General features: G+C 71.4%; 58 protein-coding genes (2 of these 58 cut by a window edge). 32 read left to right on the top strand and 26 right to left on the bottom strand.

The annotated features are described in order from the left end of the window. Positions 1-1,414, top strand: the 3' portion of a protein-coding gene (locus ACZ7CF_RS13080; RefSeq protein ID WP_360385051.1) for a prolyl oligopeptidase family serine peptidase. 398 nt of this gene lie to the left of the window's left edge; only the last 1,414 of its 1,812 coding nucleotides appear in the window; its start codon lies off the left edge, out of view; the stop codon is at positions 1,412-1,414. 84 nt (positions 1,415-1,498) lie between these two features. Then, complete coding sequence (locus ACZ7CF_RS13075; protein ID WP_470369642.1) at positions 1,499-2,692, top strand: MFS transporter; 1,194 nt, start codon at positions 1,499-1,501, stop codon at positions 2,690-2,692. Here the strand turns inward: ACZ7CF_RS13075 and ACZ7CF_RS13070 are convergent. Continuing rightward, complete coding sequence (locus ACZ7CF_RS13070) at positions 2,668-3,720, bottom strand: alpha/beta hydrolase (RefSeq protein ID WP_470369641.1); 1,053 nt, start codon at positions 3,718-3,720, stop codon at positions 2,668-2,670. The genes ACZ7CF_RS13075 and ACZ7CF_RS13070 overlap by 25 nt on opposite strands. A gap of 65 nt (positions 3,721-3,785) precedes the next feature. Here ACZ7CF_RS13070 and ACZ7CF_RS13065 point away from each other — a divergent pair, with 65 nt between their 5' ends. The 3 genes from ACZ7CF_RS13065 (at position 3,786) to ACZ7CF_RS13055 (ending at position 5,356) form a co-directional block, all read left to right on the top strand. Beyond that, a complete protein-coding gene (locus tag ACZ7CF_RS13065) occupies positions 3,786-4,361 on the top strand; it encodes an NADPH-dependent FMN reductase (RefSeq protein WP_360385058.1) in 576 nt (191 codons plus the stop codon). A 79-nt stretch (positions 4,362-4,440) separates the two neighbouring features. Next, the gene (locus ACZ7CF_RS13060; RefSeq protein WP_325512784.1) at positions 4,441-4,863 is read left to right on the top strand and encodes an organic hydroperoxide resistance protein; all 423 of its coding nucleotides are present in this window, start codon (positions 4,441-4,443) and stop codon (positions 4,861-4,863) included. Positions 4,864-4,879: 16 nt separating this feature from the next. After that, complete coding sequence (locus ACZ7CF_RS13055; protein ID WP_360385060.1) at positions 4,880-5,356, top strand: Dps family protein; 477 nt, start codon at positions 4,880-4,882, stop codon at positions 5,354-5,356. A 61-nt stretch (positions 5,357-5,417) separates the two neighbouring features. Here ACZ7CF_RS13055 and ACZ7CF_RS13050 read toward each other — a convergent pair whose 3' ends face one another. Continuing rightward, complete coding sequence (locus ACZ7CF_RS13050) at positions 5,418-7,859, bottom strand: penicillin-binding protein (RefSeq protein ID WP_458429691.1); 2,442 nt, start codon at positions 7,857-7,859, stop codon at positions 5,418-5,420. A 237-nt stretch (positions 7,860-8,096) separates the two neighbouring features. On the opposite strand from ACZ7CF_RS13050, the gene ACZ7CF_RS13045 reads away from it, so the two are divergent. After that, positions 8,097-8,387 carry a WhiB family transcriptional regulator gene (locus ACZ7CF_RS13045; protein WP_360385064.1) on the top strand — a complete coding sequence of 97 codons (291 nt, stop codon included), beginning with the start codon at positions 8,097-8,099 and terminating at the stop codon, positions 8,385-8,387. A gap of 33 nt (positions 8,388-8,420) precedes the next feature. Here ACZ7CF_RS13045 and bagB read toward each other — a convergent pair whose 3' ends face one another. The 3 genes from bagB to ACZ7CF_RS13030 are packed head-to-tail and all read right to left on the bottom strand — an operon-like array spanning position 8,421 to position 10,830. After that, positions 8,421-9,545 (bottom strand): ATPase BagB, encoded by a 1,125-nt coding sequence (bagB, locus tag ACZ7CF_RS13040; RefSeq protein ID WP_458429690.1) that lies wholly within the window; start codon positions 9,543-9,545, stop codon positions 8,421-8,423. Further along, complete coding sequence (gene bagA / locus ACZ7CF_RS13035; protein ID WP_360385068.1) at positions 9,542-10,534, bottom strand: ATPase BagA; 993 nt, start codon at positions 10,532-10,534, stop codon at positions 9,542-9,544. Before bagA ends, bagB begins: the two co-directional genes overlap by 4 nt. A gap of 44 nt (positions 10,535-10,578) precedes the next feature. Continuing rightward, positions 10,579-10,830, bottom strand: a complete 252-nt coding sequence (locus tag ACZ7CF_RS13030) for a hypothetical protein (protein WP_360385070.1) — start codon at positions 10,828-10,830, stop codon at positions 10,579-10,581. Between the two features lie 69 nt (positions 10,831-10,899). Between ACZ7CF_RS13030 and ACZ7CF_RS13025 the strand changes: the two genes are divergently transcribed. From ACZ7CF_RS13025 to ACZ7CF_RS13010, 4 genes are read left to right on the top strand one after another with little or no spacing between them, the layout of a single operon-like run. Next, on the top strand, positions 10,900-11,055 hold the full coding sequence (locus ACZ7CF_RS13025) for a DUF4177 domain-containing protein (RefSeq protein ID WP_086668176.1): 156 nt from the start codon (positions 10,900-10,902) through the stop codon (positions 11,053-11,055). Further along, complete coding sequence (locus ACZ7CF_RS13020) at positions 11,052-11,504, top strand: RidA family protein (RefSeq protein WP_360385072.1); 453 nt, start codon at positions 11,052-11,054, stop codon at positions 11,502-11,504. Before ACZ7CF_RS13025 ends, ACZ7CF_RS13020 begins: the two co-directional genes overlap by 4 nt. A gap of 42 nt (positions 11,505-11,546) precedes the next feature. Further along, complete coding sequence (locus ACZ7CF_RS13015) at positions 11,547-12,149, top strand: hypothetical protein (RefSeq protein WP_360385074.1); 603 nt, start codon at positions 11,547-11,549, stop codon at positions 12,147-12,149. A gap of 11 nt (positions 12,150-12,160) precedes the next feature. Then, positions 12,161-13,339 carry a hypothetical protein gene (locus tag ACZ7CF_RS13010; RefSeq protein ID WP_470369640.1) on the top strand — a complete coding sequence of 393 codons (1,179 nt, stop codon included), beginning with the start codon at positions 12,161-12,163 and terminating at the stop codon, positions 13,337-13,339. A 27-nt stretch (positions 13,340-13,366) separates the two neighbouring features. Here the strand turns inward: ACZ7CF_RS13010 and ACZ7CF_RS13005 are convergent, their stop codons facing one another. Both ACZ7CF_RS13005 and ACZ7CF_RS13000 read right to left on the bottom strand, forming a co-directional pair. Continuing rightward, positions 13,367-14,257, bottom strand: a complete 891-nt coding sequence (locus ACZ7CF_RS13005) for a Gfo/Idh/MocA family protein (RefSeq protein WP_470369639.1) — start codon at positions 14,255-14,257, stop codon at positions 13,367-13,369. Between the two features lie 14 nt (positions 14,258-14,271). Then, entirely contained in the window at positions 14,272-14,628 is a 357-nt protein-coding gene (locus tag ACZ7CF_RS13000; RefSeq protein ID WP_360385080.1) for a hypothetical protein, read from the bottom strand. A gap of 39 nt (positions 14,629-14,667) precedes the next feature. On the opposite strand from ACZ7CF_RS13000, the gene ACZ7CF_RS12995 reads away from it, so the two are divergent. The 3 genes from ACZ7CF_RS12995 to dnaN all read left to right on the top strand — a co-directional run bounded on the left by ACZ7CF_RS12995 (position 14,668) and on the right by dnaN (position 17,435). Beyond that, positions 14,668-15,462, top strand: a complete 795-nt coding sequence (locus tag ACZ7CF_RS12995) for an NUDIX hydrolase (RefSeq protein ID WP_470369638.1) — start codon at positions 14,668-14,670, stop codon at positions 15,460-15,462. Continuing rightward, positions 15,459-16,265, top strand: coding sequence for an MBL fold metallo-hydrolase (locus tag ACZ7CF_RS12990; protein WP_458429685.1), 807 nt, complete (start codon positions 15,459-15,461; stop codon positions 16,263-16,265). Before ACZ7CF_RS12995 ends, ACZ7CF_RS12990 begins: the two co-directional genes overlap by 4 nt. Positions 16,266-16,340: 75 nt before the next feature. After that, positions 16,341-17,435: a DNA polymerase III subunit beta gene (gene dnaN / locus ACZ7CF_RS12985; RefSeq protein WP_458429684.1), complete on the top strand. Its 1,095-nt coding sequence runs from the start codon at positions 16,341-16,343 to the stop codon at positions 17,433-17,435. Between the two features lie 658 nt (positions 17,436-18,093). On the opposite strand, the gene ACZ7CF_RS12980 is transcribed toward dnaN, so the two are convergent. From ACZ7CF_RS12980 to ACZ7CF_RS12970, 3 genes are all read right to left on the bottom strand, one after another. Continuing rightward, positions 18,094-19,347 (bottom strand): MFS transporter, encoded by a 1,254-nt coding sequence (locus tag ACZ7CF_RS12980; protein WP_360385086.1) that lies wholly within the window; start codon positions 19,345-19,347, stop codon positions 18,094-18,096. A 339-nt stretch (positions 19,348-19,686) separates the two neighbouring features. After that, entirely contained in the window at positions 19,687-20,361 is a 675-nt protein-coding gene (locus ACZ7CF_RS12975) for a Crp/Fnr family transcriptional regulator (RefSeq protein ID WP_030469453.1), read from the bottom strand. A 207-nt stretch (positions 20,362-20,568) separates the two neighbouring features. Further along, positions 20,569-20,808, bottom strand: a complete 240-nt coding sequence (locus ACZ7CF_RS12970; RefSeq protein WP_109630982.1) for a hypothetical protein — start codon at positions 20,806-20,808, stop codon at positions 20,569-20,571. A gap of 136 nt (positions 20,809-20,944) precedes the next feature. Between ACZ7CF_RS12970 and nth the strand changes: the two genes are divergently transcribed. From nth to ACZ7CF_RS12950, 4 genes are read left to right on the top strand one after another with little or no spacing between them, the layout of a single operon-like run. Further along, complete coding sequence (nth, locus tag ACZ7CF_RS12965; RefSeq protein WP_360386595.1) at positions 20,945-21,652, top strand: endonuclease III; 708 nt, start codon at positions 20,945-20,947, stop codon at positions 21,650-21,652. Continuing rightward, entirely contained in the window at positions 21,649-22,212 is a 564-nt protein-coding gene (locus ACZ7CF_RS12960) for a TlpA family protein disulfide reductase (protein ID WP_470369637.1), read from the top strand. The genes nth and ACZ7CF_RS12960 overlap by 4 nt, the downstream gene beginning before the upstream one ends. Beyond that, positions 22,209-22,895, top strand: coding sequence for an NUDIX hydrolase (locus tag ACZ7CF_RS12955; RefSeq protein WP_458429681.1), 687 nt, complete (start codon positions 22,209-22,211; stop codon positions 22,893-22,895). Before ACZ7CF_RS12960 ends, ACZ7CF_RS12955 begins: the two co-directional genes overlap by 4 nt. Before the next feature lie 15 nt (positions 22,896-22,910). Beyond that, on the top strand, positions 22,911-24,098 hold the full coding sequence (locus tag ACZ7CF_RS12950) for a MarP family serine protease (protein ID WP_360385092.1): 1,188 nt from the start codon (positions 22,911-22,913) through the stop codon (positions 24,096-24,098). On the opposite strand, the gene ACZ7CF_RS12945 is transcribed toward ACZ7CF_RS12950, so the two are convergent. After that, positions 24,031-24,774, bottom strand: coding sequence for a TetR/AcrR family transcriptional regulator (locus tag ACZ7CF_RS12945; RefSeq protein ID WP_458429679.1), 744 nt, complete (start codon positions 24,772-24,774; stop codon positions 24,031-24,033). The genes ACZ7CF_RS12950 and ACZ7CF_RS12945 overlap by 68 nt on opposite strands. A gap of 72 nt (positions 24,775-24,846) precedes the next feature. Here ACZ7CF_RS12945 and ACZ7CF_RS12940 point away from each other — a divergent pair, with 72 nt between their 5' ends. Continuing rightward, positions 24,847-26,331 (top strand): FAD-dependent oxidoreductase, encoded by a 1,485-nt coding sequence (locus ACZ7CF_RS12940; protein WP_470369636.1) that lies wholly within the window; start codon positions 24,847-24,849, stop codon positions 26,329-26,331. On the opposite strand, the gene ACZ7CF_RS12935 is transcribed toward ACZ7CF_RS12940, so the two are convergent. The 4 genes from ACZ7CF_RS12935 to acs all read right to left on the bottom strand — a co-directional run bounded on the left by ACZ7CF_RS12935 (position 26,303) and on the right by acs (position 30,950). Then, entirely contained in the window at positions 26,303-27,220 is a 918-nt protein-coding gene (locus ACZ7CF_RS12935) for an alpha/beta fold hydrolase (RefSeq protein ID WP_360386597.1), read from the bottom strand. The two genes, ACZ7CF_RS12940 and ACZ7CF_RS12935, sit on opposite strands and share 29 nt — an antisense overlap. Next, complete coding sequence (locus ACZ7CF_RS12930) at positions 27,217-27,672, bottom strand: phage holin family protein (RefSeq protein WP_360385098.1); 456 nt, start codon at positions 27,670-27,672, stop codon at positions 27,217-27,219. The genes ACZ7CF_RS12935 and ACZ7CF_RS12930 overlap by 4 nt, the downstream gene beginning before the upstream one ends. Beyond that, positions 27,669-28,835: a Na+/H+ antiporter NhaA gene (gene nhaA / locus ACZ7CF_RS12925; RefSeq protein WP_470369635.1), complete on the bottom strand. Its 1,167-nt coding sequence runs from the start codon at positions 28,833-28,835 to the stop codon at positions 27,669-27,671. Before nhaA ends, ACZ7CF_RS12930 begins: the two co-directional genes overlap by 4 nt. A gap of 132 nt (positions 28,836-28,967) precedes the next feature. Further along, positions 28,968-30,950: an acetate--CoA ligase gene (gene acs / locus ACZ7CF_RS12920; RefSeq protein WP_360385102.1), complete on the bottom strand. Its 1,983-nt coding sequence runs from the start codon at positions 30,948-30,950 to the stop codon at positions 28,968-28,970. Between the two features lie 257 nt (positions 30,951-31,207). Between acs and ACZ7CF_RS12915 the strand changes: the two genes are divergently transcribed. Continuing rightward, the gene (locus tag ACZ7CF_RS12915; protein ID WP_470369634.1) at positions 31,208-31,936 is read left to right on the top strand and encodes an oxidoreductase; all 729 of its coding nucleotides are present in this window, start codon (positions 31,208-31,210) and stop codon (positions 31,934-31,936) included. On the opposite strand, the gene kynU is transcribed toward ACZ7CF_RS12915, so the two are convergent. Both kynU and ACZ7CF_RS12905 read right to left on the bottom strand, forming a co-directional pair. Next, positions 31,926-33,026 carry a kynureninase gene (gene kynU / locus ACZ7CF_RS12910; protein ID WP_470369633.1) on the bottom strand — a complete coding sequence of 367 codons (1,101 nt, stop codon included), beginning with the start codon at positions 33,024-33,026 and terminating at the stop codon, positions 31,926-31,928. The two genes, ACZ7CF_RS12915 and kynU, sit on opposite strands and share 11 nt — an antisense overlap. After that, positions 33,023-33,838, bottom strand: coding sequence for a tryptophan 2,3-dioxygenase (locus ACZ7CF_RS12905; RefSeq protein WP_360385110.1), 816 nt, complete (start codon positions 33,836-33,838; stop codon positions 33,023-33,025). Before ACZ7CF_RS12905 ends, kynU begins: the two co-directional genes overlap by 4 nt. A gap of 106 nt (positions 33,839-33,944) precedes the next feature. Between ACZ7CF_RS12905 and ACZ7CF_RS12900 the strand changes: the two genes are divergently transcribed. The 3 genes from ACZ7CF_RS12900 to ACZ7CF_RS12890 are packed head-to-tail and all read left to right on the top strand — an operon-like array spanning position 33,945 to position 35,994. Next, positions 33,945-34,385: an Lrp/AsnC family transcriptional regulator gene (locus ACZ7CF_RS12900; RefSeq protein WP_355559845.1), complete on the top strand. Its 441-nt coding sequence runs from the start codon at positions 33,945-33,947 to the stop codon at positions 34,383-34,385. Between the two features lie 38 nt (positions 34,386-34,423). Beyond that, the gene (locus ACZ7CF_RS12895; RefSeq protein ID WP_360385112.1) at positions 34,424-34,858 is read left to right on the top strand and encodes an RrF2 family transcriptional regulator; all 435 of its coding nucleotides are present in this window, start codon (positions 34,424-34,426) and stop codon (positions 34,856-34,858) included. Positions 34,859-34,869: 11 nt separating this feature from the next. Next, positions 34,870-35,994: a globin domain-containing protein gene (locus ACZ7CF_RS12890; RefSeq protein WP_360385114.1), complete on the top strand. Its 1,125-nt coding sequence runs from the start codon at positions 34,870-34,872 to the stop codon at positions 35,992-35,994. Here ACZ7CF_RS12890 and ACZ7CF_RS12885 read toward each other — a convergent pair. The 3 genes from ACZ7CF_RS12885 to ACZ7CF_RS12875 all read right to left on the bottom strand — a co-directional run bounded on the left by ACZ7CF_RS12885 (position 35,983) and on the right by ACZ7CF_RS12875 (position 38,330). Further along, positions 35,983-36,894 (bottom strand): N-acetylmuramic acid 6-phosphate etherase, encoded by a 912-nt coding sequence (locus ACZ7CF_RS12885; protein ID WP_470369632.1) that lies wholly within the window; start codon positions 36,892-36,894, stop codon positions 35,983-35,985. The two genes, ACZ7CF_RS12890 and ACZ7CF_RS12885, sit on opposite strands and share 12 nt — an antisense overlap. Then, entirely contained in the window at positions 36,891-37,811 is a 921-nt protein-coding gene (locus ACZ7CF_RS12880) for a MurR/RpiR family transcriptional regulator (protein WP_360385118.1), read from the bottom strand. The genes ACZ7CF_RS12885 and ACZ7CF_RS12880 overlap by 4 nt, the downstream gene beginning before the upstream one ends. A gap of 72 nt (positions 37,812-37,883) precedes the next feature. Then, positions 37,884-38,330, bottom strand: a complete 447-nt coding sequence (locus ACZ7CF_RS12875) for a carboxymuconolactone decarboxylase family protein (RefSeq protein ID WP_360385120.1) — start codon at positions 38,328-38,330, stop codon at positions 37,884-37,886. A 50-nt stretch (positions 38,331-38,380) separates the two neighbouring features. Between ACZ7CF_RS12875 and pdxR the strand changes: the two genes are divergently transcribed. Next, entirely contained in the window at positions 38,381-39,718 is a 1,338-nt protein-coding gene (pdxR, locus tag ACZ7CF_RS12870) for a MocR-like pyridoxine biosynthesis transcription factor PdxR (RefSeq protein ID WP_470369631.1), read from the top strand. On the opposite strand, the gene ACZ7CF_RS12865 is transcribed toward pdxR, so the two are convergent. From ACZ7CF_RS12865 to ACZ7CF_RS12850, 4 genes are all read right to left on the bottom strand, one after another. Beyond that, positions 39,701-41,224, bottom strand: coding sequence for a serine hydrolase domain-containing protein (locus tag ACZ7CF_RS12865; protein ID WP_470369630.1), 1,524 nt, complete (start codon positions 41,222-41,224; stop codon positions 39,701-39,703). The genes pdxR and ACZ7CF_RS12865 overlap by 18 nt on opposite strands. Positions 41,225-41,231: 7 nt before the next feature. Next, positions 41,232-42,440: an exo-beta-N-acetylmuramidase NamZ family protein gene (locus ACZ7CF_RS12860; RefSeq protein WP_470369629.1), complete on the bottom strand. Its 1,209-nt coding sequence runs from the start codon at positions 42,438-42,440 to the stop codon at positions 41,232-41,234. Beyond that, on the bottom strand, positions 42,437-44,089 hold the full coding sequence (locus ACZ7CF_RS12855; protein WP_470369683.1) for a glycoside hydrolase family 3 protein: 1,653 nt from the start codon (positions 44,087-44,089) through the stop codon (positions 42,437-42,439). The genes ACZ7CF_RS12860 and ACZ7CF_RS12855 overlap by 4 nt, the downstream gene beginning before the upstream one ends. Positions 44,090-44,740: 651 nt before the next feature. Next, positions 44,741-45,535: an HAD-IB family hydrolase gene (locus ACZ7CF_RS12850; protein WP_360385128.1), complete on the bottom strand. Its 795-nt coding sequence runs from the start codon at positions 45,533-45,535 to the stop codon at positions 44,741-44,743. Between the two features lie 437 nt (positions 45,536-45,972). On the opposite strand from ACZ7CF_RS12850, the gene ssd reads away from it, so the two are divergent. From ssd to ACZ7CF_RS12805, 9 genes are all read left to right on the top strand, one after another. Beyond that, entirely contained in the window at positions 45,973-47,007 is a 1,035-nt protein-coding gene (gene ssd, locus ACZ7CF_RS12845; protein WP_470369628.1) for a septum site-determining protein Ssd, read from the top strand. Between the two features lie 897 nt (positions 47,008-47,904). After that, a complete protein-coding gene (locus tag ACZ7CF_RS12840) occupies positions 47,905-48,027 on the top strand; it encodes a hypothetical protein (RefSeq protein ID WP_470369627.1) in 123 nt (40 codons plus the stop codon). Next, complete coding sequence (locus ACZ7CF_RS12835) at positions 48,024-49,130, top strand: TadA family conjugal transfer-associated ATPase (protein WP_470369626.1); 1,107 nt, start codon at positions 48,024-48,026, stop codon at positions 49,128-49,130. The genes ACZ7CF_RS12840 and ACZ7CF_RS12835 overlap by 4 nt, the downstream gene beginning before the upstream one ends. Beyond that, positions 49,124-49,888: a type II secretion system F family protein gene (locus ACZ7CF_RS12830; RefSeq protein ID WP_470369625.1), complete on the top strand. Its 765-nt coding sequence runs from the start codon at positions 49,124-49,126 to the stop codon at positions 49,886-49,888. Before ACZ7CF_RS12835 ends, ACZ7CF_RS12830 begins: the two co-directional genes overlap by 7 nt. Beyond that, positions 49,885-50,412 (top strand): type II secretion system F family protein, encoded by a 528-nt coding sequence (locus ACZ7CF_RS12825; protein ID WP_470369624.1) that lies wholly within the window; start codon positions 49,885-49,887, stop codon positions 50,410-50,412. Before ACZ7CF_RS12830 ends, ACZ7CF_RS12825 begins: the two co-directional genes overlap by 4 nt. 13 nt (positions 50,413-50,425) lie before the next feature. Beyond that, positions 50,426-50,587, top strand: coding sequence for a DUF4244 domain-containing protein (locus ACZ7CF_RS12820; RefSeq protein ID WP_458429669.1), 162 nt, complete (start codon positions 50,426-50,428; stop codon positions 50,585-50,587). A 10-nt stretch (positions 50,588-50,597) separates the two neighbouring features. Continuing rightward, complete coding sequence (locus tag ACZ7CF_RS12815) at positions 50,598-50,897, top strand: TadE family type IV pilus minor pilin (protein WP_360385140.1); 300 nt, start codon at positions 50,598-50,600, stop codon at positions 50,895-50,897. Then, positions 50,894-51,343: an Rv3654c family TadE-like protein gene (locus ACZ7CF_RS12810; RefSeq protein WP_458429668.1), complete on the top strand. Its 450-nt coding sequence runs from the start codon at positions 50,894-50,896 to the stop codon at positions 51,341-51,343. Before ACZ7CF_RS12815 ends, ACZ7CF_RS12810 begins: the two co-directional genes overlap by 4 nt. Before the next feature lie 194 nt (positions 51,344-51,537). After that, positions 51,538-52,158 carry a bifunctional DNA primase/polymerase gene (locus tag ACZ7CF_RS12805; RefSeq protein ID WP_458429667.1) on the top strand — a complete coding sequence of 207 codons (621 nt, stop codon included), beginning with the start codon at positions 51,538-51,540 and terminating at the stop codon, positions 52,156-52,158. 535 nt (positions 52,159-52,693) lie between these two features. Here the strand turns inward: ACZ7CF_RS12805 and ACZ7CF_RS12800 are convergent. Together ACZ7CF_RS12800 and ACZ7CF_RS12795 are read right to left on the bottom strand one after the other, a co-directional pair. Then, positions 52,694-53,464, bottom strand: coding sequence for an aminoglycoside adenylyltransferase domain-containing protein (locus ACZ7CF_RS12800; RefSeq protein WP_470369623.1), 771 nt, complete (start codon positions 53,462-53,464; stop codon positions 52,694-52,696). Positions 53,465-54,033: 569 nt separating this feature from the next. Beyond that, positions 54,034-54,487, bottom strand: partial view of a DEAD/DEAH box helicase gene (locus ACZ7CF_RS12795; RefSeq protein WP_360385148.1) — the final stretch only. The gene runs 1,844 nt beyond the window's last position; only the last 454 of its 2,298 coding nucleotides appear in the window; its start codon lies beyond the right edge, outside the window; the stop codon is at positions 54,034-54,036.

The raw sequence follows: 54,487 nt of genomic DNA, 5'->3' as shown, positions 1-54,487 counted from the left end.
CCGCGAGCTCACGGCCGTCGCCGCATCGACCGACGACGGCACCACCGTCTGGCTGGCCCGCGGCGACCGCACCGAGGTGGTCTACCGCAACGAGAACGACGCCGGTGTCACCGCGCTCGCCAAGGACGAGTCGCTGGTCGCCATCGCGCACTCCGAGCACGGCGACAACCGGCACATGGCGTTGCGCGTGCTCTCCACCGCGGACGGTTCCACCGCGGCCGAGAAGTGGGACGGCAAGGGCAAGGGCCTCGACGCCGTCTCGTTCAGCCCGGTCCGCGGCGACCAGCGCCTGCTCGTGCTGCACGAGCGCCGCGGTCGCGAGGAGCTGCTCGTGTGGGACGTCGCCGCCGACACCGAGCAGGAGATCGTCCTCGACCTGCCGGGCGAGGTCGCGGCCGACTGGTACCCGGACGCCTCGGCGTTGCTGATCGTCCACACGCACCACGCGCGCAACACCGTGCACCGCTACGACCTCACGACCGGTGAGCTGTCCACCCTGGACACCGCGCCCGGTGTGATCGGCTCGGCCGGCGTGCGCCCCGACGGCACCGTCGAGTACTCCTGGTCGTCCGCGTCGAACTCGACCGTGATCCGCGCGCTGTCGGCCGACGGCACCGAACGCGTCCTCGTCGAACCCGCCGGCTCCCGCCCGGCCACGTCGCAGCCGCTGGAGGACGTGTTCGTCGGCGACGTCCACGCGCTGGTCTCGCGCCCGGCGGGGGAGGGCCCGTTCCCGACCGTCTTCATGGTCCACGGCGGCCCGCACTCCTCCGACGAGGACCGCTTCTCCGCCTACCGGGCCGTGTGGCTCGACGCGGGCTTCGCGATCGTCCACGTGAACTACCGCGGCTCCACCGGGTACGGCTCGAAGTGGCGCGACGCCATCGAGGGCCGCCCCGGTCTCACCGAGCTGGAGGACATCGCCGCCGTCCACGACTGGGCCGTCGAGTCCGGTCTGGCCGACCCGGCGCGGGTCGTGCTGAACGGCGCCTCCTGGGGCGGCTACCTGACGCTGCTCGGCCTCGGCACCCAGCCGGAGCGCTGGGCCGTCGGCATCGCGGGCGTCCCGGTGGCCGACTACCTCGCCGCCTACGAGGACGAGATGGAACCGCTGCGCGCCTTCGACCGCGCGCTCTTCGGCGGCTCCCCGGAGGACCTGCCCGACCTGTACCGCGAGTGCTCGCCGCTCACCTACGTCGACCGGGTCACCGCACCGGTGCTGGTCCTCGCGGGCGAGAACGACCCCCGCTGTCCGATCAGGCAGATCGACAACTACCTCGACGCCCTCGCGGAGCGCGGCCACACCTACGAGATGTACCGCTACGACGCGGGCCACGGCTCGCTGGTGGTCGCCGAGACCATGCGCCAGACGGCCGCTGAGGTGGACTTCGCCCGCCGCCACCTGGCGGGGTAGTCGCGGAACGGGGCCCTCCCGCCACGGTGGGAGGGCCCCGCCCGGGCCGGGAAATCACCTTGCCCGCGGGGTGACGATGTGGGGGTGAACCTCGCCCCCTTCCGGACCGTCCTCGCGCTGCCCGGTGTGCGGTCGCTGATGCTGCTGGTGCTGCTCGCGCGGATCGCCCCGACGGCGGCGGGCGTCACGGTGACGCTGCACGTCGTGACCTCGCTCGACCAGGGGTACGCGGCGGCGGGTGCCGTCGGGTTCGCGACCATGGTCGGCATCGGGCTCGGGTCGCCGCTGATGGGGCGGTTGATCGACCTGAGGGGTCTGCGGACCACCCTGGCCGTCAGCGCGGTCGTCGAGGGCGCGTTCTGGCTGACCGCGCCGATGATGAGCTACTCCCTGCTGCTGCCGCTGGCGTTCGCCAACGGGTTGTTCTCGGTGCCGGTGATGTCGATCGGCCGGCAGGCCCTCACGGCACTGGTGCCGGAACCGCAGCGCAGGCCCGCGTTCTCCCTCGACTCGATCTCCGTCGAGCTGTCGTTCATGGTCGGGCCGGCGGCGGGCGTGCTGCTCGCGACGAAGTTCTCGACCGGCCTGGCGCTCGTCTCCGTCGGCGTGGCGATCGTGCTCGCCTGCGTGCTGCTGTACGTGGTGAACCCGCCGCTGGTGCACGAGGACGAGGTGAGCGCGGAGCCGGCGCCGCGCTGGCAGGAGTGGCTGCGCGGGCCGATGGTCGCGGCGCTGATCATCCCGTTCGGGGCGACGATGGTGCTGTCGGGCATGGAGCTCGCCGCCATCGCCAGCCTGGAGCACGCCGGCCGGCAGAGCTGGCTCGGCGTGCTCTTCGTGGTGATGTGCGCGGCGTCGGCGTTCGGCGGGCTCGTCTACGGCGGTCTGCGGCGCGTGCCGGGAGGCGTGGTCCTGCTCGCGGGCATGGCGGTGCTGGAGCTGCCGGTGGGTCTCGGCGACGGCAACGTGGCGCTGCTGGCCCTCGCGCTGGTCCCGATGAACCTGCTGTGCGCGCCCACGATCGCCGCGTCGAGCGAGCAGATCAGCAAGCTCGCGCCCCCGTCCGCGCGCGGCGTGGCACTCGGCCTGCAGGGCTCGGCGTTCACGTTCGGGGTCGCGGCGGGACAACCGCTCGCGGGCCTCGCCGTGGACCACAGCGGGCCCGCGCTCGGGTTCGTCGTCGCGGGGCTGGCCGGACTGGTGGTCGCCGGTGTCGGCTGGCTGCTGAGCAGGCAGCGGACCGGCGACCGCGGTCAGGCCGTCTCGGCCACGTCCTGAGCGGAGTTCGCGAGGGCCAGGCCGGTCCGCAGCGCTCCGACGGCCTCCGACACGGCCTCGCGGAAGATCCCGCCGACGCCGAGCACGTTCGCGAAGCCGTGGAACAACCCCTCGTGCCGGCGCAGGACCACCGGAACGCCCTCGGCGGCCAGTCGTTCGGCGAACGCCTCGCCCTCGTCGCGCAACGGGTCGTAGCCCGCGGTCGCGACGTAGGTCGGCGGCAGCCCGGACAGGTCGTCGGCCAGCATGATCGACAGGCGCGGGTCGTGCCGGTCGCGGCCGCCGGAGCTGTACTGGTCGAGGAACCAGTCCATCTTCTCGTCGGTCAGGAAGAACCCGTTGCCGAAGACCTCCCGCGACCGGCGCCGCACCGACGCGTCCACGCCGGGGTAGAAGAGCAGCAGGAACGCCACGTCGACCTCGGCGCCGTGCGCGGTCACCGCGGCCAGGTTGCCACCCGCGCTGTCCCCGCCGAGCGCGATCCGGCGCGGGTCGACGCCCAGGTCCTCTGCCTTGGCCACGGCGTAGCGCAGCACCTCGGCCGCGTCGTCGGCCGCCGCGGGGAACGGGTGCTCCGGCGCGAGCCGGTAGTCCGCGGCCAGCACCCGCACGCCCGCCTCCCGCGCGAGGAACCGGCACAGGTTGTCGTGGCTCTCCAGGCTGCCGGTCACCCAGCCGCCACCGTGGTAGAAGATCAACAACGCGGAGCCGGGAGCCAGCCCGTCCGGCGTGTAGAGCCGCCCGGCGAACTCCCCGATCGCGAGGTCGCGTGTACCCACACCGGTGATCTTCTGCCCGGAGACGAGCTTCGAACTCAACTCCAGGTCTAGTCGGCTCTCCGATGCTGTCCTCGTGCGCCACCCGGTGCCGGACAGCTGCTGGAGGCGAAGCAGCAACTGGGCCTCGGGGTGCAGGTCCTGACCGTCCAGCCGGATCGGTCGGCCGGCGATCAGGCGGCGCACGGGAGCGGGCAGACCGAACGCGAAGCGCAGGGCGCCGGCCAGGACGCCGGCCCGGAAGTTCGACATGTGGTGCACGTTACTCGCGAGTAGTGCTGGATCTCCAGGTATCTGGAGGTGGAAGGATCGACGTCATGACGGTGACGGTGGTGGGCATCGGCGGCTCGATCAGGTCCGACTCGCAGTCCGAGCGGGCGCTGAGGGTCGCACTCGAGGGTGCCCGCGAGCTCGGCGCGCGGACCATCCAGTACAGCGGCCCCGAGCTGGTGCTGCCGTTCTACGACCCGTCCGTGCCGGAACGCACGGACATCGCGAGGAAGATGGTCGAGGACCTGCGCAGGGCCGACGGCGTGATCCTCGTGTCGCCCGGCTACCACGGCACGGTCTCCGGCCTGGTCAAGAACGCCCTCGACTACATCGAGGACCTGCGCGACGACGACCGCCCCTACCTCGACGGCCGCGCGGTCGGCACGATCACCGCCGCCTACGGCTGGCAGGCCGCGGTCAACACGCTCGCGGCGGTCCGCTCGATCGTGCACGCGCTGCGCGGGTGGCCCACGCCGCTGGGTGCCGCGATCAACTCCGCGCAGGTCAAGTTCGACGGCGACGGCTCCTGCTCGGACTCCGACGTCGACCGGAACCTGCGGGTCATCGGCCGCCAGGTCGTCGAGTTCGCGCTGCGCCACGCGTCACCCGTTGACGTGAACTGAGTCACCATCGGGCAGATAAGTCGTGCGCGATGCGTTCTCCCCGGTGGAAGCAACGTCCACTGACTCAAGGGAGAGCGGAATGGAAGCGCTGTACACGGCTGAGGCGACTGCTTACGGCGAAGGCCGCAACGGCGAGGTGCGCTCCTCCGACGGTGTGATCGACGAGGTCCTGTCGGTCCCGAAGGAGATGGGCGGCCCCGGCGGGGACGCGACCAACCCGGAGCAGCTGTTCGCGGCCGGGTACTCGGCGTGCTTCAACTCCGCCATCGCAGCCGTCGCGCGCGCCGGGAAGGTTCAAGTTGCGTCCTCCGAGGTAACCGCCAAGGTGGGTATCGGATCCAACGGGGCCGGCGGCTTCCAGCTCGCCGTCGAGCTCGCGGTGAAGATCCCCGGACTCGACCAGGCGGTCGCGGAGAAGCTCGTCGAGCAGGCCCACCAGGTCTGCCCGTACTCGAACGCGACGCGCGGCAACATCGAGGTGGCGCTCACCGTCACCGTCTGAGGAGGCGCGTTCAACAATGGCCAAGAACCCGATCACCAGCCCGCTCCCCGACGCCGACCGTGACGCCGTGGGGGCAGTGCTGCAGGCAACGCTCGTCGACCTCGTCGACCTGTCCCTGATCGGGAAGCAGGCGCACTGGAACGTGATCGGCAAGAACTTCCGCAGCGTCCACCTGCAGCTCGACGAGCTGGTCACCGCGGCGCGCACCGCCGCGGACCAGGTCGCCGAACGCGCGGCCGCTCTCGGCGTCACCCCGAACGGCACGGCGAGGACCATCGCCGAGTCGTCCGGCGTGCCCGAGATCGAGACCGGCTGGCTGAAGGAGGACCAGGTCGTCACGGCGATCACCAACTCCCTGGGCAAGCTCATCGCCCGCATGCGCTCCCGCATCGACGAGACCGACAAGCCGGACCTCGTCACCCAGGACCTGCTGATCGGCATCACGCAGGAGCTGGAGCAGGCGCACTGGATGTGGCAGGCCCAGTCCGCCTAGGACGCAGCCGGACGAAGACGAACAGGGCCCTCCCGCTCGAACGGCGGGAGGGCCCTGTCGGCTACCTGCGGGGTGGTCCACCCGGCTCGGTGGGCAGGGTGATCGGCGGCCCCGGGTTCGGGTCACCGGGACCCGGCGGCTGACCGCTCGTCGGTTCGGTCGGCACCGGCGGCGGCACGTAGCCGGACGAGACCGACAACGTGATCACCGTGCCGCGCAACGCGTTGCCGCGCGGCGACTGGCTGACGACGGTGCCCTTGGACTGCTCGGAGTTGACGGTCTGCTGGCTCGTCTTGTAGCCCGCCTGCTCCAGCACCCGCACCGCGTCGTTGACCTGGCGGCCGACGACGTCCGGGATCTGGATCTCGCGGCCGCCCTTGAGGTAGCGCTGCTCGACCGGCGCGAGCTGCGACACCGGCAGGTCGCCGTGGACCTTCGACATCGTGTCGAACCACGTGCGGGCCGGGACGGTGCCGCCGAAGATGTTGCCGTTGCCGCACAGGCGGGGTGCGCCGCCGACGCAGATCGGGCGCGGCGCGGTGCCGTCGTTGAACGTCTGCACCGCACCGGCGAAGTCCGGGGTCGCGCCGATGAACGCGGCCGACTTGTACTCCTCGGTGGTGCCGGTCTTGCCGATCATCGGGCGGGTCCACTTGAACGCGCGGGCGGCGGCCGCGGCCGTGCCGTTGCCCAGGTCGTCCTTGCTCATGCCCATCGCCAGGCCGTTGGCCAGGCCCTCGTTGACGACCTGCTCGCACGGCGCCTCGTTGACCGGCACGGGCTTGCCGTTGCGGTCGAGCACCTTCGCGAGCGGGGTCGGCGGGCACCACTTGCCGCCGGACACGATGGTCGCGGCGACGTTCGCGAGCTCCAGGGTGGACACCGGGGCGGGCGAGAGGGTGAACGAGGCGTTGCCGCCGTTCTGCTTGTAGAACTCGGTCTGCGAGATGCGGTTCTGCTTGTCCTTGGCCTTCGGGTCCGGCCGCATGCCCTGCAGGTTCGTCGCCATCGTGTCGCGCATGCCCAGCCGCGACGCCATGTCGACCACGGCGTCCATGCCGGTCTGCTCCTCGAGGATCACGAAGCCGGTGTTCGGCGAGGTCTGCAACGCCTGCTGCAACGACATCGACGACGGGTAGCTGGAGTCGAAGTTCGACAGGCAGTACCAGCGGGTGCTGGGCTCGCCGGTGCTCGGGCAGCGCTGGGCACCGCCCTTGAAGACCCGCGAGGTGTAGGACGTCGGCGTCGCGATGGTGTTCTCGATGCCCAGGCCCTTCTCCAGCGCCGCGGCGGCGGTGAAGACCTTGTAGACGGAGCCGGCGCCGAACTTGTTCTCCACGCCGCTGGGCAGGTCGAACGTCGTCTGGTTCAGGTCGGCCTTCAGGCCGTAGTCGCGGTTGGCCACCAGCGCGAGCACGTCGTGGCGTTCCTTGCCGGGCTTCACGACGGCCATGGTGTTCGCGATCCCGGGCGTGCCCTTGGCGACCCCCGCCTCCGCCGCCGCCTTGGCCTGCGCGGTGATCCCTCTGTCCAAAGTGGTCTGGACGGTGTAGCCGCCGGTGCGCAGCTGTTCTTCGCTGAAACCCGCGCGTTGCAGGTAGTTCACGACGTAGGAACAGAAGAAGCCGTTTTCCGGTCCGGCGCCCACACAACCGTTCGGCGGGGTGCGCACCGGGTTCGCCAGGCCGAGGCCTTCCTTCTTCGCCGCCTCACCCGCGTCGCGCGACAGCTTGTCGTTCTCGACCATCCTGTCGATCACTTTGTTGCGCCGCTCCAGCGCTTTGTCCGGATACGCTTCGGGGTCGAGTGCTGACGGGCTGTTGACCATTCCGGCGAGCATCGCGGCCTGGGGAACCGTCAACTTGTCGGGCGTGGTGTTGAAGTAGGCCTGGGCGGCCGCCGCGATCCCGTAAATGGTCGAACCAAATGGGACGACGTTGAGGTAGCGGGCGAGGATCTCCTCCTTGCCCAGCTTCCGCTCCAGCTGCAGGGAGATCCGGGCCTCGCGCATCTTGCGCGCGATGGTCTGCTCCTGCGCCTTGGCCTGCTCCAGCTTGTTGTTCCGCGCCACGACGTGGACCAGGTAGTTCTTGACGTACTGCTGGGTCAGCGTGGACGCGCCCTGCGTCACGGCGCCGCTGACCTGGTTCGTCAGACCGGCGCGGATGGTGCCCTTCCAGTCCACGCCCTGGTGCTCGTAGAACCGGCGGTCCTCGACCGAGATCAGCGCCGCCTTCATGGTCGGCGAGATCTTCTCGGGCGGTGTCAGGACTCTGTACTGGTCGTACAGGTAGGCGATCGGGGCGCCCTCCCTGTCGGTGACCGTCGTGATCAGCGGTGGGTCCGTGGTCACGAGGTCGGCGGAGATGCTGTCCACGGTGTCGCTGGCCCGGTTCGACACCAGACCGGTCGCGCCCACGACTGGGAACAGCATGCCGGCGAGGAGAACCCCAGCCAGCAGGCACAGGCCGAGCATCTTGAGCACGCCATTCCTGACTCGCACGCGCCTCAGCGTACGCCGTACACGAACGGGTGAAGGTGATCAGTAAGGGCCGTTACTCAGCATGAGTAGACATACGCAAGACAGGTAACAGTCGGGTGACCCAGGCTTGGAAGGGGAACCGAACGGCACTACAGTCCGTCAACGTCCAAGGAATGCAGTCGTAGCTCGAACGCTACGGCATCCGTGGCAGGGGTGTGGCGGATTTCCACATTTGGACAGCACTGAGGAGTGGGGGATATGAACCAGGGGGATTGGCGTATCAACGCTTCGTGTCGTGATGAGGAGCCGGATCAGCTCTTCGTGCGCGGTGCGGAGCAGCGCAAGGCGAAGCTCGTGTGCCTCGGTTGTCCGGTGCGCATGGAATGCCTGGCCGAAGCGCTCGACAACAGGATCGAGTTCGGTGTCTGGGGCGGCATGACGGAGCGTGAACGACGCGCTCTCCTGCGTCGCCGTCCCGACGTGACGTCCTGGTACGAATTGCTCGACAATGCGCGCCAGGAACACCACGAGGACACGCGGGTCGGCTAGTTCCGCGGCTCCGCACAAAAGATCAACGAGGCTCTACTCCCCGGCGAGCCGGCGGCCGATCTCGCGCAGGCCGTCGAGGTCGTGCACGTCCGCGGGCAACGCGGGCACGCCGACCAGGGCGACACCGGGGTGGGCACGCGTGAACCGGGCCAGCAGCCGCTTCTCCCGATCGGCGACCGCCACCCGGTCCGCGTGCAGCCGGAGCACCGCCGCCGCGAGCGGCGCCTCACCGGAACGGTCGAGGTCGTCCGCCGCGGCGTGGGCCTTCGCCGCGGGCAGGTCCGCCGCCAGCACGGGGTGGGTCCTGTTCGCGACGAGCCCGCACAACGGCATGTTCTCCGCGCTGAGCCGCTCCACGAAGTAGCTGGCCTCGCGCAGCGCGTCCGGCTCCGCCGCCGCCACCACCACGAAACCGGTGCCCGGCGAGCGGAGCAGCTCGTACGTGCGCTGGGCCCGTTCGCGGAACCCGCCGAACATGCTGTCGAAGGCCTGCACGAACGTCGACGCGTCCTGCAGCAGCTGGCCGCCGACGATCGTCGACACCGCGCGCGTGAACAGGCTGAAACCGGTGCCGACGATCTTCAGCAGGCCCCGGCCGCCGGCGCGCGCCGGTGCCGAGAGCATGCGGATGAACCTGCCGTCGAGCACAGTGGACAGCCGCTGCGGCGCGTCCAGGAAGTCGAGCGCCGACCGGCTCGGCGGGGTGTCGACGACGATCAGGTCCCACTCGTCCGCGGCCACCAGCTGGCCCAGCTTCTCCATCGCCATGTACTCCTGCGTGCCGGAGAACGACGACGAGATGGTCTGGTAGAAGGGGTTCGACAGGATCTGGTCGGCCCGGTCGCGCCCGGCGTGGGTCAGCACCATGTCGTCGAACGTCCGGCGCATGTCCAGCATCATCGCGAACAGCTCGCCCTTGGGCTCGAAGCCGTCGACGACGACCTCGCGCGGGTGGTTGTCGAGCTCCCGCAGCCCGAGCGACTGGGCCAGCCGGCGTGCCGGGTCGATCGTCAGCACCACCACGCGCCGGCCCCGTTCGGCCGCCCGCAGCGCCAGCGCCGCCGCCGTCGTCGTCTTGCCGACACCACCCGACCCGCAGCACACGAGCACGCGCGTGGCCGGGTCGTCGAGCAGCGGGTCGAAGTCGAGCCTGTTCACCGCACACCCGCCGCGACCAGCACCTCGGCCAGCTCGTAGAGCGCGGCCACGTCCACCCCGTCGGTCAGCTCCGGCAGGTCGAGCGTCGGCAGGTCCGACTCGCGCAGCAGCTCCATCGCCTCCTGCTGCGAGCGCACCCGGATGGCGTGCTCGACGGTCTCGTCCACCAGGTCGTCCAGCGTCTCCTCCGCAAGGTCCAGCCCCGCCGCCACGAGCCCGGCGCGCACCCGTGCCGCGTCCACCCTGCCGTCCGCCGCCGCGGGCAGCGACCTGGCCGGCAGCCGCGTCGGCTGCACCCGGTTCACCAGCACCGCGCCGGGCCGCAGGTCCGCGGCGTCCAGCTCGGCGACCGCGTCGAGCGTCTCGCGCACCGGCATCTCCTCCAGCAGCGCGACCAGGTGCACCGCCGTGTCACCGGAGTGCAGCAGCCGCACCACGCCCTCGCTCTGCCCCTTGATCGGCCCGACCTTCGCGAGGTCGGCCATGGCCTTCGTGACGTCCAGGAACTTCACCACCCGGCCGGTCGGCGGCGCGTCCAGCACCACCGCGTCGTAGCAGTGCCTGCCGCCGTCGCCGGTGCGGTTGACCGTCTCCTTCACCTTGCCGGTGAGCAGCACGTCCCGCAGGCCGGGGGCGAGGGTGGTCGCGAACTCGATCGCGCCCATCTTGCGCAGCGTCCGGCCGGCGAAGCCGAGGTTGTAGAACATCGCCAGGTACTCCAGCAGCGCGGCCTCGGCGTCCACGGCGAGCGCGTGCACCTCACCGCCGCCCGGCGCGGACGCGATGCGCTCCTCGGAGTAGGGCAGCGGGGCCCGGTCGAAGAGCTGGGCGATGCCCTGCCTGCCCTCCACCTCCACCAGCAGCACCCGGCGGCCCCCGGTGGCGAGCGCGAGCGCCAGCGCGGCCGCGACCGTGGTCTTCCCGGTGCCGCCCTTGCCGGAGACCACGTGCAGACGGGCTCTGGTCAGCTCCTCGGTCCACGACGTCACCCGTCCAGACTATGTGTGAATCCGGCCGGACGTGGATCGGTCGGTCAATCGACCAGGGTGAGGAAGAGAACGGCCATGGCGGTCGCCGCGACCAACGCCCACGCCACGACCGACGGCAGGAAGAACGCGATGCCCAGCGTGACGAGGGCCACGACCACGAGCCCGATCAGCCCGGCCTGCCGGACCTGCACCCGCTGGCTGTGCTTGCGGTCCCGCACCTGGGCCATGGCGACGAGCACCAGCACCAGCCCGCCCACCGCGAACGCGCCGGTGGCGATGACGCGCCAGGTCTCCATGTGATCAAGGTAGCCCGATCGGCCGGAACCGCGCAGAGGTCGTTCGGGTGGCGGGTTAGGCTTCCGCGCATGACGAAGTGGGAGTACGCGACCGTTCCGCTGTTGATCCACGCCACCAAGCAGATCCTCGACCAGTGGGGCGAGGACGGCTGGGAGCTGGTCACCGTGCTGACCAACCCCACCGGTGAGCAGCACGTCGCGTACCTGAAGCGGGTGAAGGCATGACCTGGTCCGCTCGCCTCGACGAGCTCGGCATCGAGCTCCCCGGCGTCGCCGCCCCGCTCGCCGCCTACGTCCCGGCCGTGCAGAGCGGGTCCTGGGTGTTCACCTCCGGCCAGCTGCCGTTCGTCGACGGCCAGCTCCCGGCCACCGGCAAGGTCGGCGCCGACGTCTCCCCGGAGGAGGCCAAGGCCTACGCCCGGACGTGCGTCCTGAACGCGCTGGCGGCGGTCCACGACCTCGTGGGCGTTGACTCGATCAAGCGGATCGTGAAGGTTGTTGGCTTCGTCGCCTCCGCGGAGGGCTTCACCGGCCAGCCCGGTGTCGTGAACGGGGCGTCCGAGCTGCTGGGGGAGATCTTCGGTGACGCGGGCAAGCACGCCCGTTCCGCCGTGGGCGTCGCCGAGCTGCCGATCGGTGCGCCGGTCGAGGTCGAACTGGTCGTCGAGGTCTGAGTCTCCCGGTCCCCGTCCCGGGTTTCCGCTGAAGGGTGTGACATGTCGGACACGTGCCACGAACTGCTGCTGCGGCTCGCCGGACGCATTCCGGACGACCTGCTCTGGCGGTACCGGGACTGGGCGGCCTCGGACGCGTACGCGGTGCTCGCGCGGTCGTTGCCGCGCACGTTGCTGCACGGGCGCATCCCGCTGACCGACCACGAGATGCGCCTCCTTCAGGACGCGCTCGTGCCCTACGGGGCCGAGCCGGGGGCCGTCAGTTCGGTCAAAGGGCTGGACGAACTGCCCCCCACCGACTACACCTTCTCCCCGGAATCACCCGATCGGGTGCCGATGGGGGATTCCGCGACCGTCGTGCTCGGTGCCACGCTGCGAGGCCGCCACGGGGTCGGTGAGGTCCGTTCCTGCTGGCGCATCGGCCCCGAGGGGGTCAACCGCGTCCTGCTGGTGGCGGCCACCACCGGTCACGCGAGGCTGACCGGCGAGCTGCAGCGCGTGCTGCGGGCGCTGGGCGAGCCCGACCCGTGCGTCGAGGTCGTGCCGTCCGGTCTGGACCTGCCGCCCTACCACCGGGCGGCGCTGGCGGCATCGGAGCTGGTGTGCGCCGGCGCCGAGTCCGAGGAGCACCTGGTGCTCAGCTAAGGAGAGTTGCCGTGACGAACGACGGTGTCGGCCTGCCGGTCCGTCTGCACGATCTCCTGCTGTCGATGGCCGGGCGCGTCGACGACGACGCCCTGTCGAAGGCGCGCGAGTTCCTCGCCGTCGGAGAGCTGGACCGCGCGGTCGAGTTCCTCGTCGGCACGCTCCTGGCAGGCGGCATCCCCGTGCTGCCCGACGAGCGGGCCGCCATCACGTGGGCGCTGCACGAGGTGCGTTCCGACGCGAGCCTGACCGACCGCATGCCGGTCGTCGAGGTGCTGCCGTTCATCCGGCACCGCTTCACCTCCGACTCCGACCCGGCGGCGGACCTCGGCCCGCTGCTGTCGCGCGCGGTGTCGGTGCTGCCGGACGTGCGCGCGGTGCGCTGCGTCTGGCGTTCCTCGCCGGCCGGGGCCACCCCCGGTCCGCTGCCGCAGCGGGTCGTGCTCGTGGACGTGGGTCCGCAGGGCTTCGCGCCCGCGACCGCGTACCGGGTCGACACGGTGCTGCGCAAGGCGGGCATCCGGGCCGCGGTCGAGGTGCTGGCCGTCGGCACGCAGCTGGGCGACTACCACGCCTCCGCCGTGACGTCCTCGCGTCCGGTGCCCATCTCCGGGGCGCAGGTGGCGTCGATGCCACCACCGGCACCCGCGGGCGTGGGGCACGAGCCCACCTGGTTCGACCAGTCGGAAGAACTTCCCGCTCCGGCGCCGGTGGCCGAGCCGACACCGGCGCCGGAGCCAGTGGTGGAGGAGTCCGGCTCACGTTTTGCCCGCACGCCGTCCCTGGAGGGGTCGCAGCCCTTCCCGCCCAAGCCCGTGAAGCGGATCTCCGTGGCCCCGGCCGAGCCGGAGCCCGAACCGGAGCCGGAACCGGTGGTGGAGCTGGAGCCGGTGCCGGAGGCGTTGCCGGAGCCCACCCCGATCAACCGGGCCGAGGTCACCATGGAACTGCGCGGCGACGAGCTGGCGGCCCTGCAGGCCGCGCTGGCCGAACCGCCCGCGGAGTCGTCCGGTGTGGACGCGAACCTCAGCGAACGCGAACGCGCGTTGCTGCAGCAGCTGCACGAGGAGCTGGCGCAGCGCGAGCAGTCCGGCGCGAAGACGTCCGACGCCGGTCGCTGGCAGATCGACCGGTCATCGGCGCGTCAGTCGGCGTTCGGGGCCACGAACAACGGGCACCAGCAGCAGTGAGGGCGACTCGTGCTCCCGGGGCGGACGTCACGCCCCGGCCTTGCGCCGCGCCAGGTCGATGACCTTCTGCAGGTGCAGGCCGCGGCGCACGTCGCACTCGTGGGTGGTGGTGCCGCTGTGCACCATCGCCACGAAGTCGTCGAGCAGGTTCGTGTAGCAGTCGGAAGTGGACGTGTCGCGGCCGTTCAGCGTGCGGTGGCCGTTCGGCCCGAACACGGTGAAGTCCGTGAACGGCGGCTGCAGCGGCAACGACAGGGTGAGCGTCAGCGTGCTCGTCGCACCGCCCGCGTGCTGCAGGATCAGCTGCCACAGCCCGGTCTCCGACACGTTCGCCGCGAGCACGTCGGTGATCTCGCCCAGTGCCGCGTCCAGCAGGTCGAACGCGTGCGGGCCGATGTCGTCGAGCGCGCCCTTCTCGTGCCGCCACGGCGAGTTCGAGAACGGCCCGTCGAGCAGCGCGCCGGTCAGCCAGCGGCCGTCGGCACCGGTCCAGCCGCCGGTGCGGTGCAGCTGCCTGAGCAGCTCCTTGGTCTCCGGGGCGTAGCGGCGGGTCAGCACGACGAGCGACGCCACGTCCGCGTCGCTCACGGCCTGCGCGAGCCGCTCGGCCACGTCCGCGGACTCGGCGATCGGCTTCTCCAGGACGACGTGCTTGCCCGCGTTCGCCGCCGTGATCGCCATCGGCGCCTGCACGCCCGGCGGCACGCAGAACGCGACGGCGTCCACAGTGGACAACATGTCCTCGTAGGACTCGAACGCCTCGGTGCCGTGGGCGTTCGCGAGCCGCTGCGCCGCCTCGGGCCTGCGGGCCCAGACGCCGGCGAGCCGGGTGCCGGGGTGGTTGGCGAGACCGGGGGCGTGGACCATCTCCGCCCACGGTCCGGCACCGACGAGTCCTACGCGCAGCTGTTCGTCCACTCGCCCATCCTGCCTCAGAGGTAGCTGGCCCTGGGGACGAAGATCTCGCCCCCGTTGTCGAACTTGAGCCGCAGGCCGTCGGGCGTGCTCTCGCGGTCGGGGTCGTGTTCCCACCCGGCGGGAACGGTCACCACGTGACCCCTGTCGGGCGTGGGCCCGAGCCAGATCTCGTAGCCGGTGCCGCCGACCACGCGCTCGACCTTCTTCACGTACACGCCGGGGGACTCGGCGGTCGGGTCGACGCTGATCACGGTCGTGCGGTCGGGCAGGAACAGCAGGACGGCCGTCACCGCCGTCAACCCCGTTCCCACCACCACGCCGAACAGGACCAGCAGCATCTTCACCAGGCAGCCGGAGACCTTCGTCGCCATCACACCATCCTCACGTCAGCGCGGTCGTACGCTCGGAGGATGCCCGAGGACATGACCTTGCCGGGAAACCTGGTACCCGCGGCGCCGGTTGCCCAACCCGTCGAACCCCGTGACGCGGTCACCGTGGTGCTGCTGCGCGACGGTGCGGCCGGGGTGGAGGCGTTCCTGCTGCGGCGGGTGAAGGGGATGGCGTTCGCGGGCGGCATGACCGTGTTCCCCGGTGGTGGCGTGGACCCGCGCGACGCGGACACGTCGGTCGCGTGGGCCGGTCCGCCGCCGTCGTGGTGGGGGTCGGTGTTCGGGGTGGACGAGTCGCTCGCCCGCGCGTTCGTGTGCGCGGCGGTGCGGGAGACGTTCGAGGAGTCCGGTGTGCTGCTGGCGGGGCCGTCCCCGTCGACGGTCGTCGCGGACGCCTCGGTGTACGCGCAGGCCCGGCAGGACCTGGTCGACCGGAAGGTGTCGCTGGCGGAGTTCCTGGCGGCCGCCGGGCTGGTGCTGCGGGCGGACCTGCTGCGGCCGTGGGCCAACTGGGTGACTCCGCGCGAGGAGCCGCGCCGCTACGACACGCGGTTCTTCGTCGCGGCCCTGCCGACCGGTCAGCACGCCGACGGCGCCACGACCGAGGCGTCCGACGCGGCCTGGCAGACGCCCGCGGAAGCGGTCCAGGACGCCCAGGAGGGGCGCCGCATGCTCATGCCGCCGACCTGGCGGACGCTGGACGAGATCGGTGCGCTCGGCTCGGTCGCCGCGGTCATGGCCGAGGAGCGCAGCGTCGAGAAGATCATCCCCAAGCTGATCCGCGACGGTGACGTGGTCAGGGTGGTGCTCGGATGAGCGGGTCGCCGTTGATCGGGGCCCGTGCCGAGCACCCGCTGTACGGGCAGCTGCGCCAGGTCACCGCGCACGCGGCCGTGCTGCTGGCGGACAACCCGTCGCCGATGACGCTCGACGGCACCAACACGTGGCTGCTCAAGGCGCCGGACGCCGGGTCGTACGTCGTGGTCGACCCCGGTCCGCTCGACCCCGCGCACCTGGAGCGCATCGCGGCGGTCGGGCCGGTCTCCGAGGTCCTGCTGACCCACGGCCACCCCGACCACTCCGAGGGGGCGCGCTCGTTCGGAGAGCTCGTCGGGGCACCGGTGCGCGCGCTCGACCCGACGTTCGTCTTCGGGTCCGAGGGCCTGGTCGACGGTGACGTCGTCACCAGCTCCGGTCTGGAGCTGCGGGTGCTCGGCACACCGGGGCACACCAGCGACTCGCTGTGCTTCGTGCTCGACGGCGAGGCCGTGCTGACCGGCGACACGGTGCTGGGCCGCGGCACCACGATCGTCGCCCACCCCGACGGGAAGCTCGGCGACTACTTCGAGTCGCTGAAGGTGCTGGCGGACCTGCCGCCGGACACCGCGGTGCTGCCCGGCCACGGCCCCGAGCTCGCCGACGCCGGCGAGGCCGCGCGGGCCTACCTGGCGCACCGGACCCAGCGCCTGGAGCAGGTGCGCCGGGCCGTGGAGTCGCTGGGCGGCTCGCCCACGCCCCGGCAGGTCGTCGAGGTCGTCTACGCCGACGTCGACCGGGTGCTCTGGCCGGCCGCGGAGTGGTCGGTGCGGGCCCAGCTGGAGTACCTGCGCACCGGGTGAGACGCCGGTGCTCATGCGTCCTGGTCGCGCTCGTGCCCGCGAAAATTGTCAGGGGTGCTCGCTAACGTCCCTGCCATGGACCTCACCGCCACCACAGCCGAGCTCGCCGGCGCCGTCGCCGAGGTGGCGCGGCTGCTGCCCACCCGCGTGCTCGACCCCGTCCTCGCCGGCGTCCGGCTGCGGGCCTCCGCGACGGGGGTGGAGGTGGCGGGCAGCGACCACGAACACGCGGTGAGCCTGACGAAGCCCGCGTCCGCGCACACCGAGGGGGAGGTGCTGGTGCCCGCGAAGGCGCTCGCCGCCACCCTCCAGGCCCTCGACGAGCCGCAGGTCCGCCTGCGCGTCGAGGGTTCCCGGCTCGCGGTCCGCACCGGCCAGGCCCGCTTCGCCCTGCCGTTGCTCGACCTGCACGACCACCCCGGCATCCCGGCCCTGCCCCCGTTGCAGGGCACCGCGGCCGCCGAGCACCTGCGCGTCGTCGCCGCCGTGGCCGGTGCCGCCTCGAAGGACGACGCACTGCCGATCTTCACCGGCATCCGCGTCCAGTCCGACGCCGAGCACCTGCACGTCATGGCCACCGACCGCTACCGCATGGCCTACGCCAAGCTCCCGTGGCAGTCCGCCGGCTCCGTCGACGTCCTGGTCCCCGCCAAGGCCCTCGCCGAAGCCACCCGCCAGGCGGAGGGCCCCGTCGCCCTGCACGCCGACGCGGACCGCATCGGCCTCGCCTGGCACCACAACTCCCTCTCCACCGCACTCCTGGCCGCCCCGTTCCCGGACGACCGAGCGCGCCGACTCCTGGAGACCACCATCGACAGCACCGTCCTGGTCGACGCCGACGCCCTGTCCCGCGCCGTGCGCCGCGCCACCCCCTACGGCGGCCCCCACCAGGCCGTCACCATCCAGGTCGAGGACAGCGAGCTGCGCGTCAAGAGCAGCGACCCGACCTCCGGCGAGGCCGAGGAGTTCGTCAAGGCCACCGTCGAGGGCGACCGCCTCACCAAGACCTTCCAGGCCCGCTACCTCGCCGACGCCCTGAAGGCCTTCGCGGGCCGCCGCATCGAACTCCGCATCCAGGACGGCCTCCGCTCCACCGTCCTGACCTCCCCGCCCGGCGAGGACGGCGTGGAGCTCACCTACCTGGTCGTGCCGATGCGCTCGGTGGCCTGACGGCGCCGTCAGGCCACCGAGCGTGGGGTCTGAGCGTGGGGTCTGAGCGCGGGCACGGGGGCGCGAGCGCGGGGGCGTGGAGGCGCGGGCGTAGGGGCAGGGCACGACGAGCCTGGCCCGTTGGCGGTCGTGCGACGCTGCGGGCCTGCAGTCCAGGGTCGGCGCCACTCAGCGCGTCCTGGGACGCGCTCTGCTCGTCCTGGGGTGCGGCGCGCTCGCCCTGGAGTGCGGCCTGCCCACCCTCGGTGGCGGCCCGCCCGCCCCCTTCCCGCCCTGCCCCGCCTCACTCGGCCCGCTCCGCCCGCCCGTCCCCGGCCTGGCCTGCCCGCCCCCTTCTCGCCCCGCCTCGCCCCGCCCCGCCCCGCCCCGCCCCGCCCCGCCTCGCCCCGCCCCGCCTTGCCCCGCCCTGCCCCGCCTCGCTCGGCCCGCTCCGGCCCGCCCGTCCCGGCCTGGCCTGCCCGTCCCGGGCCGTCCCCGTCCTGGGCCGTCCCCGGCCTCGGCCTGGCCCTGCCCCCGGCCCGCCCCCCGCGCGGCAGGCCCGCACCCTCACCCGGCCACCAGCCGCCCCAACAACCCCCGAAACGCCGAGAGGCACGCCGTTCCCGGCGTGCCTCTCAACCACAACCTCCGGCCCCCACTCCGGGGACCCGTCCACCCCTCAGCGGGCCACGAGCTCCATTTCCGACCGCGCCGGCAGCGCATCCCCGGCCGGAACCCCGCGCCGCACGGTCTCGCGCAGCGCCCACACGGCCGCGGCGATCAGCAGACCGGCCACGCCGGAAGCGAGGAACGCGGGCCGCGTGCCGAAGTGCTCGATCAGCTGACCGGACAGGCCCTGTCCGATGGCGAGGCCGACGGTCACCGAGGTGATCACCCAGCCGAACGCCTCCGCAGCCATGCCGCTGGGCGTGACCTGCTCGATCGCGGCGGAGTGCGCGGTCGACTGGGGCGTGATCAGGGTGCCGACCACGAACAGCGCCAGGCCCAGCCCCACCAGCGACGCGGGGATCGCGAGCAGCAGCGACAGCAGGCCGAAGCCGCCGAGCAGCACCGGCAGGCGCAGGTGCATCGGGCGCGGCCACGGGCGCATGCCGTAGAGCACGCCGAAGATCACCGAGCTGATCGACCACAGCGACAGCATCAGGCCGCCCATCGCGGCGTGGCCCGTCGCCTTCGCGAAGGCCGGCACCGCCACCTCGACGAAACCGATGGTCACGCCGAAGCCGAGCGCGGCCAGCGCCACCGTGCGCATGCCGGGGTAGGCGAACGCACCGAGCAGCGGCCGCGGGGCCTGGACGACCGGGCCCCACTCGCGCACGACCGGGTTGGTCGCGAACCACAGGGCGCCGACGACCATCAGCACCGAGCCGACGACCACGCCGGTGCCCGCCCAGGGCGCCGCCAGCAGCAGGCCCGCGAGACCCGGTCCGAGGATGAAGAAGACCTCCATCGAGATGGCCTCGTAGGCGTAGCCCGCCATCCGCGTCGGGCCGGCGGGGACCATCCGCTCCCACAGCGCCCGCGACGCCGAGCCCACCATCGGCTCGGTCGCGCCGACGCCGAGGGCCAGCGGGACCAGCAGGAGCACCGGCAGGCCGGCCTCGACAGCGATCACGGAGGCGGTCACGAAGAGGGTGAAGAGCGCGGTCACGGTCATCAGCGGGCGGGTGGGACCGAAGCGGTCCATCAACCGGCCCTGCACGACCGAGCCCATCGCCACGCCCACCAGCGCCGCCGCCGACACCAGACCGGCGACCGCGAACGAACCCGTGGCGCGCTCCACGTAGAGCAGCAGCGAGAGCCCGACCATCGCGATGGGGAGGCGGGCGAGCAGGGACGCGACCACGGGGCCGCGCATGCCGGGGGTCGTCAGGGCAGCACGGTAGTCGGACAGGCGGGCAGAGTGGGACATGTGTACCAGTATGACAAAGGTGGTACGGAAGTACCAGTTTGGGTGCGCGGTGTCACCACGGTTGCGGTTCGGTCACAGGAATGGGATGACCGGGTGAAAGATGCAGCCAAAACCACCCGAACGAGGTCCCTGAGGGTGAAAAGGCTTGAGTCCCACGGTAGGGGCCGTGCGAAAGTTGACTCGTCGATCGAAAGACCAACCTCCGGCCAGAGGGTCGGGGCCTGCGCGCCGGAGGGTGGGAAGGCACGGTTCGTCGGGGGATGGGCCGTGCAGCACAAAGGACCGGTGCGCCACGTCGGGGGTGGCGCCCGGTCCTTTGTCCGTCGAACTGCTGAAGTCCTAGCGTGCGCGGCGCGCCAGGCGCTCCGGGTCCAGGATCAGCACGCTCTTGCCCTCCAGCCGCAGCCACCCGCGGTGCGCGAAGTCGGCCAGGGCCTTGTTCACGGTCTCGCGGGACGCGCCGACGAACTGGGCGATCTCCTCCTGCGTCAGGTCGTGCGTGACGCGGAGCAGACCGGCCTCCTGCGAGCCGAAGCGCTGCGCGAGCTGCAGCAACGCCTTGGCGACGCGGCCGGGCACGTCCGTGAAGATCAGGTCGGCCAGCATCGAGTTCGTCCTGCGCAACCTGCGGGCCAGTGCCCTCAGCAGCTGCTCGGCGATCTCCGGCCGGTTGGTGATCCACTGACGGAGCGCGGGGCGGTCCATGGACACCGCGCGCACCTCGGTCACCGTCGTCGCGGTCGACGTGCGGGGGCCGGGGTCGAAAATGGACAGTTCACCGAACATGTCGGAGGGCCCGAAGATCCCCAACAGGTTCTCGCGGCCGTCCGGCGACTTGCGGCCGATCTTCACCTTGCCGGACTGGATGATGTACAGGCGGTCGCCCGGCTCACCCTCCGCGAAGATCACATGGCCACGCGGGAACTCCACCGTCTCCAGGGTCTGCGCCAGCGCCTCTGCGGCTGCCGGGTCAACTCCCTGGAAGATGCCCGCTCGCGCCAGGGTCTCGTCCACCTCGTCCCTCCTAATCGACGCGACGGCACGCCTACCACCATCTTTGGTGGAGTCAGCGCCGTGCCGCCGATCACTGCGTTGCAGTCTAAGGGCTGTGTAGTGGATCGCCGTTCGGCTCGCCGTCTCGCTGGGAACAACTCGACTGACTCGATCCAGAGCCCAACGAACCAGTCTACGCCATTCGGGTGCCTGGCCGGCACCCGCCCGCTAGCGGACGCGCTTGCGCACGCTGCCGCGACCGCGGCGGCGCAGGCGGAACAGCTCCAGCGCGCGACCGATGCCGTGTCCGTAGAGCGCCTTGACCTCGTCGGGCCGGGCGGACTCCAGGAACTCCTCGACCTCGTTCTCCTGCACGGCCACGTGCCGGAGCTTCGCTTCCACGCGCTCCATGAAGAGCGCGAAGAACATGATCACGATCGGGACGACGATCACAAACCAGGCAGTCATGATGCTCCGCAGTCTGGCGCATGGGGGATTCGAGCACGGATCTAGGGGGTGGTCGCGGCGTGTTGACTACTCTGGATCAGTGCCCGCAACCAAGAAACCGGAAACCAAACTCGGCCTGACCCGCAGGGCCCGCCGGATGGTGCGCACGCTTGCCGAGGGATATCCCGACGCCCACTGCGAGCTGGACTTCACCACGCCGCTCGAACTGGTCGTGGCAGTCGTGCTGTCCGCGCAGTGCACCGACAAGAAGGTCAACGAGGTCACTCCCGCGCTCTTCGCGAAGTACCCGACGGCCGCCGACTACGCCGGAGCCGACCGGGTGGAACTCGAGGAGATGATCCGCCCCACCGGCTTCTACCGGAACAAGGCGTCATCCCTCCTGGGTCTCGGTGCCGCTCTCGTGGAGCAGCACGACGGTGTGGTTCCCGGCAGCATGGAGGAGCTGGTCAAGCTCCCCGGTGTAGGACGCAAGACGGCCAACGTGGTTCTCGGCAACGCCTTCGATGTGCCGGGGCTCACAGTCGACACCCACTTCGGCCGGCTCGTGCGCCGCTGGGGGTGGACCGAGGAGGAGGACGCGGTCAAGGTCGAGTACGCGATCGGTGAGCTGATCGAGAAGCGCGACTGGACCATGGCCTCGCACTGGATCGTCTTCCACGGCCGCCGCGTGTGCCACGCCAAGACCCCCGCGTGCGGGGCCTGCCTGCTGATGAAGGACTGCCCGTCGTACGGCCTGGGCCCCGAGGACCCGGTGAAGGCCGCGAAGCTCGTGAAGGGCGACGAGAAGCCGCACCTGGTCGAGCTCGCCGAGCGGGTGCGGGCCGGTGAGAAGCTGGTGGGGTGAACAACCGCACCCGCTGGCTGGTCCTCGTGCTCGTCCTCGGCGTCGCCGGGGTCGTCGCGCTGTGGCCGCGCGATGACGCGCGGGAGCAGCCCGTCCGGTCGAACCGCTCGCCGCAGGACGTGGTGGCGTTGCGCGCGCAAGCCCAGCTGCGGCCGTGCGTGCCGGGTGGTGCGGGCGGCGTCGGCGTGACGTGCCTGCGCGACGGCACCCGGACGGACCTCGCGCTCAAGGGCCCGCTCCTGATCAACTTCTGGGCGACCTGGTGCCAGCCGTGCCAGAAGGAGCTTCCGGTGCTGGACGCCTACGCGGAGCAACCGAACGCCGTCCCGGTCGTCCCAGTTCTCGTGGAGAGCACCGAGGCCGACGGCCTGGAGCTGCTCGCCAAGCTGGGCGTGCGGCTGCCGTCGGTCCACGACGGGGCGGACGAGCTGCGCAAGCGGGTGAAGGCGCCGATCACGTTGCCGGCCACGTATTACATATCAGCGGACGGCGCGGTCCGGTTGATCACGGACCCGCCGGTGTTCACGGCGCCGGAACAGGTGGAGAAGGCGGTGCGATGAGCGAGGCGACCGAGCTGGGAGCAACCGGGCTGGGGGCGACCGAGCTGCCGGACTGGATGCAGCGGCTCGTCAAGGCGACCGAGGAGATCGACGCCACGGCGTTCACCCGGATCAAGCCCCCCGCGTCCGGCGGCAGGCCCGCGGCGGTGCTCATGCTCTTCGGCGACAACGCCGACCACGGCCCGGACGTCCTGCTGCTGCGCCGCTCGGACACGCTGGGCTCCCACCCCGGTCAGGTCGCGTTCCCCGGCGGGGCCGCCGACCCGACCGACGACGGACCCGTGGGCACCGCATTACGCGAGGCTTACGAGGAGACAGGTGTACTTGGGACAGGAGTGAGACCACTGGTCGTGATGCCGGAGCTGTACGTGCCGGTGTCCGGTTTCGTGGTCACCCCCGTGCTCGCCTACTGGGAACAGCCGAGCCCCGTCGCCCCCGTCGACCCGGCCGAGACCGCCGCCGTCGCACGGGTGCCGGTCGCACACCTCGCCGACCCTGCCAACAGGTTCCGGGTGCGCCACCCCGCGGGCTACGTCGGAGCGGCCTTCTCCGCACCGGGCATGCTGGTGTGGGGCTTCACCGCGGGACTGCTGAACGGCCTGATCGCACTCGGTGGCTGGGAACAGCCGTGGGATGCGACCGATGTGCGCGACCTTGAACTAGCGTTGCGCGCTACACAGTGAGGCGGAGGTAGTCGGTTGAACTGGGTTGACCTGCTCGTGCTGGGCCTTGCCGCGATCGCCGCGGTGTCGGGGGCCAGGCAGGGCATGGTCGTCGCGCTGCCCGCGTTCGTCGGTGTGCTCGTCGGCCTGATCCTCGGCACCCAGATCGCACCGATGCTCGTGTCCCAGTTCGAGAACGTGGTGACCAAGGTCGTCTTCGCGGTGGGCATCGTCGTCCTGCTGGTGGCGCTCGGCGAGACGATCGGCGTCTACATCGGCCGGACGATCAAGGCGCGGGTCAACGCCTCCCCGTTGCGCGGCGCGGACAACGCGCTGGGCGCCATCGTGCAGGGCATCGTCGTCTTCGTCGTGGCCTGGATGATCGCCCTGCCGCTGACCTCGGTCGCGGGCCTGCCCGACCTGACCGCGTCGCTGCGCAACTCGGTGATCCTCGGCAAGGTCAACGAGACCATGCCGCAGGCCGCTCGCGTGCTGTCCGACGACCTGCAGAAGCTGTTCGACGTCTCCGGCTTCCCGCAGGCGATGGACCCGTTCAACCGCACCCCGCTGAAGGACGTCAGCCCACCCGACCAGGCGCTGGCGAGCTCCCCGGTGGTGAACCGGCTGAAGTCCTCGGTGCTGAAGGTCCGCGGCCGTGCCCCGTCCTGCTCCCGCGCGCTGGAGGGCACCGGTTTCGTGATCGCCCCCGAGCGCGTCATGACCAACGCCCACGTCGTCGCCGGCACCAACGAGGTGACGGTCGAGGTCGGCCGCGGCCAGTTCGACGCCACCGTCGTCCTCTACGACCCCAAGGTCGACGTCGCCATCCTCGCGGTCCCCGACCTGGAGGCCGCGCCGCTGCAGTTCCGCTCCGACGAGGTGCAGGCCGGTGAGGACGGCATCGTGCTGGGCTACCCCCTAGACGGCCCCTACCTCGCCAAGTCCGCCCGCGTCCGCGAACGCATCCCGCTGCTGCGCGGCCCGGACATCTACGACGCGCAGACCGTGACCCGCGACGTCTACACCGTCCGCGCCGAGGTCCGCTCCGGCAACTCCGGCGGCCCCCTGGTCGACCCGAACGGCCGGGTGATGGGCGTGGTGTTCGGCGCGGCGGTCGACGACCCGGAGACCGGGTTCGTGCTCACGGCGCAGCAGGTCAAGGAAATTGTGCAGAAGGCTCCGACGCTGACCCGGCGGGCCTCCACGCAAGGTTGTGCCTCGTAGCGATCCCGTCGAGCACGTAGCCGAGGCCGATCTCGAACCTGTGCGCGGGATCGGTGTCACTCGACTCGTGCATGACCCTGGCGAGCGTCGGGAACCGGCCGGTGGCGAGCATCCGCTGCATGTAGGGGCCGGACGCGCGCTGCCACTGCTCCTCGGTCATGCCGCTGGACCGTTCCGCGCGCAGTTCGGTGATCTCGCCGCGGACGGCCCCGAAGACGTACGCCATCACCGCGCCGACCGCGCCGAGCACCTGGTCGATGTCGTCGAACCGGACCGTGGCGAGCGTGGTCTCCAGGTGCGTGAGCGCGTTCGGGCCCTGGTGCGGGCGGTTGCTGAGCAGGTCGATGAACCACTCGTGCCGCTTCGTCGCGTCCCGGATGCCGTGCGCGACGTGCCGCAGACCCTCGCGCCAGCCGGCCGATGACGGCGGCGGCGTGATCTCGCCGTAGACCTCGTCGACCATGAGGTCGAGCAGTTCGTCCTTGGTCTCCACGTAGCCGTACAGGCGCATCGGGCCGGCATTGAGGGCGGCGGCGACCTTGCGGAACGACACCTCGTCGAGCCCGCCCGCGTCGGCGAGCCTGATCGCGGCGCTCACGATCAGGTCCCTGCTCAACGGGGTCGGCGACGGCTTGCCGGGCGGCTCCGGCCGCTCCCACACGGGTTCGTTCGACATCGGACTGGACAATACAGCGTCTCTTGTCGATACAGTGTATTGACAGATACGGCGTATCGGAGGGTGGGCGTGATGAGGACGCAGGTCGTGGTGGTCGGGGGCGGGCTGGCGGGTACCTCGGCCGCGTTGTTCCTGGCGTGGCGCGGGGTGGACGTGGTGCTCGTCGAGAAGCACCCCGGCAGCTCACCGCACCCGCGGGCGGTCGGTTTCAACGCGCGGGTCGGTGAGCTGCTGCGGGCGGTCGGCATGGCGGACGAGCTGCCGCGCAGCCGGATGACCAGGGGTTTCGGCGTGCGGCGGGTGCGGGCGGAGAGCCTGGTCGGGAAGAAGTACGACGAGACGTTCTGGACGCCACCGGCTCAGCTCACGGACGTCGAGCACTCGCCGGTCAGGGGCGTCGGCGCGGCGCAGGACGTGATGGAGCCGATCCTGCGCGACAAGGCGCGCGCGTTCGGCGCGGACATCCGGATGAGCACCCGGATGCTGGAGTTCTCCCAGGACGACGACGGCGTCACGGCGGTCGTGCAGGGTGACGGGGAGCCGTACGAGATCCGCGCCGACTACCTCGTCGCGGCCGACGGCCACCGCAGCCCGATCCGCGAACAGCTCGGCATCACCCGCACCGGTCGCGGATACATGCACACGTCGCGCAGCGTCTTGTTCCGCGCACCGCTGGACGAGTACCTGAAGGACGGCATCGGCCAGTTCGTGATCGACGACGTCGGCTTCCTCACGACCTACGGCGACGGCCGCTGGGTGCTGATGCTCGACGACCGCGAGTACACCGAGCCGGAGCTGCGGCAGAAGGTCTTCCAGGCCATCGGCCGCGACGACCTCGACGTCGAGGTCATCACCACCGGCCGGTGGACCATCAGCGCGAACGTCGCCGACCGGTTCAGCCGGGGCAGGGTCTTCCTCGCCGGCGACGCCGCGCACACGTTGCCGCCCAGCCGCGGCGGGTTCGGGGCGAACGTCGGCATCGAGGACGCGCACAACCTCGCCTGGAAGCTCGCCGCCGTGCTGGACGGCACGTCACGACCGTCCCTGCTGGACACCTACGACGCGGAACGGCGGCCCGTCGCGACCCTGTGCCACCAGCAGATCTTCGCGCGCAACGACGGCCACAACCGCGGCGGTGAACCGGAGGACGCGCCGCTGTACGACAACGACGCCATGCACTTCGGCGTGCTCTACCGCTCGGCGGCGGTGCTCGGGGCGGGCGAGGAACTGCCGCCGGCCCGGCTCCCCGAGCAGTGGAACGGCCAGCCCGGCACGCGCGCCCCGCACCTGTGGATCGAGCCGGGGAAGTCCACGTTGGACCTGTTCCAACGCGGCTGGGTGCTGGTGGCGAACGACCCGCTGTGGGCGGACGCGGCCGAACCGCTGGGCGTGCGGTACGAACCCGTCGAGGCGCTCGACGCGTTCGGGCTGTCCGGCAAGGGCGCGTCGCTCGTCCGCCCGGACGGCTACATCGCCTGGCGCGCGACCGAGCTGCCGGACGACCCGGCGGCGGAGCTGGCGGCGGCGTTCAGGACGACCTCTGCAGGAACTCGGTGAGCAGGCGGCTCGTGGTGTGCGGCGCCTCCTGGTTCGGGAAGTGCCCCACCTCGGGCAGCGAGCGGAACTCCGAGCCGGGACCGAGCCACGGCAGGGACGCGCGGGCTGTGGACTCCAGCACCACCGCGTCCAGCTCGCCGTGGATCTGGAGCACCGGCACCGGCAACGGCTTGTCGACCGCCTCGGCGAAGCGGCGGCCGTCGCCGCGCAGCTGGGACCGCACGGCCCAGCGGTAGTACTCCATCGCGCTGTGCGCCACGCCCTGCACGAGCATCGCCTGCCGGCAGCGGCGGACGACCTCGTCGAACTCCGGTGCCGACCGGTACTTCGGGCCCGACCACGCCGACAGCAGCTTGGCCACCTGCAGGCCGTTCTCCCTGGTCAGCAGGCGTTCCGGGTAGAGCGGGAGCTGGAACTGCAGCACGTGCCGGTTCAGCCGGCCCGGTCGGCGGAACGTGCGGCGCAACGCCAGCGGGTGCGGGGCCGACAGCGCGGACACCGACGACACCAGCCGCGGGTGCATGGCGCCGGCCGTCCACGCCAGCAGGCCGCCCCACGCGTGGCCCACCAGGTGCGCGCGTGGGGCGCCGAGCGCCTTGACCAGACCCGCGATGTCACCCGCGAGGGTGAACCCGTCGTACCCGCGCGGGGGTTTGTCCGAGTCGCCGTAGCCGCGCAGGTCGACGGCCACGGCGCGGTACCCGGCCTCGGCGAGCGCGGTCAGCTGGTGCCGCCACGACCACCAGAACTCGGGGAACCCGTGCAGCAGCAGCACGAGGGGTCCCTCGCCGAGCTCGGCGACGTGCAGGCGGATGCCGTTGGCCGAGACGTCGCGGTGCGTCCACGGCCCCGCGACCCGCACCACCGACGGGTCGGGTTTGCGGCTCAGTTGTCGTCGCCCCTGCCGTGAGAGTCACGGTTGCGCAGTGCGGCCACGGTGTCCTTGGCCGCCGCGATCGACCGCTCCGGCGCCCTGATCTTGCGGACCTTCCGGTAGCCGAGGAACGCGAACAGCCCCGCGGTGACGAGCATCAGCAGGAAGGTCAGCCCGAAGCCGGCCCAGGCGTACCAGCCGAACCACTCGGTGAACCCGAAGCCGAGCGCCATGAACAAGAAGAACAGGCTGAACAGCAGCACCGTCAGCGCGACGATGAAGAAAACACTGCCCCTGAGCGCCTTCTTGACCTCGGCGGCGAGCTCGCCCTTCGCGAGCTCGACCTCTGCTCTGACCAAAGTCGACACGTGCGCGGTCGCGTCGCGGACCAGGCCGCCGATCGAGGCCTCGGCCGCGGGGTCGTCAGCGGTCAGCGGAATCGACGCGATGTGCTCCCTGGTGGTCACCCGGACATGGTGCCATGCGCCCGGCTCCGGCGAATGAGCAACACCGCCGCGAGCAGCGACGCGATCATCGAGGCGAGCAGGACGGCGGCCTTCGCGGTCTCCGGTTCCGGCAGCGACAGCTCCGCGATCAGCAGGCTGACGGTGAACCCGACCCCGCCCAGCGTCGCCACCGCCACGATGTCGCGCGGCCCCGCCCCGGCCGGCCAGACCGCCGCCTTGAACCACACCGCGAGCGCCGACGCCCCCACTATCCCGATCACCTTGCCGACGACGAGCCCGACCACCACACCGATCGCGATCTTGTCCTCGAAGAGCTTGCCGAACGCCTCCGCGCCGACCGGCACACCCGCCGCGAACAGCGCGAACACCGGTACCGCCACGCCCGCCGACCACGGCTGCAACCGGTGTTCGAGGCGCACGGCCGGTGCGTGCTGCTCGTACGGGTCGCGCTTGACCCGCGTCAGCAGCGCGAGCGCGACACCGGCGATCGTGGCGTGGATGCCCGACTCGTGCATGAACCACCAGGTGGCCAGCGCGATCGGCACGTACAGCAACGGCGTGGTGATCCTCTTGTGCTGGAGGAACCAGTACAGCGCCAGCAACGCCACCACGGCACCCGCCGCCAGCAGGTTGAACTGCGCCGTGAACAGGACAGCGATCACCACGATCGCGCCCAGGTCGTCGACCACCGCGAGCGAGAGCAGGAAGACCCGCAGGCTCGACGGCAGTCCCGACGCCGTCAGCGCGAGCACCCCGAGCGCGAACGCGATGTCCGTCGCCACCGGGATCGCCCACGCCTTCTCGATCCCCGGCTGCCCCCACCCGATCGACAACGCGATCAGCGCCGGCACGACCATGCCGCCGACCGCCGCGATGATCGGCAGGGCCGCGGCCTTGATGTTCGAGAGCTCGCCGACGACGAGCTCGCGCTTGAGCTCAAGGCCGGCCACGAAGAAGAAGACGGCCAGCAGACCGTCCTTGGCCCAGTCGCCGACGGACAACGGCCCGAGGTGCAGGTCGCGCAGCCCGAAGTAGGCGGGTGCCCACAGCGAGTTGGCCCACAGCAGGGCGATCGCGGTGGCGCCGAGCAGAACGGTGCCACCGACGGTCTCGGTGCGGAGGTAACGGGCGAACTCGGCGACGACGGCCTTCTTGCGCGACACGGGGCTCCCAGGGCGGTCTGCGGGCACGACAAATCCTCGTGCCGACCAGACTTCCCGGCTCACCCTGCCGCAACCTTAACGCGAACGGGCGTCCCCCGAAGAGGACGCCCGTCACGTTTGCGCAGATCAGTATCAGTCCTCCGACTTGCCCGACTGCAGGCCCGCCGAGATCAGGTCCATCACCGACGAGTCCGCGAGCGTCGTCACGTCGCCGACCGCGCGGTTCTCCGCCACGTCGCGCAGCAGGCGGCGCATGATCTTGCCCGAGCGCGTCTTCGGCAGCTCCGGCACGACCATGATCTGCCGCGGCTTCGCGATCGGGCCGATCTCCTTGGCCACGTGGTCGCGCAGCGCCTTGATCGCCTCCGCGCCACCGGCGTCGGCACCCGCGCCACCGCGCAGGATCACGAACGCCACGATGCCCTGGCCGGTCGTGTCGTCGGACGCGCCGACGACCGCGGCCTCGGCCACGGTCGGGTGCGACACGAGCGCCGACTCGACCTCGGTGGTCGAGATGCGGTGACCCGACACGTTCATCACGTCGTCGACGCGGCCGAGCAGCCACAGGTCGCCGTCGGCGTCGTACTTGGCGCCGTCACCGGCGAAGTAGTAGCCCTGGTCCTTGAAGCGCGACCAGTACGTGTCGCGGTAGCGCTCGTCGTCGCCCCAGATGCCGCGCAGCATCGACGGCCACGGCTCGTCGAGCACCAGGTAGCCACCGCCGCCGTGCTCGACCTCGACACCCTCGTCGTTGACGACCTTCGCGCCGATGCCGGGCAGCGGGCGCTGCGCGGAACCGGGCTTGGTCGCGACGACACCGGGCAGCGGCGAGATCATGATCGCACCGGTCTCGGTCTGCCACCACGTGTCCACGATCGGCGCCTTGCCGCCACCGACGTTCTCGCGGTACCACATCCACGCCTCGGGGTTGATCGGCTCGCCGACCGAGCCCAGCACCCGCAGCGACGACAGGTCGTACCTGGCCGGGATGTCCGCGCCCCACTTCATGAAGGTGCGGATCAGCGTCGGCGCCGTGTAGTAGATGGAGACGCCGTACTTCTGCACGATGTCCCAGTGCCGGCCCTCGTCCGGGGTGTTCGGCGTGCCCTCGTAGACGACCTGCGTCACGCGGTTCGACAGCGGTCCGTAGACGATGTAGCTGTGGCCGGTGACCCAGCCGATGTCCGCGGTGCACCAGTAGACGTCGGTGTCCGGCTTGAGGTCGAACACGTTGTGGTGCGTGTACGACGCCTGCGTGAGGTAGCCGCCGGACGTGTGCAGGATGCCCTTCGGCTTCCCCGTGGTGCCCGAGGTGTAGAGGATGAAGAGCGGGTGCTCGGAGTCGAACGCCTCCGGGGTGTGCTGGTCGGACTGCGCGTCCACCAGCTCGTGCCACCACACGTCCCTGTCGGTCCACGCGACCTCGGTGTCGGTGCGCTTGACGACGACGACCTTCTCCACCGACGGCGCGCCCGCGACGGCCTCGTCGACGGCCGGCTTGAGCGGGGCCGGGTTGCCGCGGCGGTACTGGCCGTCGGTCGTGATGACGAGCCGGGCCTCGGAGTCCTGGATGCGGGTGCGCAGCGCCTCGGCGGAGAAGCCGCCGAACACGACGTTGTGCAACGCGCCGACGCGGGCGCAGGCGAGCATCGCGAAGATCGCCTCGGGGATCATCGGCATGTAGATCGCGACGCGGTCCTGCGCGCCGATGCCCAGCGAGGTCAACGCGTTCGCGGCCTTGGAGACCTCGCGCTGCAGCTCGTCGTAGGTGATGGTGCGGGAGTCGCCGGGCTCGCCCTCCCAGTGGATCGCGACCTGCTCGCCGTGGCCGGACTCGACGTGGCGGTCGACGCAGTTGTAGGCGACGTTGAGCTTGCCGCCCACGAACCACTTCGCGAACGGCGCGTCCGACCAGTCGAGCACCTGGTCCCACTTCGTGTCCCAGTGCAGCCGTTCCGCCTGCTTCGCCCAGAACGCCTCGCGGTCGGCCTTCGCCTCCTCGTACAGCGCGGGCTGTGCGTTCGCCTGTGCCGCGAACTCGTCGGAAGGCGGGAACGTCCTGCTCTCCGTGAGCAGGTTGTCCAGGGCGTTGCCCTGGCCTGGCGACTGCGTCATGGTGCGAGACCTCCTGGAAAGTCCAGACCTGTTCGGGATGCGGGTACTGACCGTAGTGCGAGCCAGCTCACTCCAACAGGCTCCTCCCCTGAAAGGTTCAGACCAATCTTGGGAGGTTGGTTACACGGCTGTCACTGTGTAACCCGTTTTGTCTGGTCCAGGCACGTGTGGCGCGTTGAACGGGCGAAGTTGCGCGCTCAACGGTCGCCCAGTGAGCTGGGTCACGCGTTTCACCTGGTCAGGTACTCTGCGCGACCGTGACCGATCCCCTCGCCCCGCTGCTTTCCCTGCCCGGTGTCGCAGACGCCGCGAACGCGGCCAAGGACGCCGTTTTCCAGGTGCACCGCCATCGGGTGAACCTGCGCGGCTGGGCCACGACCGCGGCCGAGGCGTCCGTCCGCGCGGCACGGGCGTCGGCGGCGCTGGAGGGCGGCCCGACCGAGATCCCGGAGTCCGGCGAGGTCTCCGACCCGGTGCTCGCGGGCTCGCTGCGGATCGCGGAGGCGCTCGGCGGCCTGGTCGCCGTCTGGCAGCGCGCACCGCTGCAGGCGCTGGCGCGGCTGCACGTCCTCGCCGCGGCGGACCTGACCCCGGAGGTCGGCCGGCCGCGCGTCGCACAGGACGTGTCGCAGCGGCTCGACCTGCTCGGCTCGCTCGTCACCGGCGGCACCTCGGTGCCCGCGCCCGTGCTCGTCGCGGTCGTGCACGGCGAACTGCTCGGCCTGGCCCCGTTCAACGTCGCGAACGGCGTGGTGGCCCGCGCCGCCGCCCGGCTGACGTCGATCTCCACCGGCCTCGACCCCAAGGGCCTCGGCGTGCCGGAGGTGGCGTGCCTGCGCCGGTCGGCGGAGTACGAGGCGGCGTCCGTGGCGTTCGCGTCGGGCGAACTGGAAGGCCTGGCGCAGTGGATCCTGTTCGTGTGCTCGTCGCTGGAGGCGGGCGCCCGCGAGGCCAGGAGCATCGCGGACGCCGCGCTCACCGGATGACGTCGGCCAGGACCTCGGCGGCCCGCACCGCGTCCTCGTCGGTCACGTAGAGCGGCGCGAACCCGAACCGCAGGACGTCCGGCGGCCGGTGGTCGCCGATGACACCTCGCGCGATCAGCTCGTCCATCACGGCCTTGGCGTCCGGGCAGCGCACGGAGATCTGGTTGCCGCGCCGCTCCGGCGTGATCACCTCCAGGTCCGTGAGCTCCTCGACCCGCTCGCGGAACACCGCGGTGAGCCGGAGCCCGCGCTCGCGCAGCTCGGCGAGGTCCACGTCGTCCCACACGTCGAGTGCCGCGTCGAGCGCCAGCATCGACAGGATGTCCGGCGTGCCGACCCGTGCCCGCGCGATGCCCGGATCGGGCTCGTAGGACGACTTCATGCCGAACGGCTCGCGGTGGCCGTTCCACCCCGACAGCGGGTTCTCGAACGTGGCCTGCTTCGCGTGCGGCACGTAGATGAACGCCGGCGAGCCGGGCCCGCCGTTGAGGAACTTGTAGGTGCAGCCGACCGCGAAGTCGACTTGGAGCTCGTCCAAGGCGATCGGCAGCACGCCCGCGCTGTGGCAGAGGTCCCACACCACCTGCGCGCCGGCCGCGTGCACCTGCTCGGTGAGCGCCTTCATGTCGTGCAGCTCGCCGGTGCGGTAGTCGACCTGGTTGAGCAACACCACCGCGGTGTCCCCGGTGAGGTCCAAAGAGGACGGATGTGCGGCCCGGACCTTGAGGCCCGTCAACGAGGCCACGGACTCCGCGATGTAACCGTCGGTCGGGAACGTCGCCTCGTCGACCACGACCTCGCCGCGCTCGGTGCCCTTCACCGCACCCATCAACGCCTTGAACACGTTGACCGACGTGGAGTCGCCGACCACGACCTGCCCCGGTGCGGCCCCGACCAGCCGGCCGATCCGGTCACCGATCCGTTGCGGCGCCTCCCACCAGCCCTCGGACCACGACCGGATCAGCCGCGTTCCCCACTGGTGCGCAACGACCTCCTGCATCCGGGCGGCGACGTGCCTCGGCGGTGCGCCGAGGGAGTTGCCGTCGAGGTAGATGACGCCTTCGGGGAGGTCGAACAGCTCACGCTTCACACGTAGCTCCTGGCGGTCCACAGCTCCGGGAACACCGCTCGTTGGGTGCGCTTCTCCAGCCATGCAACACCGGCGGACCCACCCGTGCCCACCTTCGCGCCCATCGAACGGCGGGTCGCGAGCAGGTGGTCGTAGCGCCAGCGCGCGAACTCCTCCGCGATGTCGGTCAGCGCCTCGCCGAGCTCCAGCAGGTCGCGGTCGTCGCCGCGGTAGATCGCCGCCCACACCTGCTCCACCTCGGCGGACGGCTCGTAGGCCTTGGTGAGGTCGCGGTCGAGCACCTCGGCGGGGATGCCGAAACCGCGGCGCTTCAAGGCCGCGAGCACGTCGTCGTAGAGCGACGGCTTCGACAGCGACTCCTCCAGCTGCGCGTGCATCGCGGGCACGGCGCGGTGCGGCACGAGCATCGACGCCGACTTCTCGCCGAGCAGGAACTCCACCTCGCGGTACATGCCCGACTGGAAGCCGGAGCCCTCGCCCAAGGCGTCGCGGAAGGAGTTGAACTCGGTCGGCGTCATCCGCGCGATCGGGCGCCACGCCGCGGACAGCGCCTGCAGGTGCAGGTCGGAGCGGCGCAGCGTGCGCACGGCAGCGCGCAGGTCGTCGGCGCGCAGCTCGGTCTGGGCCTGGCGCCACTCGAAGCAGAGCAGGCCGAAGTACAGCTCCATCACCTGCGTGATGACCAGGAACGACATCTCACGGGGATCTTTGGACCACTGCTGTTGAAGGGTGTGCAGCACCGACGCGTGCACGTAGTCCTCGTACGGCGTGGTGCCGCCGAAATCCAGCTTGGGGGACACGGGGCAGCTCATGCCCTCAATCCTGGCTCGAAGGGCGCGTCACCTGAATGGGCGTCGAAAGGCGTTCAGCAGAAATCTCTGCCAATCGCAAAGCAGAGAGCCGAGTAGCTTTGCGTTCATGTTGGACGACGTGGACAAGGCCCTGTTGGAGGCGCTCCAAGAGGATGCGCGCCTGTCGTACAACGAGCTGGCGCGGCGGGTGCACGTGTCGCCGCCGACGGTCGCTCAGCGCGTGCGGCGGTTGGAGAACATGGGTGCGATCACCGGTTATCGCGCCGTGGTCGACCCGACTGTCGTGGGGCGTCCGGTCGTCGCGTTGGTGCGCATGAAGTGCTACGGGCCGCGATGCATCACCGTGCACCCCGAGCTGCTGGACGACCTGCCGGAGGTCGTGGAGGTCGTGCGGCTCACCGGTGACATCTGCTCGGTGGTGAAGGTCGTCACCACGTCCATCCTTGAGCTGGAACGCCTGCTCGTCCGGTTGGCGTCGCACGGTGAGACGTCCAGCGCAATGGTGCTGTCCACGCCGATCCCGTGGCGTCCGGTGCTGCCGGGATAAGTGGAATCTAAGATTCAAATTAAGCTAGCCTCGGTCGGGTGAGGCTGACGAAGAGCACGGACATCGCGCTGCGGATCGTGATGAGGCTTGCCGTCGTGGACGGCTCGGAGCACCCGACCACACGGGACGTCGCCGCGGTCATGGGCGTGCAGTACACCCATGCGGCGAAGGTCGTGGCGCAGCTGCAGCACCTCGGTGTCGTGGAGGCGCGACGCGGCCGGGGCGGTGGCCTGACGCTCACCGCGCAGGGCCGGGCCGTGTCGATCGGCCGGCTGATGCGCGAGCTGGAAGGCGTCGGGGACGTCGTGGACTGCGAGGGCGAGCTGCGGTGCCCGCTCAGCTCGGCCTGCCGGTTGCGCCACGCCCTGCGCCAGGCGCAGGAGGCGTTCTACGCCTCGCTCGACCCGTTGTCCGTCGGAGACCTCGTCGCCCGGCCCACCGGTCCGGTTCTGCTCAGCCTGGGGCTGAAGTGAGGAGCACGTCGATGTTGTCGGAGAAGTCCGCCGAGCTGGTCGAGGCCACGTTGCCCGCGGTCGGCGCCGCCATCGGCGAGATCAGCACGCTCTTCTACCGGCGCATGTTCGCCGAGCACCCGATCCTGCTGCGGGACGTGTTCAACCGCGGCAACCAGGCCAACGGCACCCAGGCCCAGGCGCTCGCCGGGTCGGTCGCGGCCTTCGCGTCCGGCCTGCTCGCCGGGCAGCGGCCCGACGCGATGCTGCGCCGCATCGCCCACAAGCACGTCTCGGTCGGCGTCACGCCCGGTCAGTACGCGGTGGTGCACAAGCACCTCCTCGGTGCCGTCGCCGAGGTCCTGGCCGTGTCGGACGAGGTCGCGGCCGCCTGGAGCGAGGTCTACTGGCTGATGGCCGACACGCTGATCGGCCTGGAGCGGTTCCTGCCCACGGGCCAGCAGGACCACCGGGTGATCGCCCGCTTCCAGGAGACCGACGACGTGGTGACGTTCGTGGTCAGACCGGTCGACGGGCCGGTGCCGGCGAGCCAGCCCGGTCAGTACGTGTCGGTGCAGGTCCCGCTGCCCGACGGTGCCCGGCAGATCCGCCAGTACAGCCTTTCCGGGCGCACCGACGACGCGTTGCAGTTCTCCGTGAAGCGCGACGGCGAGGTGTCGAACCACCTGCACGACCACGCGCCGGTGGGCAGCACGCTGCGGCTGAGCCAGCCGGCCGGTGACGTGACGCTCCAGCCCGGCGACGGCCCGGTGCTGCTCGCCTCGGCCGGCATCGGCTGCACGCCCATGATCTCGATGCTCGCCGAGCTCGCGGCCACCGGCTCACCGCGGCGGGTCATCGCCGTGCACGGCGACCGCGACCAGCTCAGCCACCCGTTCCGCGCCGGTCTCGGCCAGCTCGTGGCGAAGCTCGCCGACGGGCAGGCGCACGTCTTCTACGAGCGGCCGATCGGGGAGTGGCCGGCCGAGCGGACCGGGTTCGTCGACCTGAGCGGCATCGAGGTCCCGCCGGACACGACCGCGTACCTGTGCGGGCCGGTGCCGTTCCTGCGCGCGGTGCGGGCCCAGCTCCTCGTCGCAGGTGTCACCGACGTCCACTACGAGGTGTTCGGGCCGGACCTCGTGTCAGCCGGCTAGCCGGTCCAGCGCGTCGCGGACGTGGCCCTTGCTGTCCTCCAGCGCGGCGGCCGCCCGTTCGGTCGGCACCCCGGACAGCAGGTGCACCAGCGCGACCTTGAGGTCACCGGACGAGTCCACGAGCGCCTTCTCGCAGGCGTTCTCGGGCAGTCCGGTGGCCTCGTGCAGAATCCGGATCGTCCGCCCGCGCAGCTTGGCGTTGGTGGCGCGCATGCTGACCATCAGGTTCGAGTAGGTGCGACCGAGCTTGACCATCACCGCCGTCGAGAACGAGGTCAGCACCAGCTTCTGCGCCGAACCCGCCTTCATCCGCGTCGACCCGGCGATCGCCTCCTGCCCGGTGTCGAGCGCGACCAGCACGTCCGGTGTGATCGGCACGGCGGCGTTGTTGGAGATCAGCACCGTGTGGGCGCCGAGCGCCTGCGCCTCCTGCAGCGCACCGATCACGAACGGCGTGCGCCCGGACGCCGTGATGCCCACGACCAGGTCCCCGGCGGTGGCGTGGCGGCGGATCTGGGCGGCACCGGAGTGGTCCTCGACCTCCTCGACCGCGCGGACCAGCGCCTCCGGTCCACCGGCGTGGTGGGCGACGAACCAGTCGGACGGCGCGTTGAACGTGGGCACCAGCTCGGCGGCGTCCAGCGTGGCCAGCCGGCCGGAGGTGCCGGCGCCGACGTAGTGCACCCGGCCGCCGGCCGAGATCGCGGCGACGCCGAGGTCGACCGCGCGCGCCAGCTCCGGCAGCACCGCGGCGACCGCGGCGGGGACCGTGCGGTCCTCGTCGTTGATCATCCGCAGCACGTCGATCGTGGGAACCCGGTCGATGTCGGCCGTGCGCGGGTTCCGCCCTTCGGTCGGAGACTCCACGTGCACCACCACACCGTTCCGGGGCGAGGTCATTTAGTCGTCTCCCGCGGCCGCCGGCGTCCGTCCGGTCTGGCTCCGAGCCGGTGGCCGGACACCGCCTCGTAGGTCGCCTCCAGCGCCGTCTTCGCCGTGTCCACGTGGTGCTGGGCGACACCGATGAACAGGCAGTCGATCACGGTCAGCTGGGCGATGCGGCTCGCCATCGCACCCGAGCGGAACGTGGTCTCGCGCGCCGCCGTGGTCAGCACGTGGTCGGAGACCTCGGTGATCGGCGAGCGCGGGAAGTTCGTCAGCGCCACGGTGGTGGCCCCGGTCTCGCGGGCCACCCGCAGCGCCTCGACGGTCTCCGAGGTGGAGCCGGTGTGCGAGATGCCCACCGCCACGTCCGCCTCGGTCAGCACCGCGGCCGAGGTCAGCGCGATGTGCGTGTCGTTCCACGCGAAGCAGGTCAGCCCGATGCGGTGCAGCTTCTGCTGGAGGTCGAACGCCACGAACGCGCTGGCGCCGAAGCCGTAGACGTCCACGCGGCGTGCGCCCGCGACGGCCTCGACGACCTTCGCGAGCGACTCCACGTCCAGCTGTTCCGCCGTCTCCTCGACGGCGCGGGCATCGGCGAACGCGACCTTGCCGACGACCTGGCGGAGGTCGTCGCCGGGGCCGATGTCGCCGCCCATGTCGTGGTTGGCCCTGGCCTGGCTGCGGGCGGTGTCCGCGGCCAGCGCGATGCGCAGCTCCGGGTAGCCGCCGACGCCGATGGCCTTGCAGAACCGCGTCACCGTGGTCTCGCTGGTGCCCGCCTGCTCGGCGACCTCGGTGATGCTGCGGTGAGCGACCGTCGCCGGGTTCTCCAGCACCACCTTGGCGACGCGCTGCTCGGCGCGCGCGAGACCCGGCAGCAACGACCGGATCTTCACCAGCGGACTGGACTCGGCACTGCTCTCAGTGGACACGTGGGAAACTTACTAACCGCCACCCCCAGGGTCAACGGAGTGTGTCCGAAAGTCACCCTCTCGGCCAGCCGTTCAGCGGACGTCGGGCTTCTTCCTGGTCGACACCGCGATCCGGTTCCACGAGTTGATCGTGAAGATGAGGGCGATGAGCTGCGCCAGCTCCTCCTCGTCGAAGTGCTGCGCTGCCCGCTCGTAGACCTCGTCGCTGACGTACTCGTGGCTGCTCAGGACGGTGATGGCTTCGGTGAGCCTCAGCGCGGCCTGCTCTTTTTCGGTGTAGACGTCGCCCGCCTCCTCCCACGCGTTGAGCAGGTAGATGCGGGCCTCGGTCTCACCGCCCTTCCGTGCGTCGACGGTGTGCATGTTGAGGCAGTAGGCGCAGTGGTTGAGCTGCGAGGCGCGGATGCGGACCAGCTCGGCGAGCTGCTCGTCGAGGCCCTCGCGGGCGGCGGCGTCGAGGGCGATCATGGCGCGGTAGACCTTCGGCGCCTTCTTGGCGAGGTCGATTCGGTTCGTCATGTGGACAAAACTAGGGCGCTCATTGGCCCTCGACATGGTGCAATCTGGTCGTGGAATCGTGGGCCAATCTTGACTTCCACCTCGACCTGTCCGGTCCGGGTGGGGTGCGGCAGCGGTTGACGGCGTCGCTGCGGGACGCGGTCCGGTCCGCGCGCCTGCCACCGGGAACGCGGCTGCCGGCCTCCCGCTCGCTCGCCGCCGACCTGGGGATCGCGCGCAACACCGTGGCCGAGGCGTACGCCGAGCTGGTGGCCGAAGGCTGGCTGACCGCTCGGCAGGGCTCGGGAACCGTTGTCGCGCAACGGGTCGCGCCGCCGCCGCAGGTGGTGCGCCGGGTCGTCGCCGACGACGTGCGGTACGACCTGACCGTCAGCACGCCCGACATCACCGAGTTCCCGCGGGCGGAGTGGGTCCGCTCGACGCGGCGGGCGCTGATGGCGGCACCGGCGGAGGCGTTCGGGCCCGGCGACCCGCAGGGGCGGATCGAGCTGCGGACGGCGCTCGCGGAGTACCTGGCGCGGGCGCGGGGCGTGCGGGCCGACCCGGAGCGGATCGTGGTGTGCTCCGGCTTCGGCGGCGCCGTGCAGATCTTCGACCGGCTGCTGACGCCGCCGGTGGTCGTGGAGGAATACGGGCTGGGGTTCCACCGGTCGCTGTGGACGTCGACCGTGCCGTTGGCGGTGGACGACCACGGCGCGAACACCGAACAACTGCCCGACGAGCTGCGCACCTGCGTTCTGACGCCCGCGCACCAGTTCCCGTTGGGCGGCCCTTTGCACCCACGGCGGCGCGCGTCGGCGGTGGAGTGGGCACGGCGCGTGAACGGGCTTGTGCTGGAAGACGACTACGACGGCGAGTTCCGCTACGACCGGCAGCCCGTCGGGGCGGTGCAGGGCCTCGACCCCGAGCACGTGGTCTACCTGGGGACGTCCAGCAAGGCGCTCACGCCCGCGTTGCGGATCGCGTGGATGGTGCTGCCGGACCGGTTCGTCGACCCGGTGCTCGCGCTGAAGACCAGCCGCGAGCAGCACATCAGCATGCTGGACCAGCTGACGCTGGCCGACTTCCTGGCGTCCGGGTCGTACGACGGCCACGTGCGCCGGATGCGGTTGAAGTACCAGCGGCGGCGCGCCCGGCTCGTGGAGGCCGTCTCGCCGTACGTGGAGATCTCCGGCATCGCGGCCGGGATGCACGCCGTGCTGGACACCCCGCACGAGACGGCCATCGTGCAGAAGGCGCGCGACCTGGGCGTGAAAGTCAGTCCGCTGTCGTGGTTCCGGCATCCGTCGAGCACCGACGACCGGACCGGGGTGGTCATGAGCTTCGGAGCGCCCGCGTTCCCACGGGCGCTCGACACGTTCGCCTCGGCGCTAGCGGCGTGCTGCTGACCAGCCCTCGGCGGTGACGTTGCCGCGTGCGTGGACGTAGACGCCACGGCCGTTGTACTGACCGGCCTTGGCGTAGACGAACCTGGTCTTCTTCTGTTCTGTGGCAACCCATCGGCGCTCAGTGGTGGTGATCGTGCGGACGTCCTGCCACGCCGTGCCGTCCCAGTGCTGGACGGTCAGGCTGTCGCCCTCGTCGACGTCCACGAACACCTCGACCGGGCGGTCCGCGGTGAGCGTGCCGCCGGAAGTCGTTGCCCGCCACTGCTTCCCACCCGACTGCACGGCGAGCGCACCGGCCAGCCCGTCGGCGACGGCGCGGCGAGCGGGGTTGACGCTGCCCCAGTCGCGGGACGGGTGCACGCGGTTCGTCAGCAGGATCGCGATGCTGCGCGAGGCCTTGTCGATCACGAACGACGTGCCCGTGTACCCGGTGTGCCCCGCGGTGCCGGGACCGCTCAACGCGCCCATGTACCAGCGCTGGTCGAGCTCGAAGCCGAGGCCGTGGGCGTTGCCGGGGAACTGCGGGGTGAAGTTCGTGAGCATCAGCTCGACGGAGTGCTCGCTGAGGATGCGCCGGCCGTCGTACGTGCCGCCGTTGAGAATGGTCTGACCGAGGACGGCGAGGTCTCGGGCCGTGCTGAACACGCCGGCGTGACCGGCCACCCCGCCGAGGGACCACGCGTTCTCGTCGTGCACCTCACCGCGGACGATGCCGCGCGGCGGGGAGGCCTGGAACTCCGTGGCGGCCGTGCGGTCCTTGTCCCGCGGGTTGTAGCCGGTGTCCGCCATGCCGAGCGGCCGGGTGATGCCGTCGCGCACGGCCTCGTCGAGCCTCTTGCCGCTGACCCGGTGGACCAGCTCGCCGAGCGTGATCAGGTTCAGGTCGGAGTACACGTACGTGCTGCCGGGCGTGGACTTCGGCTGCACGTCCATGACGCCCTTGATGCGGCTCGGGACGTCCGGGAACCGCGACCACAGCGGGATGAACGGCTCCAGGCCGCTCGTGTGGGTGAGCAGCTGCTTGACGGTGATGTCCTGCTTGCCGTTCACGCCGAACTCGGGCAGGTAATGCGCCACCCGCTGGTCGATGTCGACCCGGCCCCGCTCGACCTGCTGGATCACCGCGATCGACGTGAAGAGCTTCGAGATCGAGGCCAGGTCGAAGATCGTGTCCTTGCGCATCGCGACCCGGTCGGACTCCGGCAGCTCGGTCTGCTGGTCCCGGTAGAGGACGGCGTACCCGGTGCGGTCGTGCGTGACGACCTTGCCGTCGTGCACGTACAGCGTGACGGCGCCGGGGAACAGCGGCTTGCCGTTCGCCTGCGGCCTGGTGAAGTCGCGGACCTGGCGCAGGGCGGTGTTGATCGGCTCCGGGTCGAGGTGCGCCCAGTACGGGTTGGACGGGCGCAGCGTCGTCCGCTCGTGCGCGAAACCGTCCTGCGGCTGGTCGAAGTGGCCGGGGATGGCGACCGTCACGAGTGCGACGGCCAGTGCGGGGATGAGCATGGCGTCCTCACCGGTAGCGCAGGTAGGGCAGGCGGGTGCGGCGGAACTGCTGGAGTTCCGGCTGCCAGGCGCCCACCACGTCGTCCGCGGTCGCCCCGGCGTCGATCATCGTGCGCAGCCGGTCGGAACCGCTGAGCTTGTCGATCCAGTTGTCCGGCCGCCACGCGAACACGCCCGGGTACAGCGACTTCGCGGTGACGAGCATGGCGACGGCCGCCCTGATGGCGTCGAACTCGCGCGGGTCGGTCACGGACACGGTGACGCCGCCGCAGGTCTGGCCCTGGAACTTCTGGAACGTGGGGGAGAAGTGGGTCTCGCGGAACCGGACACCCCTGAGGTCCATCGCGTTCAACGCCTCGGCCCAGCGCCAGTCGACGCCGGGAGCGCCGACCGTCTCGAACGGGCGGGTGGTGCCGCGGCCCTCGGACAGCACGGTGCCCTCGAACAGGCAGGTACCGGGGTAGACCAGGGCGGTGTCCCGCGTGGGCATGTTCGGGCTGGGCGGCACCCACGGCAGGCCGGTGTCGAGCTGGTCGCGCCGCCAGTCGCGGACGTCGACCACCTCAAGGCGGGTCTTGACGCCGAACTCGCCCACGTAGAAGCGGCCCAGCTCGCCGACGGTCATGCCGTGCTGCTGCACGATCGGCTTCAGGCCGACACCGGTGGCGTACGCGGGGTCGAGCTGCGGGCCGTTCGCCCTGCCGCCGATCGGGTTCGGGCGGTCGAGGACGACGAAGTCCAGGCCCGACGCGGCCTGCATCGCCGTGTAGAGCGACCAGATGTAGGTGTAGAAGCGCGCGCCGACGTCCGCGATGTCGAAGACGACCGTGTCGATGCCGGCCTTGGCGAACATCGCCGCGAGCTTGGTGGCGTTCGCGCCGTACGCGTCGTAGACCGGGATGCCGGTGCGCGGGTCCCGGTAGTCGCCCTCGGAACCACCGGCCTGCGCGGTGCCGCGGAACCCGTGCTCCGGACCGAACACCGCCGTCGGCTTTGCGTCGTGCGCGACCATCGAGTCGACGATGTGCGTCTGGTCCGTGAGCACGCCCGTCGGGTTCGTCAGCACGCCGACCTTGCGGCCCTTGAGCTTGCGCCAGCCGTCCTGCGCCAGCCGCTGCGCGCCGGTCGTGAGCCTGCGGTCGGCGGCCGCGGACCCGGTGGTGGCGAGGGGGACGGACAGGGCCGCGCCGGCTGCGAGGAAGTGCCGTCGCCTCACCAGGTCACCCCGTGCCCGAACGGGTAGGGGGTCGGGCCGGGCACCGCGACGGGCAGCTTGCCCTGCGGCTTGGCCTCGCCGAGCAGGACCTTCGCGAGCGACTCCATCGACACCGCCGTGGTCGAGTAGGTGGCGAGCCACGTCTTCGCGTCGGTGTGCGCGACGTCGTACGGGTTGCCGGTGGCCACCGCGACGACCGGCTTGCCCGTGGCGACGAGCTTGGCCAGCAGGTCGAGCTGGGCAGGGCGGGTGCTCAGGTTGTTGGTCAGCACGACGATCTTGTCGGCGCTCGCGGCCGCCGTCAGCGCCTGCTGGGTCTGCGCCGGTGTCGGGCTCGTGGCGGTGACGACCTTGGCGGCTTTGAGCCTGGTCGCGAGGGCCGCGACCGGTGCGTCGCCGGTGCCGACGACCAGGGGAGCGGTGGCCTGCAGCGGGAGCGCCTGGCCGTCGTTGCGGACCGCGGTGATGGTGCGGTCGGTGATGAGCTGGGCCTTGGCGGCGTTGGAGCCGACGACCCGGTCGGCCGCGTCCGCGTCGACCTGGGCGTTGAGCATGACACCGCGCAGGAGCTTCATCTTCAGGATGCGCAGCACGCTCTGGTCGATGCGCCGCTCGGAGAGCTCACCGCTGCGCACGGCGGCGATGACGCTGTTGATCGCGAGACCGAGGTTCGGCGGCATCAGCAGCTGGTCGACGCCCGCCTTCAGCGCGAGCACCGGGATCTCGGCGTCGGAGTGCAGCTTGCGGACACCGGCCATCTCCAGCGAGTCGGTCACGACCACTCCGTCGTAACCGAGCTCCTCGCGCAGCAGACCGGTGATGACCCGCGGCGAGAGCGTGGCCGGGTTGCCGGACGGGTCGATCTGCGGCACCTGGATGTGCGCGGTCATGATCGAGTCGACCTTGGCGGCGATGGCGGCCTTGAACGGCGGCGCGTCGATCTCCCGCCACTGCTCCAGCGTGCGGTTCGAGACCGGCAGGCTGGTGTGGCTGTCCTCGGACGTGTCGCCGTGACCGGGGAAGTGCTTGGCCGTCGCGGTGACCGAGGTGGGGCTGAACCAGCGCTGCTCGTAGCCCTCGACCTGCGCCCTCGTCATGTCGGCCGCGAGCTTCGGGTCGCTGGAGAAGCTGCGCACGCCGATGATCGGGTTCGCCGGGTTGGAGTTGACGTCGGCGTCCGGCGCGAAGTTCTGGTTGATGCCCATCGAGCGCAGCTCGGCCGCGGTGATGCGGGCGGCCTCCTCGGCGTCCTCCGCCGACCGGCCCGCGCCCAGGGCCATGTTGCCCGGCAGCTGGCTGAACGGCGGGCCGATGCGCGTGACGAGACCCATCTCCTGGTCCGTCGAGATGAGCAACGGGACGCTGCTCGCCTTCTGCAGGCCGTTGGAGAGCTGCGCGATCTGCCTGGGGGTGTCGATGTTGTCGCGCGAGGAGTTGTTGAAGTAGATGACGCCGCCGGGGTGGTACTTGCGCACCACCTCCGCGGGCGTGTCGACGCCGAAGTCGGTCCGGTTCTTCGGGTGAGCGACGTCGGCTGCCTGGCCGTTCACGAACGTGACGAACAGCTGGCCGACCTTCTCCTCCAGCGACATGCCGCCCAGCGTGATCACCGAAGCGTCCGCTCGCGGTACCGGCACGAGCGTGAGCATCGCGGTGGCCAGGGTGAGCGCGGCGATTTTCCGCACGGTGTCGTGCCTCCCGGTGATCTTCCCACGAGATAACAGGCCTGTTATGCAAGTTAGTGACGCCAAGCCTATGGGTCAACGGGAGCGCATTCCGGCGACGCGCCGAGTTCTTCACAGGGTCCGCGCGGAGCTTTCACACAAAAGCAGACGGGGCGCCCCACGAATGGGGCGCCCCGTCTTCAGCGCGGGCTTGCGAGTTACCAAGCGTGCAACTCGTGTCGTACAACCCTGGCCTCGGCGTCCGGCGTCCCGGTACGCAGGCCCTAGACGACAAGCCTCCCGCGGCGTGCTGCGCGTGGGTACTCGAAGTCCGCGCACGGAGCTCCGCCGGGGTGGAGTCTGGCTCCTCTTCGCCAGGTCCCTGGCCGACCCGAGGTCCGCACCACCTATTTAAGTGCGTGGGCCCGGTCACAGCAAGGGCTCGGAAGGGTGCACCGGTCAAGCCACGTTCAGTAGTGAAAGCACTGGCGTTCCAGCGTTTCCGCGGTCGTGCCGGCGTCCGGGTACCGCTGTCGGGGCAGACGTGTGCACCCACGCGGACACCACGTGTGCGGGCCGTTGCCGCTACTGCTCGGTACGCGTCCCGATGGCTGTTCTTCGGGTCGCGAGCCTTGACTAGTCGCCCTTGCGCTTGCGCCGGAGGCCGTACCAGGCGGCCCCCGCGGCGGCGACGGCACCGAGGCTGATGGCCGTGACCGCGACCGTCCTGCCCGACGGGGTGGGGATGCGCGAGCGCAGGCTCACCGGGTCCGAGAACACCTGCACCGGCCAGTCCTTCTGGACGGCGATCCGGCGCAGGCCGCGGTCCGGGTTCACCGCGTTCGGGTGACCGACGACCTCGAGCATCGGGATGTCGCTCACCGAGTCGGAGTAGGCGTAGCAGGTGGCGAGGTCGTACCCGCGTTCTGCGGCGAGCTGCTTGATGGCCACCGCCTTGTTCTCGCCGGCGCAGTAGAAGTCGACGTCACCGGTGTAGCGGCCCCCGTTCACGACCATCCGGGTGCCGACGGAGTGGTCCGCGCCGATCAGCTGTGCGATCGGGGCGACCAGTTCCTCGCCCGACGCGCTGACGATGACGACGTCGTGGCCCTCCGCCTTGTGGTCGGCGATGAGCTGCGTCGCCTCCTTGTAGACCAGCGGGTCGACGATGTCGTGCAGGGTCTCGCTCACGATGCTGCGGATCTGCTCGACGTCCCAGCCCGCCGCCAGCGCCGTGATGTGCGCGCGCATCCGGTCCATCTGGTCCGCGTCCGCACCGGCCAGCATGAACACGAACTGGGCGTACGCGCTCTTCAGCACCGCTCGGCGGTTGATCAGCCCCTCCTGGAAGAAGGGACGGCTGAACGCCAGCGTGCTCGACTTCGCGATCACGGTCTTGTCGAGGTCGAAGAAGGCGGCGGTCCGGCTCATGGGACTCAGCTTAGGTGTACTGGTCAGTAGGCCGTTCGGGCGGCATTTCGCCGGTGGACAAAACGGTGTTGCCGCACGGTTACCGAAACTTGCCCCACGGCTGTAGCGGAAGTTGCGCGCGGCACTGGCGCATGGGGATACAGTAGGAGAGTCCGGTTCGACGGACGGGTTCAGTCCGACCCCCCGGGACTGAACCATTGACGACCCCCGTCCCTCCCCCCTGGCGGGGGTCGTCCCATATCCCGGGCACGTTTCCCGGTGACCTCGACTGGACCTCTGCGGCCACCGCGGCCCGACCTCCCAGCGTCGCACACACCCCCGACAGTTCCGGGCCCGCCGACGCCTGAAGATCGCGACTTGTCCACATCCCGCGATTCGTCCACATCTCGATCTTCACCCCGTTGTGTCGTTCATCACGACCGACGACCGTTCATCCCATGACCCACCCCCTCGCCCTGCTCACCGACCCGCACTTGCTCGACGAGGTGCTCCGCCTCGCGGCAGCCGCCGACTGCCCGCTGTCCTGCGCCCCGGACGTCCCCGCGCTGCGCCTGTCCTGGCACTCCGCGCCGCTGGTGGTCCTCGACGCCGCAGCACTGCCCGCCTGCGTGGCCGCCGACCTCCCGCGCCGCCCCGGCGTCGTGGTCGTGCACGGCGGCGACCCGCCATGGCCCCTGGTCGTGGCGGTCGGCGCCGCCGCGCTGCTGGAGCTCCCCACCGAGGCCGAGGCCCTCGTCACCCTGCTCACGGACGTCCGCGACGGCCCGCCCTCGGACGCCGGCCGCGTCCTGTCCGTCATCGGCGGCCGCGGCGGCGCCGGCGCCTCCGTCCTCGCCACCGCCTGCGCCCGCGAGTCCGCCACCACCGGCACCGAGACCCTGCTCGTCGACTGCGACCCGCTCGGCGGCGGCCTGGACCTGACCCTCGGCGCCGAGTCGGCCACCGGCGCCCGCTGGCCCTCCGTCCACTGCTCCGGCGGCCGCGTCCCCATGTCCTCCCTGCGCGCCGCCCTGCCCACCACCGGCGCACTGAGCGTCCTGTCCTGCGACCGCACCGCCGAACCCCCGGAACCGCAGGCCGTGTCCGCAGTTCTCGACGCGGCCCGCCGCTCCGGCTGCACCACCGTCTGCGACCTCCCCCGCCACCCCACCCCGGCCGCGACAGCCGCCCTCTCCCGCACCGACCTCGCGGTCCTGGTCGTCCCCGCAGAGCTCCGCGCCACCGCCGCCGCCACCCGCGTCGCCACCCTGCTCCGCACCCACGGCACCCCCACCCGCCTGGTGGTCCGCGGCCCGTCCCCCTCGGGCCTGTCCGCCCCCGACATCGCCGCCGCCGTCGGCCTCCCCCTGCTCACCCAGATGCGCCCCGAACCAGGCCTCCCCGCCGCCCTGGACCGCGGCCACCTCCCCCGCAACCCCAAGGGCCCCCTCGCCACCACGGCCCGCCTCATCCTGCAGTCCCTCCACCCCTGAAAGGCCGCCCCCGATGCCCCGCCTCCACCTCTCCCTCCGCATCCGCACCTACGCCCGCATGCTGCTGAACCTCGCCCTGTACGGCCGCACCACCAAACCCCCGTACAAATTCGTGAAGCCCCCACCCTGACCCGCCCCCGCCGCGCCTTCGCGAACCGCCGCACACCAACGCTTCCGCGCCGCAGAGCGCCGCCCTGCCCGCGGCCGCCTCCCCGCGCGTGGGCGGCGCGCGACCAAGGCCGTTCTCGCACGCCACCAACCGCCTTTCCCGCGTTGGCAACGCATCCAGCCACCAACCGCACCGGCCTACGCCACACCCACCGTCCCGGCCCCGCGCACCGCGCGCCAAACCCTCGCCCTGCACCGGCCCTCGCCCGCTGCCCGCCACCCGTCCTCGCGCCTCACCCCGCCCTCGTCTCACCCTGCGCCGCCGTCGACCTCCGCATCGCCCGCCCCGCGCCACTCCGCTTCCCGCCACTCCGCTTCCGCCACCCGACCTCCGCCCTCGCTCCGGCCCTCGCCACCCCACCCCGTGCCCCTGCTCTCGTCTCACCCGGCGCTCCGCCGACCTCCGCATCGCCCGCTCCGCGCCACCCATCCCGCCCTCTGCCATCCCGTCCTCTGCTACTCAGCTCCCGCCACTCCGCTCCCGCCACCCCGACCCCCGCCCTCGCTCCGGCCCTCGCAACCCCGCCCCGCGCCCCTGCCCTCGTCTCACCCGGCGCTCCGCCGGCCTCCGCATCGCCCGCTCCGCGCCACCCACCCCGCTCTCTGCCACCCACCCCTGCCAGCCCGCCCCGGCCCCTGCCACCCGCCCGCCCCTGCCACCCAGCCCAGCCCTCGCCATCCCCGCCCACTCCCGCCGTCCCGCACCACCCACCCCAGAAGGAGCTCCCCATGACCCGCTTCCTCGCCTGGTGCTCCGAAACCTGGCTCCGCCTCACCCACCGCGCGAACGAGATCCCGTACGGCCGCCACGCCCGCCACCCCCACCGCCCCGGACCGGCGACCCCGGCATGAGCACCCTCATCGACCGCGTCCGCCACCGCCTCGCGGGCACCGACGCCGAGATGACCGCTGCGGTCGTCGCCCAAGCGGTCCGCTCGGAGGCGGGCGGCGTCCTCGCCGACGCGGATGTCCTGCAAGCGCTGCAGGTCCTGCGCCAGGAGTTCAGCGGCACCGGCCCCCTCGACCCGCTGCTGGCCGACCCCGGCACCACCGACGTCCTGGTCACCGCACCCGACCAGGTCTGGGTCGACGGCCCGGACGGCCTGCGCCGCACGGCCGTCGTCTTCCCCGACGAGGACGCCGTCCGCCGGCTCGCCCAGCGCCTCGCGGTTGCCGCAGGTCGGCGGCTGGACGACGCCTCGCCGTGCGTCGACGGCTGGTTGCCGGGCAGCGGGGTGCGCATGCACGCGGTGCTCCCGCCGATCGCCGACCACACCTGCCTGTCCCTGCGCGTCCTCCGCCCCGCGACCCACGACCTCCAGGCGCTGCAAGACCTCGGCACGTTCGACGCGGAGATCGCCGGGACGCTGAAGGCCGTCGTGCGCAGGCGGATGGCGTTCCTCGTGGTGGGCGGCACCGGCTCGGGCAAGACGTCGTTGCTGTCCGCGCTGCTCGGGTGCGTGCCGCCGAACGAACGGATCGTGTGCGTGGAAGACGCCGGCGAGCTGCGCCCGGATCACGAGCAGTTCGTGCGGCTCGTCGCACGCCCGCCGAACGTCGAGGGCGCGGGGGAGGTGACCGTTCGCGAGCTGGTGCGCGAGGCGTTGCGGATGCGGCCGGACCGGATCGTCGTCGGCGAGGTCAGGGGCGCGGAGGTGCGTGAGCTGCTCACCTCGCTCAACACCGGCCACGAGGGTGGCGCGGGGACCCTGCACGCCAACTCACCGGCCGAGGTGCCCGCCCGGCTCGAAGCGCTGGGAGCGCTGGCGGGGCTTGACCGCCAAGCGCTGCACAGCCAGGTCACCGCGGCGGTCCGGCTCGTGTTGCACATGCGCCGCTGCGACACCGGCGAACGACAACTGGCCGAGATCGGCGCCTTCAGCCGTACGGAGAACGGACTCGTCGTCCATCCACTGTGGACGAAGGAGCACGGGTGGAAGGAGAAGCCGTGGTAGGCCTGCTCCTGCTCGCGACAGCACTGCTGGTGTGGCCGCACGTCAAGCCCATCCGACGACTGAGACCCGCCACCGCCCGCGGAGTCCCGGTGCCGAAGTGGTTCTGGGTGCTCGCCGCAGCCGTGGCGGTCTACCTGACCACCGGCCTCGGTGGTCTGCTCGCCGCGGCGGTCGTCGCCGTCACCGTCGAGCGGATCGTCAGGCGCATCAGGCGAGAGCGCTCCCAGAACGCCGCGACCGAGGCGTTGAGCAACGGACTAGGCGGCGTGGTCGACGAGCTCAGGGCCGGGGCCCACGCGGCAGCGGCAGCGGAGGGCGCCGCCCAGGACACGCCCGCGCCGGCGAACGAGGTGCTGCGGACCGCGGCTGCCGCGTCCAGGCGGGGCGGTGACGTCGAGAGGGCGTTGCGGGAGCTGGACCAGCCGCTGCTCAGAACCGCGGTGGACCAGCTCGCCAGGGCCTGGCACGTGTCCGCCCGGCACGGGGTCGCGCTGGCCGACGTGCTGGACGCGACCAAGGCGGACCTGGACCGGCGCCTGGCCTTCGCACGGCAGGTGCGGGCCCGCATGGCAGGCCCGCGGGCGAGTGCGCTGGTCCTGGCCGGGCTCCCGGTGTTCGGAGTGTTGCTGGGCGAGCTCAGCGGAGCACGACCGCTCGGCGTCCTCACCGGCACCCCGGCCGGTCAGGTGCTGCTCGTCGCCGGCGCGGTGCTCCTGGCGACCGGCCTGTGGTGGACGAAACGGATCACCGAGCCATGACCTACCTGCTCCTGGCCCTCGCGGTGCTCGTCGCACCTCCGCCACGACGTCCCCTCGACCGCCTCCGGCCACGGGCCGACGACCCGCCACCCGCACCGCGCAAGGCCGACGGGCCGTTCGAACGGGCCGCCGCCTGGGACCTGCTGGCCGCGTGCCTCAAAGCCGGGTTGCCGGTACCGACGGCCATCGCGGCGGTCCGCGTCGACGGGCTCGGCCGGGTCGCGGAGCTGCTGCGGCTCGGTGCGGACCCGGTCACGGCGTGGGCGACGGCGCTCGACGACCCCGCGACCGCGGCGTTGGCCAGGGCCGCGCGCAGGACCGCGCGGTCAGGGGCGGCACTCGCGCAGCAGGCCGCCGAGCTGGCCGAACGGACGCGCGCCGATGCCGTCGACCAGGCCGAGGCGAAGGCGCAGCGGGCCGCGGTGGCCGTGGCCGCGCCACTCGCACTGTGTTTCCTGCCGGCCTTCCTGTGCCTCGGCGTGCTGCCGGTGGTGCTGGGGCTGGCCGGCCAGATCCTCCACTAGAAGGGCGAACGAGATGGAACTGCTCAAGGACGACAGCGGCATGAGCACGGTCGAGTACGCGATCGGCACGCTCGCTGCGGCGGCGCTCGCAGGCGTGATCTACGCGGTCGTGACGAGCGACTTCGTGCAGAACCTGTTGCAAGGGCTGATACAGCGTGCGCTGTCGGCGGTCTGACGACCGGGGCATGGTCACGGTGGAAGCCGCGGTCGCGGTGTGCGCACTGCTCATCGCCATGGGACTCGCGGCCGCGAGCCTCACGGCGGTGATCGAGCAGATCCGGTGCACGGACGCGGCGCGCGAGGCGGCGCGGTTGTCGGCGCGCGGCGAACGGCAGCGCGGGGTCCAAGCCGTTGCGCAGATCGCACCCGGTGCCACGGCGGAGTTCCAGGACGAGGGCGATGCCGTGCGCGTCTTCGTGCGGCAGCGGGGACCGCTGGGCGTGCTGCTCACCGCGACCGCGTTCGCCGTCGTGGAGCCGCGGTGAACGGCGGGACGAGCGGCGGGACGAGCGGCGAACCGCTTGGCGGTGAGCGCGGATCGGCTGCGGTGAGCGGCGTCATGGCGATGTTGCTGCTGGTCGTCGTCACAGCGGCGGGTGCGCAGTTCGGCGCGGCGGTCATCGCACGGCACCGGGTGACCGGCGCCGCCGATCTGGCCGCCCTCGCGGCTGCCGCTCGTCTTGCCGAAGGTGATCAGCACGCGTGTGAGCAGGCGGAACGCGTTGCGCGGCAGAACGGTGGCGAGCTCGGCTCGTGTGCGGTGAACGGGTGGGAGGTGGTCGTCGAGGTGTCGGCGGCTACGCCGTTCGGCCCGGTCAGTGCTCGGTCGAGAGCAGGTCCGGCTGAAGATCAGAGCGTTTGGAGCACGACGAGCGGTCGTTCATCGGCGGTGAGCGGACTCACACCCGTGCCTGGACATGCTGAACGGTGATCGAACCAATTGTTGACAGTTCGGTTCCCCGTTCAGCCGAAGCACGCTCGCCGTGCCGTACCGACCAGTTGTCGAGGCGGGGGTTACCAAGCCCGGCCCCGGTGTCGTTAGTTGTAGTGGCGGCACCGACGCGGTGTCCTACGAACACCGGCACCACGTCGATGTCGAGCCAAGAGCCTTGGAGGCGAAGGAAGATGGACTGGTCGGACAGCTGGCGCGGGGCCTTCCGCATCGAACTGCGTGCGGAGGCCGTGAGCCTGGCGTACCGCGGCTGGCCCGTCCTGCCCGGCACGTACCCGGCCGGTTCCGAGCAGGGTGTGACGCAGTGGGCGGGCCGCAGCGGGCTCGAGCTGCACGGTCCCATCCCGGTCCACCGCGACTGGGTCGACCGCGTCGGCACCCGGTCCGACCAGGTCGCCACCTGGTGGGCGGGCCGTTCCTACAGCCTCCTCCTCGCCACCGGCCACGGGGTGGACGCGATCGAGGTCGGCACCGACCTCGGCCGCCGCGCGGCCGTCGCACTGCGGTCGATCAGCGTTCCCGTGCCGATCGCCGCGACCCCGTCCGGCCGGTGGATGTTCATGGTGAAGTCCGGCTCGAAGCTGAACGCCGAGCTGGCCAACAACTCGGACGTCCACCTGTACGGCCAGGGCGAGTACATCCCGCTGCCGCCCACCCCGATGGCGCACGGCGTCGTGCACTGGCGGGTCAAGCCGTCGATCTGCGGCTGGAACCTGCCGGACGCGCACGTCGTGCAGGACGCGCTCGCCGAGGCGCTGCACGCCCCGGCCCGCTTCCAGCTCGAAACCGTCTGACACACAACTACATGTAGAGCCCGGCCGTGCTGGGTGTCGTCGTGGACTCTCCCCGACAACCCCGAAGGCGATGCCCTGCACGGCCGTTCCACCAAGCCCGATCCGACGACCTGCCTCCGCACCCGCACTTCGGGGGAGGTCGCAGGAGAGGGCAGAAAAGCCGAACACGCACCCCGAAGGACAGCCTCCCGCAACACGACCGGACCGAGGAACGTTAGTGGCAGAGCACCTGCGCTGCCGCGATCGGCGAAGCCGGCTCCTCCCCGGAGTTCGTCCCACAGCAGTCGACACCGTCGCCTCCCGCGTGTCCTGCTCGGACGGACAACCAGATTCCGCCGATGTTCCACGGGATCCGGTCGAGATGCGGTAGCAGGCGGGAACACAGTGTTCGGCACGTGGAGAGCGCGCGCCGCGGGTACCCGTGAGCCCGCGGCGCGCGCCCACGAAGCAGGCAATGCTGCTCACCGCTGACGCGGTTTCGCCGCAGCTCGCAGTGCCTGTTGCGGGGGCGACCCCGCAGACCCCGCGGGAAGCACTACAACAGGAGCTCGCAGCAGGCCGCGAAGGCGAAGGTCTGCTCCAGGCTCCCCGGACGAGGAACCGCGTCGGCGTCCCAGCCGAGGTCCCGGTCCGCCAAGACCTGCTCGATCAGCGGGTGCCACCGCTGATCGAGCATTTTCAACCCCCACAGCAGCGCGCCGCGCTTCGACTCCACCTCCCCGGTGTGGATGGTGTAGAGTGTCCGGCAGTACGCGGCGACGATGTAGCGCTGCGTCCAGGCGTTGCCCATCGGGGCCCAGCCGCGAATCCCCTCCAGCACGTGCGGCAGCGCGGCGCGCATCGACGACCGCAGCGCCTCCGGCGGGACCTCGTCGACCAGCGACTCGATCGGCGGGCCGTCCAGCACGATGCCGTGGTTGCGCAGGATCCACCGCGCGTGCGGCGAGTTGCAGTGCAGGTCCCACTCCAGCGTGCGGGTGCCGTGGTCGTTGAACAGCCACGGAACGCCAAGACTGGCGACCGACCGCAGCGAGTCGACGTCGGCGTACGAACCCTCGATCTCCGTCGACCAGCGGCCCGGCCGGGTGAGGATCTCGTCGTGGAGGACCCGCAGACCCTCCAGCGCGGCACCGGACGGCAGCTCGGTGCAGGCGATGATGAAGTCGCAGTCGGAGTGGACGTCCCCGGCGCCGAGGGCGAACGAGCCCTGGACGTAGGCGCCCACGTAGGTGGGGCCGAGGATGGTGCGCACCGACGCGACGAAGTCGTCGAGCAGTGCGTCGAGGTCGGCAAACGGCGTGAACAAGGCAGACTCCAAGGAACCCGTGGCGAGAAGGGGGACGGGCGCGGCAGAGCGTCGCGTCGGCCGCGCGGGAGGGCACGGTGGAGCGGCTCACCAGCCGCGCACGTGGAACGGTGGAGGTCCGGGTCGCCCGCGCCGGTGGACACGGCAGCGGTCCACCCGCACGCGTTGCACGCGGAGCGTCGAGCTGTCCGCGCCGGAGAGCACGGCCAAACGGTCCGCCAGCCGCGAGTAGGACGGCGAAGCGTCGAGTCGGCCGCGCCAGAGGGCACGCCGGAGCGGTCCACCAGCCGCGAGTGGCACGGCGAAGCATCAAGTCGGCCGCGCCGGAAGGCACAGCGGAGCGTCGAACCGGCCGCGCCAGAGGGCACGCCGGCGCGATCCACCAGCCGCGCGTGGCACGGCGAAGCATCAAGTCGGCCGCGCCGGACGGCACGCCAAAGCGGTCCACCACCCGCGCGTGGCACGGCGGAGGTCCGGACTCGGCCGCACCTAGAAGCGGCGGGTCCGGTCAGTCGCGTTGCAGCTACCTGCGTTCACACCAACACCGTAGCCACGAGCGACCGCACCGGTCAGGTGATTTTCCCGAGCACCACGTCCAGCACCAGCACCGCCCCGGCCTTGTCCAGCGGGTCGTTGCCGTTGCCGCACTTGGGGGACTGGACGCACGACGGGCAGCCCATTGGGCACGTGCAGGCCTTGATCGCCGCGCGGGTCGCCGACAGCCAGGCCCGCAGCGCCGAGTGGCCGCGGTCGGCGAAGCCCGCGCCGCCGGGGTGGCCGTCGTGGACGAACACCGTCGGCATGCCGGTGTCGGGGTGCGCGGCCGTCGACACGCCGCCGATGTCCCACCGGTCGCAGGTCGCGAACAGCGGCAGCAGGCCGATCGCCGCGTGTTCGGCGGCGTGCAGTGCGCCGGGAGTCCGCTTCGCTTCCACGCCCGCGGCGAGCAGCAGCGACTCGTCGACGGTGTACCAGACCGCGCGGGTCCGCAGGGTCTGCTCGGGCAGGTCGAGCGGGATCTGG

The sequence above is a fragment of the Lentzea sp. NPDC036955 genome (assembly GCF_055608005.1).
Note: the sequence above shows the minus strand (reverse complement) of the source record. Positions and strands in the feature narration are given on the sequence as shown.

Bases quoted from the DNA above. Each gene is read 5' to 3' on its own strand.
- ACZ7CF_RS12990 (WP_458429685.1), top strand. From the start codon at position 15,459: ATGAGCGGGTCGCCGTTGATCGGGGCCCGTGCCGAGCACCCGCTGTAC.
- ACZ7CF_RS12820 (WP_458429669.1), top strand. From the start codon at position 50,426: ATGGAACTGCTCAAGGACGACAGCGGCATGAGCACGGTCGAGTACGCG.
- ACZ7CF_RS13000 (WP_360385080.1), bottom strand. From the start codon at position 14,628: ATGGCGACGAAGGTCTCCGGCTGCCTGGTGAAGATGCTGCTGGTCCTG.
- ACZ7CF_RS13060 (WP_325512784.1), top strand. From the start codon at position 4,441: ATGGAAGCGCTGTACACGGCTGAGGCGACTGCTTACGGCGAAGGCCGC.
- ACZ7CF_RS12980 (WP_360385086.1), bottom strand. From the start codon at position 19,347: ATGTCCCACTCTGCCCGCCTGTCCGACTACCGTGCTGCCCTGACGACC.
- ACZ7CF_RS12890 (WP_360385114.1), top strand. From the start codon at position 34,870: ATGTTGTCGGAGAAGTCCGCCGAGCTGGTCGAGGCCACGTTGCCCGCG.
- ACZ7CF_RS12825 (WP_470369624.1), top strand. From the start codon at position 49,885: ATGACCTACCTGCTCCTGGCCCTCGCGGTGCTCGTCGCACCTCCGCCA.
- ACZ7CF_RS13065 (WP_360385058.1), top strand. From the start codon at position 3,786: ATGACGGTGACGGTGGTGGGCATCGGCGGCTCGATCAGGTCCGACTCG.
- ACZ7CF_RS12955 (WP_458429681.1), top strand. From the start codon at position 22,209: ATGAGCGAGGCGACCGAGCTGGGAGCAACCGGGCTGGGGGCGACCGAG.
- ACZ7CF_RS12945 (WP_458429679.1), bottom strand. From the start codon at position 24,774: ATGTCGAACGAACCCGTGTGGGAGCGGCCGGAGCCGCCCGGCAAGCCG.
- ACZ7CF_RS12805 (WP_458429667.1), top strand. From the start codon at position 51,538: ATGGACTGGTCGGACAGCTGGCGCGGGGCCTTCCGCATCGAACTGCGT.
- acs (WP_360385102.1), bottom strand. From the start codon at position 30,950: ATGACGCAGTCGCCAGGCCAGGGCAACGCCCTGGACAACCTGCTCACG.
- ACZ7CF_RS12815 (WP_360385140.1), top strand. From the start codon at position 50,598: ATGGTCACGGTGGAAGCCGCGGTCGCGGTGTGCGCACTGCTCATCGCC.
- ACZ7CF_RS13020 (WP_360385072.1), top strand. From the start codon at position 11,052: ATGACCTGGTCCGCTCGCCTCGACGAGCTCGGCATCGAGCTCCCCGGC.
- ACZ7CF_RS12970 (WP_109630982.1), bottom strand. From the start codon at position 20,808: ATGACTGCCTGGTTTGTGATCGTCGTCCCGATCGTGATCATGTTCTTC.
- ACZ7CF_RS12885 (WP_470369632.1), bottom strand. From the start codon at position 36,894: ATGACCTCGCCCCGGAACGGTGTGGTGGTGCACGTGGAGTCTCCGACC.
- ACZ7CF_RS13045 (WP_360385064.1), top strand. From the start codon at position 8,097: ATGAACCAGGGGGATTGGCGTATCAACGCTTCGTGTCGTGATGAGGAG.
- ACZ7CF_RS12905 (WP_360385110.1), bottom strand. From the start codon at position 33,838: ATGAGCTGCCCCGTGTCCCCCAAGCTGGATTTCGGCGGCACCACGCCG.
- ACZ7CF_RS12900 (WP_355559845.1), top strand. From the start codon at position 33,945: ATGTTGGACGACGTGGACAAGGCCCTGTTGGAGGCGCTCCAAGAGGAT.
- ACZ7CF_RS12940 (WP_470369636.1), top strand. From the start codon at position 24,847: ATGAGGACGCAGGTCGTGGTGGTCGGGGGCGGGCTGGCGGGTACCTCG.
- ACZ7CF_RS12855 (WP_470369683.1), bottom strand. From the start codon at position 44,089: ATGCTCACGCTCGTGCCGGTACCGCGAGCGGACGCTTCGGTGATCACG.
- ACZ7CF_RS12835 (WP_470369626.1), top strand. From the start codon at position 48,024: ATGAGCACCCTCATCGACCGCGTCCGCCACCGCCTCGCGGGCACCGAC.
- dnaN (WP_458429684.1), top strand. From the start codon at position 16,341: ATGGACCTCACCGCCACCACAGCCGAGCTCGCCGGCGCCGTCGCCGAG.
- ACZ7CF_RS12875 (WP_360385120.1), bottom strand. From the start codon at position 38,330: ATGACGAACCGAATCGACCTCGCCAAGAAGGCGCCGAAGGTCTACCGC.
- ACZ7CF_RS13070 (WP_470369641.1), bottom strand. From the start codon at position 3,720: ATGTCGAACTTCCGGGCCGGCGTCCTGGCCGGCGCCCTGCGCTTCGCG.
- ACZ7CF_RS13030 (WP_360385070.1), bottom strand. From the start codon at position 10,830: ATGGAGACCTGGCGCGTCATCGCCACCGGCGCGTTCGCGGTGGGCGGG.
- ssd (WP_470369628.1), top strand. From the start codon at position 45,973: ATGACCCACCCCCTCGCCCTGCTCACCGACCCGCACTTGCTCGACGAG.
- ACZ7CF_RS12850 (WP_360385128.1), bottom strand. From the start codon at position 45,535: ATGAGCCGGACCGCCGCCTTCTTCGACCTCGACAAGACCGTGATCGCG.
- ACZ7CF_RS13055 (WP_360385060.1), top strand. From the start codon at position 4,880: ATGGCCAAGAACCCGATCACCAGCCCGCTCCCCGACGCCGACCGTGAC.
- ACZ7CF_RS12865 (WP_470369630.1), bottom strand. From the start codon at position 41,224: ATGCTCATCCCCGCACTGGCCGTCGCACTCGTGACGGTCGCCATCCCC.
- ACZ7CF_RS12840 (WP_470369627.1), top strand. From the start codon at position 47,905: ATGACCCGCTTCCTCGCCTGGTGCTCCGAAACCTGGCTCCGCCTCACC.
- nth (WP_360386595.1), top strand. From the start codon at position 20,945: ATGGTGCGCACGCTTGCCGAGGGATATCCCGACGCCCACTGCGAGCTG.
- ACZ7CF_RS13015 (WP_360385074.1), top strand. From the start codon at position 11,547: ATGTCGGACACGTGCCACGAACTGCTGCTGCGGCTCGCCGGACGCATT.
- ACZ7CF_RS13025 (WP_086668176.1), top strand. From the start codon at position 10,900: ATGACGAAGTGGGAGTACGCGACCGTTCCGCTGTTGATCCACGCCACC.
- ACZ7CF_RS12995 (WP_470369638.1), top strand. From the start codon at position 14,668: ATGCCCGAGGACATGACCTTGCCGGGAAACCTGGTACCCGCGGCGCCG.